Source organism: Haloferax mucosum ATCC BAA-1512, assembly GCF_000337815.1.
GTDB lineage: Archaea > Halobacteriota > Halobacteria > Halobacteriales > Haloferacaceae > Haloferax > Haloferax mucosum.
This window is the reverse complement of record NZ_AOLN01000013.1, coordinates 275,445-318,142: the sequence shown is the minus strand read 5'-3', so window position 1 is coordinate 318,142 and position 42,698 is coordinate 275,445. Positions and strand designations below refer to the sequence as shown.

Annotated in this window: 43 protein-coding genes and 1 tRNA gene (1 of these 44 only partly in view); 22 read left to right on the top strand and 22 right to left on the bottom strand. The window is 63.1% G+C overall.

The features are described from left to right. Positions 1-187: 187 nt before the first annotated feature. The 5 genes from C440_RS11605 to C440_RS11585 all read left to right on the top strand — a co-directional run bounded on the left by C440_RS11605 (position 188) and on the right by C440_RS11585 (position 7,070). The gene (locus tag C440_RS11605) at positions 188-775 is read left to right on the top strand and encodes a thymidine kinase (RefSeq protein ID WP_008320674.1); all 588 of its coding nucleotides are present in this window, start codon (positions 188-190) and stop codon (positions 773-775) included. A gap of 83 nt (positions 776-858) precedes the next feature. Continuing rightward, on the top strand, positions 859-1,422 hold the full coding sequence (locus C440_RS11600; protein WP_241432038.1) for a YIP1 family protein: 564 nt from the start codon (positions 859-861) through the stop codon (positions 1,420-1,422). A gap of 141 nt (positions 1,423-1,563) precedes the next feature. Further along, positions 1,564-3,756, top strand: a complete 2,193-nt coding sequence (locus C440_RS11595) for an OB-fold nucleic acid binding domain-containing protein (protein ID WP_008320672.1) — start codon at positions 1,564-1,566, stop codon at positions 3,754-3,756. 129 nt (positions 3,757-3,885) lie between these two features. After that, a complete protein-coding gene (locus tag C440_RS11590) occupies positions 3,886-5,544 on the top strand; it encodes a tRNA uridine(34) 5-carboxymethylaminomethyl modification radical SAM/GNAT enzyme Elp3 (protein WP_008320671.1) in 1,659 nt (552 codons plus the stop codon). Positions 5,545-5,873: 329 nt separating this feature from the next. Continuing rightward, positions 5,874-7,070: a mechanosensitive ion channel family protein gene (locus tag C440_RS11585; RefSeq protein WP_008320669.1), complete on the top strand. Its 1,197-nt coding sequence runs from the start codon at positions 5,874-5,876 to the stop codon at positions 7,068-7,070. 38 nt (positions 7,071-7,108) lie between these two features. Here C440_RS11585 and C440_RS11580 read toward each other — a convergent pair whose 3' ends face one another. The 3 genes from C440_RS11580 to C440_RS18245 form a co-directional block, all read right to left on the bottom strand. Further along, positions 7,109-8,620 carry a methyl-accepting chemotaxis protein gene (locus tag C440_RS11580; protein WP_008320668.1) on the bottom strand — a complete coding sequence of 504 codons (1,512 nt, stop codon included), beginning with the start codon at positions 8,618-8,620 and terminating at the stop codon, positions 7,109-7,111. A gap of 152 nt (positions 8,621-8,772) precedes the next feature. Next, positions 8,773-9,216, bottom strand: coding sequence for a GNAT family N-acetyltransferase (locus tag C440_RS11575; RefSeq protein ID WP_008320667.1), 444 nt, complete (start codon positions 9,214-9,216; stop codon positions 8,773-8,775). An 87-nt stretch (positions 9,217-9,303) separates the two neighbouring features. Then, positions 9,304-10,647 (bottom strand): hypothetical protein, encoded by a 1,344-nt coding sequence (locus C440_RS18245; protein ID WP_008320666.1) that lies wholly within the window; start codon positions 10,645-10,647, stop codon positions 9,304-9,306. A 125-nt stretch (positions 10,648-10,772) separates the two neighbouring features. Here C440_RS18245 and rqcH point away from each other — a divergent pair, with 125 nt between their 5' ends. The 5 genes from rqcH to C440_RS11545 all read left to right on the top strand — a co-directional run bounded on the left by rqcH (position 10,773) and on the right by C440_RS11545 (position 16,499). After that, on the top strand, positions 10,773-12,878 hold the full coding sequence (gene rqcH / locus C440_RS11565) for a ribosome rescue protein RqcH (RefSeq protein WP_008320665.1): 2,106 nt from the start codon (positions 10,773-10,775) through the stop codon (positions 12,876-12,878). Between the two features lie 173 nt (positions 12,879-13,051). Further along, positions 13,052-13,774, top strand: a complete 723-nt coding sequence (locus C440_RS11560) for a DUF4013 domain-containing protein (protein ID WP_049915748.1) — start codon at positions 13,052-13,054, stop codon at positions 13,772-13,774. Positions 13,775-13,841: 67 nt separating this feature from the next. Further along, positions 13,842-14,585, top strand: a complete 744-nt coding sequence (locus tag C440_RS11555; RefSeq protein ID WP_008320663.1) for a DUF4013 domain-containing protein — start codon at positions 13,842-13,844, stop codon at positions 14,583-14,585. A gap of 45 nt (positions 14,586-14,630) precedes the next feature. Continuing rightward, positions 14,631-15,701 carry an mRNA surveillance protein pelota gene (locus tag C440_RS11550; protein WP_008320662.1) on the top strand — a complete coding sequence of 357 codons (1,071 nt, stop codon included), beginning with the start codon at positions 14,631-14,633 and terminating at the stop codon, positions 15,699-15,701. A gap of 360 nt (positions 15,702-16,061) precedes the next feature. Further along, positions 16,062-16,499, top strand: a complete 438-nt coding sequence (locus tag C440_RS11545; RefSeq protein WP_241432037.1) for a hypothetical protein — start codon at positions 16,062-16,064, stop codon at positions 16,497-16,499. Between the two features lie 52 nt (positions 16,500-16,551). Here the strand turns inward: C440_RS11545 and C440_RS17935 are convergent, their stop codons facing one another. The 4 genes from C440_RS17935 to C440_RS11525 all read right to left on the bottom strand — a co-directional run bounded on the left by C440_RS17935 (position 16,552) and on the right by C440_RS11525 (position 18,910). Beyond that, positions 16,552-16,854, bottom strand: a complete 303-nt coding sequence (locus C440_RS17935) for a PDGLE domain-containing protein (protein ID WP_008320660.1) — start codon at positions 16,852-16,854, stop codon at positions 16,552-16,554. Then, positions 16,851-17,489, bottom strand: coding sequence for an energy-coupling factor ABC transporter permease (locus C440_RS11535; protein ID WP_049915747.1), 639 nt, complete (start codon positions 17,487-17,489; stop codon positions 16,851-16,853). The genes C440_RS17935 and C440_RS11535 overlap by 4 nt, the downstream gene beginning before the upstream one ends. Before the next feature lie 104 nt (positions 17,490-17,593). Next, a complete protein-coding gene (locus C440_RS11530; protein WP_008320658.1) occupies positions 17,594-18,592 on the bottom strand; it encodes an ornithine cyclodeaminase family protein in 999 nt (332 codons plus the stop codon). A 72-nt stretch (positions 18,593-18,664) separates the two neighbouring features. Beyond that, positions 18,665-18,910, bottom strand: coding sequence for a hypothetical protein (locus tag C440_RS11525; protein ID WP_008320657.1), 246 nt, complete (start codon positions 18,908-18,910; stop codon positions 18,665-18,667). 237 nt (positions 18,911-19,147) lie between these two features. On the opposite strand from C440_RS11525, the gene C440_RS11520 reads away from it, so the two are divergent. Then, positions 19,148-20,515, top strand: a complete 1,368-nt coding sequence (locus C440_RS11520) for an MFS transporter (protein ID WP_193788404.1) — start codon at positions 19,148-19,150, stop codon at positions 20,513-20,515. A gap of 40 nt (positions 20,516-20,555) precedes the next feature. Here the strand turns inward: C440_RS11520 and C440_RS11515 are convergent, their stop codons facing one another. Beyond that, positions 20,556-20,972 carry a DUF3054 domain-containing protein gene (locus C440_RS11515; RefSeq protein ID WP_008320655.1) on the bottom strand — a complete coding sequence of 139 codons (417 nt, stop codon included), beginning with the start codon at positions 20,970-20,972 and terminating at the stop codon, positions 20,556-20,558. Between the two features lie 21 nt (positions 20,973-20,993). After that, positions 20,994-21,575 (bottom strand): class I SAM-dependent methyltransferase, encoded by a 582-nt coding sequence (locus C440_RS11510; RefSeq protein ID WP_049915765.1) that lies wholly within the window; start codon positions 21,573-21,575, stop codon positions 20,994-20,996. A 59-nt stretch (positions 21,576-21,634) separates the two neighbouring features. Between C440_RS11510 and C440_RS11505 the strand changes: the two genes are divergently transcribed. The 3 genes from C440_RS11505 to C440_RS11495 are packed head-to-tail and all read left to right on the top strand — an operon-like array spanning position 21,635 to position 24,679. Further along, positions 21,635-22,285: a GNAT family N-acetyltransferase gene (locus C440_RS11505; protein ID WP_008320653.1), complete on the top strand. Its 651-nt coding sequence runs from the start codon at positions 21,635-21,637 to the stop codon at positions 22,283-22,285. A 27-nt stretch (positions 22,286-22,312) separates the two neighbouring features. Continuing rightward, positions 22,313-23,293, top strand: a complete 981-nt coding sequence (fen, locus tag C440_RS11500; RefSeq protein ID WP_008320652.1) for a flap endonuclease-1 — start codon at positions 22,313-22,315, stop codon at positions 23,291-23,293. Positions 23,294-23,347: 54 nt separating this feature from the next. Beyond that, entirely contained in the window at positions 23,348-24,679 is a 1,332-nt protein-coding gene (locus C440_RS11495) for a hypothetical protein (protein ID WP_008320651.1), read from the top strand. 52 nt (positions 24,680-24,731) lie between these two features. Here the strand turns inward: C440_RS11495 and C440_RS11490 are convergent, their stop codons facing one another. Then, the gene (locus C440_RS11490; protein ID WP_008320649.1) at positions 24,732-26,084 is read right to left on the bottom strand and encodes an aminotransferase class III-fold pyridoxal phosphate-dependent enzyme; all 1,353 of its coding nucleotides are present in this window, start codon (positions 26,082-26,084) and stop codon (positions 24,732-24,734) included. A 219-nt stretch (positions 26,085-26,303) separates the two neighbouring features. Between C440_RS11490 and C440_RS11485 the strand changes: the two genes are divergently transcribed. Next, positions 26,304-27,572, top strand: a complete 1,269-nt coding sequence (locus C440_RS11485) for an AI-2E family transporter (RefSeq protein ID WP_008320648.1) — start codon at positions 26,304-26,306, stop codon at positions 27,570-27,572. A 5-nt stretch (positions 27,573-27,577) separates the two neighbouring features. Here C440_RS11485 and C440_RS11480 read toward each other — a convergent pair whose 3' ends face one another. Next, positions 27,578-27,865 carry a PadR family transcriptional regulator gene (locus tag C440_RS11480; RefSeq protein ID WP_008320647.1) on the bottom strand — a complete coding sequence of 96 codons (288 nt, stop codon included), beginning with the start codon at positions 27,863-27,865 and terminating at the stop codon, positions 27,578-27,580. A 744-nt stretch (positions 27,866-28,609) separates the two neighbouring features. Further along, positions 28,610-28,756, bottom strand: coding sequence for a hypothetical protein (locus C440_RS17805; RefSeq protein ID WP_004060365.1), 147 nt, complete (start codon positions 28,754-28,756; stop codon positions 28,610-28,612). A gap of 130 nt (positions 28,757-28,886) precedes the next feature. Here C440_RS17805 and C440_RS11470 point away from each other — a divergent pair, with 130 nt between their 5' ends. Together C440_RS11470 and C440_RS11465 are read left to right on the top strand one after the other, a co-directional pair. Further along, positions 28,887-29,597 carry a DUF7117 family protein gene (locus C440_RS11470; RefSeq protein ID WP_049915744.1) on the top strand — a complete coding sequence of 237 codons (711 nt, stop codon included), beginning with the start codon at positions 28,887-28,889 and terminating at the stop codon, positions 29,595-29,597. A gap of 81 nt (positions 29,598-29,678) precedes the next feature. Further along, on the top strand, positions 29,679-29,912 hold the full coding sequence (locus tag C440_RS11465) for a DUF7385 family protein (RefSeq protein WP_049915742.1): 234 nt from the start codon (positions 29,679-29,681) through the stop codon (positions 29,910-29,912). Positions 29,913-30,152: 240 nt separating this feature from the next. Here the strand turns inward: C440_RS11465 and C440_RS11460 are convergent, their stop codons facing one another. The 6 genes from C440_RS11460 to glyA all read right to left on the bottom strand — a co-directional run bounded on the left by C440_RS11460 (position 30,153) and on the right by glyA (position 34,600). Next, positions 30,153-30,659 (bottom strand): NUDIX domain-containing protein, encoded by a 507-nt coding sequence (locus C440_RS11460; protein ID WP_008320643.1) that lies wholly within the window; start codon positions 30,657-30,659, stop codon positions 30,153-30,155. Positions 30,660-30,674: 15 nt separating this feature from the next. Continuing rightward, positions 30,675-31,568: a bifunctional methylenetetrahydrofolate dehydrogenase/methenyltetrahydrofolate cyclohydrolase FolD gene (gene folD, locus C440_RS11455; protein ID WP_008320642.1), complete on the bottom strand. Its 894-nt coding sequence runs from the start codon at positions 31,566-31,568 to the stop codon at positions 30,675-30,677. Between the two features lie 104 nt (positions 31,569-31,672). Next, positions 31,673-32,248, bottom strand: coding sequence for a VIT1/CCC1 transporter family protein (locus C440_RS11450; protein WP_008320641.1), 576 nt, complete (start codon positions 32,246-32,248; stop codon positions 31,673-31,675). Beyond that, positions 32,245-32,544 carry a DUF211 domain-containing protein gene (locus tag C440_RS11445; RefSeq protein WP_008320640.1) on the bottom strand — a complete coding sequence of 100 codons (300 nt, stop codon included), beginning with the start codon at positions 32,542-32,544 and terminating at the stop codon, positions 32,245-32,247. The genes C440_RS11450 and C440_RS11445 overlap by 4 nt, the downstream gene beginning before the upstream one ends. An 85-nt stretch (positions 32,545-32,629) precedes the next feature. Further along, positions 32,630-33,241 (bottom strand): hypothetical protein, encoded by a 612-nt coding sequence (locus C440_RS11440; RefSeq protein ID WP_008320637.1) that lies wholly within the window; start codon positions 33,239-33,241, stop codon positions 32,630-32,632. Positions 33,242-33,352: 111 nt separating this feature from the next. Beyond that, positions 33,353-34,600, bottom strand: a complete 1,248-nt coding sequence (gene glyA / locus C440_RS11435; RefSeq protein WP_008320636.1) for a serine hydroxymethyltransferase — start codon at positions 34,598-34,600, stop codon at positions 33,353-33,355. 367 nt (positions 34,601-34,967) lie between these two features. Between glyA and tbsP the strand changes: the two genes are divergently transcribed. Together tbsP and C440_RS11425 are read left to right on the top strand one after the other, a co-directional pair. After that, positions 34,968-35,795, top strand: a complete 828-nt coding sequence (gene tbsP, locus C440_RS11430; protein WP_008320635.1) for a transcriptional regulator TbsP — start codon at positions 34,968-34,970, stop codon at positions 35,793-35,795. Between the two features lie 61 nt (positions 35,796-35,856). Further along, the gene (locus C440_RS11425; RefSeq protein WP_008320634.1) at positions 35,857-37,542 is read left to right on the top strand and encodes a YcaO-like family protein; all 1,686 of its coding nucleotides are present in this window, start codon (positions 35,857-35,859) and stop codon (positions 37,540-37,542) included. Positions 37,543-37,707: 165 nt separating this feature from the next. Here C440_RS11425 and C440_RS11420 read toward each other — a convergent pair whose 3' ends face one another. The 3 genes from C440_RS11420 to C440_RS11410 all read right to left on the bottom strand — a co-directional run bounded on the left by C440_RS11420 (position 37,708) and on the right by C440_RS11410 (position 40,355). Next, positions 37,708-38,847, bottom strand: coding sequence for a DUF63 family protein (locus tag C440_RS11420; RefSeq protein ID WP_008320633.1), 1,140 nt, complete (start codon positions 38,845-38,847; stop codon positions 37,708-37,710). A gap of 122 nt (positions 38,848-38,969) precedes the next feature. Then, positions 38,970-39,440, bottom strand: coding sequence for an Lrp/AsnC family transcriptional regulator (locus tag C440_RS11415; RefSeq protein ID WP_008320632.1), 471 nt, complete (start codon positions 39,438-39,440; stop codon positions 38,970-38,972). Between the two features lie 117 nt (positions 39,441-39,557). Further along, on the bottom strand, positions 39,558-40,355 hold the full coding sequence (locus C440_RS11410) for an inositol monophosphatase family protein (protein WP_008320631.1): 798 nt from the start codon (positions 40,353-40,355) through the stop codon (positions 39,558-39,560). Positions 40,356-40,466: 111 nt separating this feature from the next. Here C440_RS11410 and C440_RS11405 point away from each other — a divergent pair, with 111 nt between their 5' ends. After that, the gene (locus tag C440_RS11405; protein WP_008320630.1) at positions 40,467-40,736 is read left to right on the top strand and encodes a hypothetical protein; all 270 of its coding nucleotides are present in this window, start codon (positions 40,467-40,469) and stop codon (positions 40,734-40,736) included. 790 nt (positions 40,737-41,526) lie between these two features. Here C440_RS11405 and C440_RS11400 read toward each other — a convergent pair. Next, positions 41,527-41,610: transfer RNA gene (locus C440_RS11400), tRNA-Leu, on the bottom strand. Between the two features lie 152 nt (positions 41,611-41,762). Here C440_RS11400 and C440_RS11395 point away from each other — a divergent pair. Both C440_RS11395 and C440_RS11390 read left to right on the top strand, forming a co-directional pair. After that, positions 41,763-42,248 (top strand): DUF309 domain-containing protein, encoded by a 486-nt coding sequence (locus C440_RS11395; protein ID WP_008320629.1) that lies wholly within the window; start codon positions 41,763-41,765, stop codon positions 42,246-42,248. Between the two features lie 84 nt (positions 42,249-42,332). After that, positions 42,333-42,698, top strand: the beginning of a protein-coding gene (locus tag C440_RS11390) for a M14 family metallopeptidase (protein WP_008320628.1). The gene runs 489 nt beyond the window's last position; the window shows 366 of its 855 coding nt (coding positions 1-366); its start codon is at positions 42,333-42,335; its stop codon lies beyond the right edge, outside the window.

Genomic DNA, 42,698 nt, shown 5'->3' with positions numbered 1-42,698 from the left:
GGCATTTGTTATGTGCCGGATGACTGTCGTGAGTTCGAGCGTAACACACCGGTACGGAAACGCTGACCATCAGTCGAGAGAAATTATCACCTACACGATACTGTCGCCGAGTTATGGCGTTCATACTCCGGCGACGGTCGGAACAGATGAACAATCGTTTTGGCTCTCCTCGTCTCCCTCTCGACGTATGCACGCCATCACGCAGAGCGGTTGGGTAGAGGTCATCTCCGGGTCGATGTTTTCCGGGAAGACGGAGGAGTTGCTCCGTCGCCTCCGCCGCGCGGAGATTGCAGGACAAGAAATCTCCGTGTTCAAGCCCCAACTCGACGACCGCTACGGCGAGACGACGGTCGGCACGCACGCCGGGCGCTCGTGGGACGCGAGCGTCGTTCCCTCGGAGGGCGAGGGCGTCTGGCAAATCGTCGAGGAACTGAACGGTGAGGACGTTGTCGCCATCGACGAGGCCAACTTCTTTTCGGCCGAATTAGTCGATGTCTGCGAGCAGTTAGCCGCCGACGGTAAGCGCGTCGTCGTCTCCGGAACCGACCAGACGTTCCGCGCCGAACCGTTCGACCCGGTGCCGCAACTGATGGCGCTCGCCGAGTACGTCGATAAGTTGCAGGCTATCTGTACCATCTGCGGCGAACCGGCGACGCGAAATCAGCGGCTCATCGACGGCAAACCCGCACACGTTGACGACCCGACGATTCTCGTCGGTGCCGAGGAGTCCTACGAAGCGCGGTGCCGGAACTGTCATACACTCCGGCGCGACTAGAGGCTAGCGTGACTACTTGGGTCGAGACCCCCCGCGAGGGCCGTGACCGTGGGTTGGCCGGTATCCTCCGCGCGTGGGTCGCCGTGCTCGTTCACCCCCGCCGTTTCTTCCGCGACGGCGTCGCCCCCGGCGACCAGGCACCCGGTCTCCTGTTCGCTATCTTCGTCGCGCTCGTCTATCAGAGTCTCCAGTTCGCCGTCTCGCCGGCGACGATTCCGACCATCGAGGGCGGTCCGGTCGCCTCGGCGGTCGTCGCGCTCTTGGTGATTGCGCTCTTCGTCGCGCCGGCACTGCTCCACCTGACGGCGGCGATACAGACTGCACTTCTCATCCCCCTTCTATCCGAGCGCGCCGGCGTGAGCGAAACCGTACAGGTCATCGCCTACGCTACCGCGCCGTGTGCGTTCGCCGCGGTTCCGATTCCGAAACTGTTGACGGCGGGGTTCGAAATACCCGGAATCCGGGCAGTGTGCGCGGCCTACGGTGCGGTACTCCTCGTCATCGGCATCAGCGAAGTACACCAAACGTCGGTGCCGAAGGCGATTCTCGCCTCGTTCGTCCCGGCCGGCGTTATCTTCGGCTACGCGTTCCGTGGGTTCGAGGCGTTTTCGACGACCGTCTCGGTACTCGCCACCGCACTCACCTGATGCGACGCGATTCGTCGTCGCACACCCTGTCGTGAGCCGCGATTCGCCGGACGCGACGGGAGCGTGGTGACCGCACGCGTGTCGCTCTAGGCTGAGCGTTTTTCGACAATCGTTTTAGTTAGGGGTTGTTTGCTCAACGCAATGGATTGGATTACGCACGAGGAGGACGTCTGGTTCGAGTTCCGGGGCAATAGTCCCCACCAGCTCGTCCCCGGTCGGTTTTACAAAGGCACCGTAGACGGGTACGCCGACTTCGGTGTCTTCGTTGACCTCGCTTCCAACGTCACAGGCTTACTGCACCGCAGCGAACTTGACCGCCGTCTCGAATCGCTCGAATGGGAACCCGGCGACGACGTGTTCATTCAGGTAAAGAACGTCCGCGACAACGGCAACATTGACCTCGGCTGGTCGATTCGACAGTCCGACGCGGAGTTCCGCGGCGCTCGCATCCACGACCCCAACGGCGACGCCGACAACGAGCCGGTCGAAAAGGACACCGAACGCGGTGGCCCGACGACTATCAAGACCCGTCCGAAGACGGGTAAGACGACGAAGCCCGTCGGCACGAGCACTTCGCAGGAGTCCGACGAGACCGACGCAGTCGCCGAGACTGAGACGCCGACCGAGACCGAAGCACCCGAATCGACCGAACCGGCCGAGTCCGAGTCCGCCGCCGGAGACGAGGACCGAACCCCGACCGCGACGGATGTCGTCGATGACATCGCCGAATCGGAATCTGACGCATCCGAGTCTGCACCCGACGCAGTGGAAGAATCCGAAACGGACGACGCACCCGAAACAGCGGAACCAGCCGAACCAGCCGAAACAGCCGACGTCGAGCGCGTGTCGATCGAAGACATCGAAAACCGCGTCGGCGACGCTGTTCGCGTCGAAGGCGAAATCGCAAGCGTCCGCCAGACCGGCGGCCCGACCGTCTTCGAACTCCGCGACGAGACCGGAATCGCCGACTGCGCCGCCTTCGTCGAAGCCGGCGTCCGCGCGTACCCCGGCGTCGAAGTGGGCGACTACGTCCGCATCGACGGCGAGGTCGAGCGCCGCCGCGGCGAGCTTCAAATCGAGACCGAAGACCTGACCATTCTCGACGGCTCCGAGGCCGGAACCGTCGAACAGCGCCTCGCTGATGCGCTCTCCGACGAAGCCCGTCCGGACGCTGTCGCTCCGCTCGCGGCTCACGAGCCGGTCGCCGCCGTCGGCAAGTCGCTTCTCGACGCCGCAGAGGCCATTCGCCGCGCAGTCCTCGAATCGCGCCCCATCGTCGTACGCCACACGGCCACCGCAGACGGATACGTCGCCGGTGCCGCCGTCGAGCGTGCCGTGCTCCCGCTCATTCGCGCCGAGCATCCCCGCGACGACGCCGAATACCACTACTTCACTCGTCGCCCGCTCGAAGAGGCCGTCTACGGAATGGACGCCGCCACGAACGACGTGACGCGGATGCTCGAAGACCGCGACCGTCACGACGAGAAGCTCCCGCTCGTGTTGCTTCTCGGCGCTGGCTCGACCTCCGAATCCCTCGACGGACTCGGCCTGCTCGGCGTCTACGGCTCCGAACGCGTCGTCGTTGACGCCGCACCCGCTGACGACGACGTCGCGGCGGAAGTTGACGTACTCGTCAACCCTGCCCACGAAGGTGCCGACGCCCGCGACCTCTCGGTCGGCGCGCTCGCTTCGACGCTCGCCGTCGCCGTCAACGAGGACATCCGCGACGACGTGTCGCACCTCCCCGCGGTCAGTTACTGGGAACACTGCCCCGAGCAGTACCTCGGCCTCGCCGAAGACCACGGCTTCGACGCCGACCGCGTCCGCGAACTCCGAGAAGCGGTCGCACTGGAAGCCTACTACCAGTCCTACCAGGACAAGCGCGAACTCATCGCCGACCTGCTGTTCGACGCCGACGAGGGTCTCGCCGGTCACGTCTCCGAGCAGTTCCGCATCAAGCTCGAAGACGAAATCGAGACCGCACAAGCCAACCTCGAACGCCGCGACGTCGGTTCTGTTTCGGCCGCGATTCTCGACTCGGACGCCTATAGTCACCGCTTCGACTTCCCGCCGACGAGCCTGCTCGTGGACGAACTCCACCGCCGCACGCGCGAGGGTAACACGTTCGTCACCATCGCACTCGGCATGGACGAACTGTACGTCCGCAGTACGGGCGACCTCGACCTCCGCGCAGTCGTCGAGTCGGCCGCCGCAGAGGCACCATCCGCCGGCCTCGCCGCCGCCGGCATCCGCGAAGGCCGCATCGAATTCCTGACCGGCGCGCGCGACGAGGCGCTCGAAGCCGTCCTCGAAGCCGCCGCCGAACAGTTCTAACGTACAATCCAGACTCCTCCTCACCCGGTTCGATGGAGGGCTGTTTTCGAGACCGCCGAGCGACACGCTTATCCACGAAACGACCCGATTCGCGCCCATGAACCGTCACCACGTCGCCACCCGGGAGGTGTGTCCGTGAGCGCCGAGACCGAATCGGAGTCCGAGGCGTTCGAACGGACCTGCGAAGCGCTCGTAGAGCGCATCCTCGCGGGCGATGTCGGCCGCGACGACCTCGAATCGGCAAAGCTCGACGCCTGCTCGCAACACTCCTCACCGAAGGTACCGAAAAACACCGAGATTCTCCAATACGCACCAGAAGACCGCCGCGAGGAGGTCAAAGAGGTCGTCCGCCGCAAGCCCGTCCGCACCGCTTCCGGCGTCTCGCCGGTCGCCATCATGACCTCGCCGCACATGTGCCCCCATGGGAAGTGTCTGTACTGTCCCGGCGGCCCCGCAAGCGAGTTCTCGTCGTCGCAGTCGTACACGGGCCACGAACCCGCGGCCGCTCGCGGCGTCCAAAACGACTACGACCCGTACGGGCAGGTCACGCTCCGTCTCGAACAACTCCGGCACATCGGCCACCCCGTCGATAAAGTCGAACTCATCTTGATGGGCGGAACGATGACCGCCCGGAGCCACGACTATCAAGAGTGGTTCGTCAAGCGAGCACTCGAAGCGCTCAACGACTACGACGTAGACAAAGAACCCGAACCCGCCGAAGACCAGTCGTTCAAGCCCGACCCCGAGGATGTCGAGTTCAAATACGTCGAAGACGTTATCGCCGAAAACGAGACGGCTGACATCCGTAACATCGGGACGACCTTCGAGACGAAGCCAGATTGGTGTGACCCCGAGCAGATCGACCGGATGCTGGATTTGGGCGCGACGAAGGTCGAAGTCGGCGTGCAGACGACCTACGAGCGCATCAACCGCGAGATGCACCGCGGCCACGGCGTCCAAGCGTCTATCGACGCGAACCGCCGCCTCCGTGACTCGGCGTTCAAGGTCGGCTTCCACATGATGCCGGGGCAACCCGGGATGACGAAACAGATGTGCATCGAGGACTTCCGCCAACTGTTCGAGAGTTCGGACTGGCGGCCGGACTACCTCAAAATCTACCCGACGCTCATCGTCCGCGACACCATCACCTACGACATGTGGCGGCGCGACGAGTACGACCCGCTGAACAACGAAGAAGCCGCGGAAGTCGTCTCCGAGGTCATGGGAATGATTCCGAAGTACACGCGCCTCCAGCGCGTCCAGCGTGACATCCCCGCGGACTTCATCGACGCGGGCGTCTGGAAGTCCAACCTTCGCCAACTCGCCGCCCAGCGAGCCGAAAAGAAAGGCATCGTCCAACGCGACATTCGCGCCCGCGAAGTCGGCATGAACGAGGCCGACCCGGACCCAGACCGCATCGAACTCGACGTGATGACCTACGAGGTCGCCGGCGGCACCGAACACTTCATCTCGTTCGAAGACCCCGTCGAAGACCTGCTCGTCGGGTTCTGCCGCCTTCGGTTCCCCGGCAATCCCGTCCGCCGCGAACTTCAGAACGCCGCACTCGTCCGCGAACTGCACGTCTACGGCTCCGAAGCCGGAATCGGCTCCGACGGCGACTGGCAACACAAGGGGTACGGAAAGAAACTGCTCGCTCACGCCGAGGAACTCGCCCGCGACGCCGGATACGACAAGATTTCTGTCATCTCCGGCATCGGCGTCCGCCAGTACTACAAACAGAAACTCGGCTACCAGCAAGACGGTCCGTACGTGTCGAAGCGACTCTAATCGACTGCGGCTCTAATCGACTGACTGCTCTCTTTTTCGGTGCCGACTACTACTGGACTCGACCGCACGGACGCTATCGTCACCCACATCGACATGCACTGACACCGATAGCCACATCGTCACCGACTCCCACACTGACCTTGCCACCGGCACCGTCACAGACACCGACGGAATCATGGCTGATACTCTCAATTGAGCTGTGCCGCCCCGCAACCGTGTGGCAAAACGTGTAATTCTCAAGACTGATTGGTACTCCGTCACACTTTTCTGTGCGTACCCGTCCGACTGGATACGATGGTTACACAGGGGGAGACGGGGTGGCGAGTCGGATGATAGCGTGGGTAGACGAGTTTCGCTCGACGCTCGCGCAGTTCGTTTCGACCGAAGCGCGAATCGGAATCTCCGCGGCGCTCGTTGCGCTCGCGGTGGGGGTCGCCGTGTTTCTCGCGCCGCGGGTGGTCACTCGGCTTTCGACGCTGTTTCGCACGCGGGTCCTGCAACATTCGCGGGTCCCCGACGCGGTCACCGACGTCGCGTGGCTCTTTCCAGCGACGATTCTCGTTCGGTCGCTTCAATTCGCCGTCTTCGTCGGCGTCTCGGTTTCGCTGTTGTTCCTGTGGGGATTTTCGAGTCTCGCGTCGGAGGTGGTGGTCGTCGTTGGGAAGGCGATTCCGAACATCGCCCGACTCGGGGTGACGTTCGTCCTCGTCGCCGGCGGTCTCGTCGGGACGAACATCCTCGAATCGAAACTCGAATCCTACGCTCGCAACGTTGACCACATCAACGCCCACCAGGAGGGAATCGTCTTTCGCGTGCTCCAACTCGTCGTCCTCCTCGCCGTAGGGTTGGCGACGCTCACGGTCTGGGACTTCGAAATCGGGAGCCTCCTCGTCGGTGCCGGGTTCCTCGGCATCGTCGTCGGTATGGCCGCGCGACAGACCCTCGGGTCGCTTATCGCCGGGTTCGTGTTGATGTTTTCCCGCCCGTTCGAACTCGGCGATTGGGTGCAAATCGACGACGCCGAAGGCATCGTCACCGACATCACCATCATCAACACGCGCCTGAGCAACGCCGACGGTGAGACGGTCGTCTTCCCGAACGACCGCGTGACGAACGCGAAGATAACGAACCGGACGAAGCGCAACCGACTCCGCCTTCGAATCGACGTCGGCATCGACTACGAAGCCGATATCGAACGCGCCGAGACGGTGGCGGAAACCGCGCTGTCCGGTCTCACGTTCGTCGAAGAGGTACCAAAACCGCAGGTCATGCCGACGACGTTCGGCGACTCGGCAATCGGTCTCCAACTGCGCTTTTGGATTACGAACCCCTCCGCGCCGCGCCGTGCGCAGGCGAAAGCGGAGGTACTCAGAAGCGTCAAAACAGCTTTCGACGACGCCGGAATCAAGATTCCGTATCCACAGCGCGAACTGCTCGCCCGCCAAGAAGCGGCCGGGTTCAAAGTTCGGCACGAAAAACGCAGTCCGACGGAGTCACAGCCGCAGTCGCCGCAGTCGAACGACTGACTGCCCCCGCGTCGTTCTCGGGGTCGCTTTCGTCCGACTTACTCCGTGTCGAAGTATTCGAGACTCTGGTCGAGAGCAGTGGCAGCCACGCGTTGTTCTTCTGTCACCTCAACGACCGTCTCGGAGACGGCCGAAATCTCTTCTGCACCGCGGTTTACGTCTTCGATGGTCGCGGCGACGGCTTCGACGGTGTCGGCCTGATCGTCGCTCGCACGCGAGAGTTCGGTGATTCCGTCCGCCGCTTCCGCCACGTCTGCGGTCGCCTCGGTCAGCGAACTGACAGTCTCCGACATGGCATCGTCGGCGTCGATAACGTCTGAGTGCGTCTGTTCTACGAGGTCAACGGTCTTCGTCGCCCGCTCTTGGATGGCGTTGATTCGCTCTGAAATTCGCTCGGTGTGAGACTGCGTCTCGTCGGCGAGCGATTTCACCTCGCCGGCGACGACGGCGAAGCCTTCGCCCGCCTCGCCCGCCCGCGCCGCCTCGATGTTCGCGTTGAGCGCGAGGATGTTCGTCCGGTCTGCGATATCGGAGATAACGGCGGCGACCTCTTCGATTTCGACCATCTCGTCTTCGAGGTCCGCGACGGTATCGACGAGGTTCTCGCTTCGGTGTTTCACCTCGTCCGTAACCGTCTGTGTCTCTTTCGTCGATTCGAGCGACGACTGGATGTTGTCGCGGGCGCGCGACGAGGCGTTTGCGACCTCCGTCGAACTCGCCGCGACCTCTTCCATCGTCGCGCTGAACGACTCCATCTCGTTTCTGACCGACGCGAGTTCGGTCTGCTGTTCGGTCGTCTGGTCGGAAATCTCCTCGGCGGCGGCATCCGCCGTATCGACGAACGAAGCGAGGTCGGACGCGTGGGCTTCCATCTCTTCGACGACCTGTTCGAAGCACGACGCGGTCTCGTCTACCGCGTCGAGGATGTCGAGCAGTTCGTCGTCAACGTGCTCGGTTACGCTGGCGTCGTAGCTGACTCGTCTGTCGAGGTCACCGTCGGCGAGCGCTTCGAGCGTCGCCGTCACCTCGGAGACGAGGGTATGAAGCGCGTCGCGCCGTCGCCTCTCTTCGCTTTGGTCTTGGACGATTTCGACGACTGCTTCGAGGTCGCCGTCGGCGTCGAAGACGGGAATCACCTTGAACGAGAGGTACACCGTCTTGCCGCCGGCGTTGACGAGTGCGCGTTCGTCGATGTAGACGGGTCCCGCGGGAAGGTCTCGCCGCTCGACATCGTAGCGACTGTCCGCGTTCCGCGGGTTCTCGTGGACCTTTCCGGCGAGCGTCTTGGCTTCGCCGTCGTCTTCGTACGTAACGAGTTTGGCCGCCTCCGGCTCCGAAAGCCCGAGAATTTCGTCGCGCGAGATTTCGAACATCGCGGTCGCCGTCTTGTTCCACTCGATGACGGTTCCCTCGTCGTCGAGTGCGAACGCGGGCATCGGAAGCGCGTCCAACATCGGCTTGGCGGCCATCGCTGACGACCCGTCCGCGGTTTGCTGTGTCTCCGAACTGGTCACTGCCCCCACGACGAGTGACGAGAGCGCGTTGAGCATGGCCGAAGGACGTATGAGGAGTCGTATATAGGTATTCTGCCGATTATCTCATTTGATTTTCTACCACACGCCGGAATTTGTCCTTGAGTTTTCATTTTCGGCGAGCAAAACCACGGATCGGCGTACTTCCGTCCGCTGGTTTTCGGTCGAACTCAGAGGCGTTTTTCCATCTCGACGTGCGGAATGCCCGCTTCGTCGAACACGTCGCTCGTCGTCTCGTAGCCCAACTCGTGGTAGAATCCCTCGGCGGAGGTTTGCCCGTGAAGCACGAGCCGGTCGAATCCGCGTTCGTTGGCTTCCGATTCGAGGGCGGCCATCAGTCTTCTTCCCCACCCTTCGCTACGGACGGATTCGAGAACCGCGACGCGTTCGACTTTGCCGACGTCGGGTTCGTACTCGCGTAGTCGGGCCGCACCGACCGCCTCACCGTCGCGGTAGCCGACGAAGTGGACGGCCGACGAATCGGCATCGTCGTACTCGTCCCACTCCAATTCCTCGTCAACGCCCTGTTCGCGGACGAACACGGCTTTTCGGACGGCAAACGCGTCCTCGCGCTCGTCATCGGTGGCGACGACGCGAACTTCGGAGTCGGTCATGCGCGGAGATTCGACGGGCGAGTACCTGATGGTTGCGGAGGCGGTACCGACTCGGCTGGTTCAGCGGTTCACCTCGCTTCCCCCGATTCACGCGCTCGTCGCATCGTCAGTCGGTGGCGTTTCGTCCGGAACCCATCCAGCCAGGGTCCACCCGAGTCGATACACGAGCGCGCCGGTTGCGAGCGCGAGGCATCCCCACACGACAAGCAAGAGTGCCATGAATCCCGGTCCCCACCCGCCGAGCGGGAGCGCCGGGATGGTGAACACGACCGGTGACGAGGCGATGGCGAGCGCCAGCGGTCGCGTCTCGGTGTCGCGCCGCGCACCGTACCCGAGCGGCAGAAACAGGACGATTGCCGTCCCGAGTGCGAGGGCGCTCGGAACGTTCCACGGAACCGACGGGGCAGTCACGACCGAGACGCCAACGGCGGCGACGACCGGCGGTCCGACTGCCGCGGCGACGAGTCGCCGGAAGTCGATGAGACCCGGCCGTTTCACCGCGACCAACCCGAAGCCGACGAGTTGCAGGCCGAACACCCACGCCATGACGCTGATACCGCCCGAGAACATTCTGAGCGCGACGAGACAAAGCGACCAGATGATGCCGAGAGCACCGACGACCGTCCCGAATCGACGCCGCGACCCTCGACTATCGCCGACGCGGCGGTTGACGTACTGAATGAGGAGAATACCGTTTACCAGCATGAGCGTCGGTACGAACGCGGCCCAAGCGAGGTCCGAGAGCAGATTCGGTCCCGAATCGACGGCGATGCTCGCGTAGGCCGCGGCCGTGCCCGTAAGCCCCCCATCGGGACCGAACGTGAGGTACGTCTGACTGTCGATTGTGGAGATGTACTGTCCGTCGTCGCTCCACATCGCCGCCGTCTCGTTGGTCGTCGTCCCCGGCGGGTCGTTGAGGAGAGCGGACCCCTCGGGACCGGTGACGACGAACCGGTCTGCCTCGACGTAGACGTGCCGCGTGCCGGTCGGGTCGTTGAAGTAGTCTACGAGAAGCACGTCACCGACGCCGTCCGAGGCCATCTCGGGGACGGTGAACGTCACGACGACCGTCTCACCGACGAGTCGGCTATCGAGGTCGTGGGGGTCATCTACGAGTCCGCGACGCTCTTCGAACGTCTGCCGGACGACGGTATCGAGCAGGTCGGGATTCTCGCGGAAGGTCGTCGCGGCCGCGTCGTCTACCGTCACGCGGGCCGTCCAGTGACCGACGCCGTCGTCGTCTATTCGGACGTGCATCTCGCTCGACTCGACGGTGAGGTTGACGCCGGCGGCGTCTGCGACGTACTCGAATTCGGTTCCACAGACGATACAGGCGGTTTGGGGCGGGGGACTTCCCATCGTCGCTGTCGTCGCGGCCGGAAGCATAGCGACGACGAGAAGGAAGGCGAGAACGGCGGAGCGGGATTTCATTTGTGATTGTAATTCTAGCTGTGCGACAAGTATCTTCCCCCGACACGGCAAGTCGCAGAAACGTCCCCGGGACGGCGACCCACAGAAACGATACCCCTTTTCGTCCGCCGCGAAAAAGCCAGTTCATGGACCCGAAGCGGGAACTCACGAGCGTCGATCTCGCGGCTCTCGTCACCGAGATGAATCGGTACGAGGGCGCGAAAGTCGATAAGGCGTACCTCTACGGCGACGACCTGCTTCGCCTCAAGATGCGGGACTTCGACCGCGGCCGTCTCGAACTCCTCTTGGAAGTCGGCGACATCAAGCGCGCACACCTCGCCGCACAGGAGCACGTTCCGGACGCCCCCGGTCGCCCGCCGAACTTTGCGATGATGCTTCGAAACCGGCTCAGCGGGGCCGATTTCGCCGGAGTCGAACAGTACGAGTTCGACCGTATTCTGACGTTCACCTTCGAACGCGGCGACGAGAACACGAAAATCGTCGTCGAACTGTTCGGTCAGGGTAACATCGCAATCCTCGACGAGACGGGCGAAGTCGTCCGCAGTCTGGAGACAGTCCGCCTCAAATCGCGGACCGTCGCACCCGGGTCGCAGTACGAGTATCCATCCTCTCGACTCGACCCACTTACCATCAGCAGAGACGCGCTCGGCCGTCACATGGAGCAGTCGGATACCGACGTCGTGCGCACCATCGCAACCCAACTGAACCTCGGCGGCCTGTACGCAGAGGAGTTGTGTACCCGCGCCGGGGTCGAGAAAACGCTCGACATCGAAGACGCCACTGAAGACGACTACGACGCCATCTACGACGCCATCGTCAACCTTCGCCAGCAGGTTCGTTCCGGCGAGTTCGATCCGCGTCTCTACCTCGCTGACGACGGCGAAGTCGTGGACGTGACGCCGTTCCCGTTACAGGAACATCAGAACGCCGGTCTCGACGAGGAGGCCTACGAGACGTTCAACGAGGCGCTCGACGAGTACTTCTTCCGCCTCGATTTAACCGCGGACGAACAGGAAGCGACCTCGAATCGTCCCGACTTCGAGGAACAAATAGCCAAGCAAGAACGCATCATCGAACAGCAAGAACAGGCAATCGAGGGGTTCGATCAGCAAGCAGACGAAGAGCGCGAGCGCGCTGAACTCCTCTATGCCAACTACGACCTCGCTGACGACGTGCTTTCGACGGTCCGCGACGCCCGCGAACAGGGAGTTCCGTGGGACGAGATTGCCGTCACGCTCGACGAAGGCGCGGACCAAGGCATCCCTGCGGCAGAGGCCGTCACGAACGTCGATAGCGCGAACGGGACGGTCACCGTCGAACTCGACGGCACGAGCGTCACCCTCGACGTGTCGATGGGTGTCGAAAAGAACGCCGACCGACTCTACACGGAGGCAAAGCGCATCCAAGAGAAAAAAGAGGGTGCGCTCGCGGCCATCGAAGACACCCGCGAGGAACTGGAGGCGGCAAAGCGCCGCCGCGACGAGTGGGAGGCGGACGACGGCGGGGGCGACGCCGACGAGGACGACGAACCAGAAGAGACCGATTGGCTCTCGCTCGAATCCGTGCCGGTCAAATCGACCGAACACTGGTTCGAGCGGTTCCGTTGGTTCTACACGTCCAGTGGCTATCTCGTCGTCGGCGGCCGCAACGCCGACCAAAACGAGGAGTTGGTGAAAAAGTACATGAGCAAACACGACCGCTTTTTCCACACGCAGGCCCACGGCGGCCCGGTCACGCTCCTGAAAGCGACGGGTCCGAGCGAACCCGCACAGAAGGTCGATTTCTCTGAGGAGACGCTTCGGGAAGCCGCGCAGTTCGCGGTCGCGTACTCGTCTATCTGGAAGGAAGGCCGCTTCGCCGACGACGCCTACATGGTCGAACCCTCGCAGGTGTCGAAGACGCCCGAATCCGGCGAGTACATCGACAAAGGAAGTTTCGTCATCCGCGGCGACCGGCGATATTTCGAAGACGTGCCCGCCAAAGTCGCGGTCGGCATCCAGTGCGAAGACGAGACGCGAGTCATCGGCGGCCCGCCGTCGGCTATCGAGTCGCGCGCGGAGACGACGTTGACGCTCACTCCCGGCCGATACGCTCAGAACGACGCCGCAAAACTGTGTTATCGCAGACTCCGAGAACGCTTTGCCGACAAATCGTTCGTCAGAAAAATTGCATCCGCGGACCAGATTCAGGAGTTCCTCCCACCCGGTGGGAGCGATATTGTGGACGAATAAACCCGTACCAGGCGCTGAAACCCCGATTTTTGATTAATCCTCAGTTATTCTGTTGAGACGGGTACAACATTATATACTTTCTCGACGTAATGTTTGGCCGAGCGTGGGTGACATTCACAACCGGTTGGTCGGCTCGATGCCGTGTGATTGGGTGACTGCGCTCGGTGATTCCAATGCTTTCAGAATCAATCAACTATCCAAGAAACAGTGAGGACTGGGTAAAGACAGTCCTTATCGGTGGTGTACTGAGTCTGTTGGGCGTGTTCGTCATTCCGGTGTTCCTCGTCATCGGCTATCTCCTTCGGGTCGTTCGTGCGACCATGAAGGGAGACGAGGAACCTCCGGTGTTCGACGACTGGGGCGACATGACCATCGACGGGTTGAAAGGCTTCGCAATCGCGTTCGTGTATAGCCTCATTCCGGCGCTCATCGCCGCGGTGTTCGGCTTCGCGGGTATCGTCGGCATCGTTGCCGGCGGCGGCTCAGATACGGCGGGTATCTTCGGCGGCGTCGTCACGCTCGTCGGTATCCTGGTCGCGTCCGTTCTCGGCCTCTTCGCCGCCTACGTCATCCCGGCGGCGCTGTCGAACTACGCCGAGACCGACCGCATGGGTGCGGCCTTCGACATCGGGACGCTCCGCCCCATCCTGCTGTCCGGAAAGTACGCGACTGCGTGGCTCATGGCCTTCGCCGTCCTGTTCGCGGCGTCGCTCGTCCTCAGCGTGCTGAACGTCATCCCCCTGTTGGGACAGTTGGCCAGCTTCCTGCTCGGCCCGTTCGTGACGTTCTACGCCGCTATCGCCGCGTACTACATCATCGGCAAGACGTGGGGCGAACTCCACGACATCGAGATGATGGACGAAGGACAGACGCCGGGCGAACAGCCGGCCGTCTAACCTGTCACTCGAAATCCGAATTTTCGACGGAATATCTAAACCGCTCGCGGAGCGATAGCTGTTCGTTATGCTCTCCGACGCGTTGTGGTTTCTCAAACGGAGCGACGACTGGTTTGCGACGACCGTAATCGGTGGTATCCTCGTCATCGCCTCGTCGGTTCTCGTCGTCCTCTCCGCTCTCGTTCCGTTCGTATTTCTCCTGTCGATACCGCTGTTGCTGGTCACGACCGCACTCCTTGAGGGATACTACGTCCGGGCTATGCAGGCCGCCGCGAACGGGGCGACAGATGCGCCGTCGTTCACAAATTGGGGTGGACTCGTCGTTGACGGCCTGAAACTGCTCGCCATCCTGTTCGTCTGGAGTCTCGTCGTCCTAGTTCCACTGTTCAGTCTCCCCGTGGCCCTCGGCTTCGGTTCGGCCGCTCTCGAATCGATACCGCAGTCCGCATCTGCGGCCACCCAAGCGACGAACGTCGGGCTTGGTCTCGTCGGTATCGGTGGCTTCGCCTTCGTCTTCGTCCTCGGACTGTTCGTCTCCTATGTGGTTCCCGCCGCCGGAGCGAACTTTGCCATTAAGGGTTACTTCGGCGCTGGGTTCCACGTCCGGACGATTCTCAAAGGCGCGTTCACGAGAGAGTACGCAATCGGGTGGGCACTCGCCGCTGTCGTCACGATAGTCATCGGTAGCATCGGGAACCTGCTTTCTATCCTCCTCGTCGGGTTTTTCATCCTCTTTTACGCGAGAGTGGCGTCGGTCTACTTGTGGGGACGGGGTTACGCCGCCGGTCTCGGCCGCGCCTCGGAGCCGTAACCGCGATAGCAGGACTCTTTTCTGTTCCGCGACGACCGGACGTACATGCGCATTTCGAGCCGCGGTCGAGGCGAGGAGGGACGCGAGCGAATCACGCTCGTCCCCGAGAACGTTGACGACCTCTGGCACCTCTCGTACGTCCTCGAACCGGGTGATTTGGTCTCCGGCGACACCACCCGCCGCATCCAACGCGACGACGACCAGATGCGAGATACCGGCGGCGAGCGCGAACACCTCCACGTCACTATCGAAGTCGATGATATCGAGTTCGCCCGCTTTGCCAACCGACTCCGCGTCGGCGGCGTCATCGTCTCGTGTTCCCGCGAAGACCAACTCGGCCACCACCACACGCTCAACGTCGAAGAGCGCGCCGAGATAACCATCGAGAAGCATTTCAAAGCCGACCAAATCGACCGCATCGAGACGGCCGAACAGGCCGCCGAAAACCCCGACGTGGCTATCGCCACGGTCGAAGAGGGCGCGGCCTACATCCACACGGTCGCCCAGTACGGCACCGAGGAGTACGCGTCGCTCACGAAACCGACCGGGAAGGGCGAGTACGCCCGCCCGCGCTCCGAGTTGTTCGACGAACTCGGCGCTGCCCTCTCACACCTCGAAGTAGACGCCATCATCCTCGCCGGTCCCGGCTTTACGAAAAACGACGCGCTGGACTACTTCGAGAACAACTACAGCGAAGTCGCCGAGAACATCGTCACGACCGTCGATACCGCCGGTGTCGGCGACCGCGGCGTCCACGAAGTGCTCAAACGCGGCGCGGTTGACGACGTACAGAAACAGACCCGTATCGCCGAGGAAGCCAACCTCATCGACGAACTCACGGAGAACATCTCGACCGGCGCGAAGGCGGCCTACGGCGTCGAACAGGTCGCAGAAGCGGCCGAGTTCGGTGCCATCGAGCAACTCCTCCTCCTCGACTCCCGGCTTCGCGCGGAGCGACAAGGCGACGGCGACTGGGACATCGACGTAAACGACATCATCGACTCCGTCGAACAGAAAGGCGGCGAAGTGACGGTCTTCTCCGCCGAGTTCCAACCCGGCGAGCAGTTGAAAAACCTCGGCGGCATCGCGGCGATTCTCCGCTACCGGCTCCAGTAAACCGCCTCGGAGTCAAGTGGTTCGAGAGACCTCCGGTCGCTCGTCATCACGGAAATCGAAGATTTCCGTACGGCCCCGAGGCACTCGCTTGTTTCTTCTGTAGACCGTACCGAGTACGCTCGACACGGAACCGATACCTCGAAACCGCACTCCAGAACCGGTCCCTCAGAACTGATGCGACGCTGACGCAGGTGCGGACGTGACGCTGACGTAGACGAGAACGTTGACACAGATTCGGACGCTAACACCAACGCAAATTCGGACGCTAACACAGACGCCGCCACCGACCGACAAAAGAGGCGGCCAGACGTTCATTCCGCCCTGAATAACGGTTTAGACCCGCGAGACCGTCTTTCGGCCGTGGGTGGTGATGTGCTCTCGAAATCTATCGAGCGAATCGACCGGTGGCTCGACCAGGTGTTTTTCGCCGCGTGGGAAGTGTCGGTTCTCGTGATTCCGACGCTGTGGTTCCTCTTGGCGGCGACACCCCCGGAAGCGGTGTCGCTGTCGGGGCTAACGTCGCTTACGGTGAGCGCCCTCGCGGTCGGAACCTTCAGAGGGGAGTACTTCCGGACCGGCGCGTGGCCCCGACCGGGACACCTCCCGACGCTTCCGATCCGCTCTGCGTACTACAGCCTCGTCGTCGGCGGTACGGCACTGCTCGGCTCTGCGGTACAGGTCGAATTCGGCGCGTTCTGGCTCGGTATTCTCGTTCCAGTGATGTGCGCACTACCGGTGTTAGCGGCGTTTCCGCGCGCGCTGAGTCGTTTCGAGTCCGTATCGAAACTCACGCTGTGACGCCGCGGGACAACGAGTCAAAAAGTCGGTCGAGTTGTGCTCGGACGACTGCTTACTCCAGTGCCGACCCGATTCGCAGTGCGACGCCGAGACACAGGAGCGTCCCGACGAGCGCCGAGACGAACGTCCCGACGTACGGGTCGAGACCGGGGACCGTGTAGTCCGGGAAGAGACCCGCGTGAAGCGAGAGCGCCGACGCCGACGCGCCGGTCATCTCGGCCGCGACGTCGAGCGGTTCGGCGTAGCCGACTTGGGCCGCCGCCCACGCGAACACCGGCGCGGCGACGACGAGTGCACCGAGACCGGCGAGCGCCTGTCCGTCCCAACCGTCGGTTGTGTGACGCTCGGTGCTCACGCGACGACGCCTCCCTCGACGGATTCGGCGTCGGCCGCGTCGAATCGTGCGACGAGGTGGACGCCGAGGAGTGTGAGCAGTGCTTCGCCGACGCCGAGCACGGCGTGTCCGCCGGCCATGACCGTCACGACCGAAATCAGCTCGGAGCCGAACGCGGGCGACAGACCGAGTTGGATGCCCGCCGAGAGCGCGGCGAGGGTGATACTCGCCCAGCCAGCGAGTACGATTGCGCCGGTTTCGTTGTACTCGGAAACGACTCGGTAGACCGCGTAGCCGCCGTAGACCTGTACGATGGCCATGTTCCAGACGTTCGCGCCGAGCGCGAGGACGCCGCCGTCACCGAAGACGAGTGCCTGCACCGCGACGACGAGCGCGACAGAGAGCGCTCCGAGGTGCGGTCCGAGGACGATAGCCGCGAGCGCGCCGCCGACGAAGTGCGCGCTCACGCCGCCGGGAAGCGGCCAGTTGAGCATCTGCGCGGCGAAGATGCTCGCTGTGACCATCCCGAACAACTGGGTCTGACGCGGTGTGACCGTCCCGCGAATCTTTCGAGTGCCGAAGGCGAGCACGCCAATCGACGCGATGATGAACAACGCCGCCATCCACGGGTGCAGAAATCCGTCCGGTGTGTGCATAGTCAGCCGACGTTTGAAACGTGGTTTAAAAGACGTTTTCCATCCCGCAAGTACGTGCCGCCTGAGTGACGTTACCCGCAGGTGGGCGCGTACCACCGAGCGGGCTATTCGCCGGTCAGTGCCTCGCTCGCCGGCGCGAAGCCGATGGTCGTTCCGAGGTCGCCTTCGCGGGCCTTCTCGTAGAGCATGTACGCCGATGCGACGGTTTCGATACCGGTGCCGCCGCTGTCGAACACCGTGATTTCGTCGTCGTCTTCGCGGCCCGAGGCGACGCCGGCGACGACCTCGCCGAGTTCGGCGTGGATGTGGTCTTCGTCCACAATGCCCGCGTTCATCGCGGCGAGGAACGACCCGGCGTCCATCGTCGCGCGCTCGCGCAGGTCGGGAACGTACGTCGCGCGTTCGATGGTCGTCGTGTCGAGTTCGCGTTTTTCGGGGTGGTACTGGCCCATCGCGGTGACGTGCGCGCCGGGTTCGAGCAGGTCGCCATCGAACACCGGTTCCGCGGCGGTCGTCGCCGTCACGACGATATCCGCGTCTTCGACAGCCGCGGCGCTAGAGGCGACGGCGGCGACGCTCGCGTCGAGCACGCGGTCCATCTCGCCGGCGAACTGCTCGCGGCTTTCTTTCGTCGGGGAGTAGACCCACACGGTATCGAGGTCGCGGACGGCGGCGGTGGCGCGGAGTTGTCCGCGGGCCTGCGCGCCGCTTCCGATGAGCGCGACCGTCGTGGCGTCGTCGCGGGCGAGCGCATCGACGGCGACACCGCCGGCCGCGCCGGTCTTGAAGGGATTCATGCTCGCACCGTCGAGAAGCGCGAGCGGTTCGCCCGACTCGGCGTCGAAAAGCGGCGTCATGAACCACGCGTCCTCCGCACCGAACCCGGCGGAGTACATGTAGCCACCCATCGCACCTGTCTCGGGGAGAACCGCGGCGTAGGTGGTGAACATGCCCGGCGGGTCGCCGTTGAAAAGCTTGGTTCGCGGCTCGGCGGGCGCGCCCTCACCGCGCTGTCTGTAGCCCTCGCGGACTGCATCGACGTACTCGGCGGGCGTCGCCAATCCGCTAACCTCGTCGCTCGTGAGGAACAACGACTCTGTCATGGTTAGCGAAACGGCGCCGTCGGTCAAAACCCTGCGGGCCGCGGAACCGGCCTGTCGGGAGTGCGTTCGAGATTAGTCGGCGTCGAGGACCGAAGGAGAAGTCGCGTCTGCGGGACCGGAGTGTGTGCGTTCTTCGAGCTGAATCGGGGTCGAGGACGGACCGTTCACGAAGAGCGCGTGACCGGTGAGAAGTGCGGCCACGCCCGCGGCCATCGGCACCGCCATGGCCAGTTGCAACCCGACCACGACGAGGGAGCCAGTGATGCCAATGAGTGCGAGCGGGATAAGTCCGAGAATGTAGTCGTAGTATCCGGTCATAATACATATTAATATACGTGTGTAAGTGGTATAGTTCTTTTCCATAGATGACTGATATTCTTGTGGTGGCTTTCTGAGCACATTCTCATAACTTATGAGTACATAATCACCAGACAGCGGCACATCGAACGACCGACTGTTCATTTCGGTTCCGTTTCGAGGTTGCATATGGTGTTTTCCGGTCGCATTAATCGGACCATTAGCGGCGTGCGTCATCTGCCGGGACTCCACACGATTATCCCCGTCGGCGACGTGCTCGCAGACGTGAATCGAAACGACCGCTCCATCGTCGCACTGGTGATGCTCGCCCACGGAATGGTCCACACGTACGAGCTTTCGATTCCCATCTTCGTCGCGCTGTGGCTGCACGAGTACACCGTCATCGACCTCGGTCTCACGTCGATTCCGGTCACGACTGCGTCGCTCGGATTGATGGTCGGTCTCGGATTCGCCTTGTTCGGGTTAGGCGCGCTCCCCGGCGGCGTCCTCGTGGACCGCGTCGGGTCGAAGCGCCTCATCGTCGGGTGCCTCCTCGGTATGGCCGGGTCGTTCGTCCTCCTCGCGGCGGCACCAAACCTCGTCGTCGTCGCCCTCGCGCTCGTCCTCTGGGGTGCGGCGGCGAGCGTGTACCACCCCGCCGGACTTCGGCTCATCAGCACCGGCGTCGAAGCGCGGGGCACGGGATTCGCCTACCACGGCATCGCCGGGAACCTCGGTATCGGCTTCGGACCGTTTCTGACGGCGCTTCTCCTGCTTTTTTTCGATTGGCACGTCGTCGCCGGCGTCCTCGCGGTTCCGGCGCTCGTCGCGGCCGCGTTCGCCACTCGCGCCGACTTCGAAGAACAGGCGGCCGTCGCGGCGGCCGACGGCGGAGACGAACGCGGCGAACACGACGAGACCACCGGCGACAAGGCCGGCACCGGCGTCTCCTCTCTCGGCGAATTCGTCTCGCAGTCGAAGCATCTCTTCGCCGGCGGATTCGCACTCGTCTTCGCACTCGTGATGTTCTCGGGTCTCTACTACCGCGGCGTCACGACGTTTCTGCCGGACCTTCTCGGGAGCGTCATCGGCATCGAACCCGTCCCAATCTCGTCTGTCCTCCCGGCCGCGCTCGTTCCCGGGTCGGATTCGGCGACCGCGACGCCGACGCTCGACGTGGAACTGTACGTCTACGCCGGTCTCCTCACTATCGGCGTCCTCGGGCAGTACGTCGGCGGCAAGCTCACGGACCGCATCCGAACCGAACGCGGTCTGGTGGTCGGTTTCGGCGCGCTCGCGCTCGTAGCCGTCGCGTTCCTCCCGATTGCGAGTCTCGGTGTCGGCCCGCTTCTCGCAATCTGTGCGCTCCTCGGCTTCTTTTTGTTCATGGTCCAGCCGTTCTATCAGGCGACCGTCGCCGAGTACACGCCCGCCGGATTACGCGGGCTCTCCTACGGCTTTACCTACCTCGGCGTCTTCGGTGTGGGCGCGCTCGGCGGCGCAATCGCCGGCTACGTCCTCGCGGTTGCGGACTCGACGGCGCTCTTTACCGTGCTCGCGGGGTTCGCCGCGGCCGCGACGCTCCTCGGTGTAACGTTGTTGCGGCGACGGCCGACGCCCGCGTGAGGCAGGCTGGCCGAGAAGACGATTGTTCGGACGGACGGTTTCAGACGATGCGGAAGTAGATGGTGCGCCACACGCTGATGGCGGCCGTTCCGAAGACCAGCATCACGCCGATGAAAACCGGGTCTGCACCGCCTTCGAAGAGCGGCGTCCATCGAATCACCGCACCGAGGACGGCCGCGAGAATCCACGCGCGAATCGCCAGCGGGACGGCCGACTTCGCTGACTCCGCCGCGCCCGGCGAGTACGCACCAAGGAGCGGCGAGACGATTGCCCACGAGATGAGAAACGGTACGGCTGTGAGTACCCATCCTACTGGTTCATTCGAGAGGTATGGGACCCCGTTATGGTTAATCACGCCAATGGTCACGAGGAGGAAGATGGCGAGGAGGTCGCCCACGGCGAGCGGTAACGCCCCGGCATCGAGTCGCTCCTCAAGGAAGGACGTCGAGGTTGCCATACGCGTGGATTCGTCGCCCCCCTAATGGCTCTCCCGCTTTTTTCCGACCACCGTGTATTCGAACCCCGACTCGACGACCGCCGCCTCGAAGCCGACGCGTTCGAGAAAGCGCGTCAACTCGGCGGGCGTCGCAAACGACGACCCGAAGCCGACGACTCGCTCGGCGGCGACCAACCCGCGTCCGAGAAGGGTGTCCGGGTCGAACTCGCTGATGGCGAAGACGCCACCGGGTGCGAGCGCGCGATAGACTTCCGCCGCGACGGTTCGTTGATTCGGCATGTGGTGGAACGCATCGACGACAGTCACTGCGTCTAGGGTGTCGTCGCCGAAGGGAAGCGCGCGGGCGTCGCCGCGAACGCAGTCAAGACCGCGAGTTCGCGCTCGGGTGAGCATCCCACTGGAGCGGTCGAGGACGATTCGCTCCGGAACGTCGAGTGCGAGCGTCGCTCTTCCGGAGCCACCGCCGATGTCAACGACGCGCTTGACGGGACGGTCGGCGCGGGCGAGAGCGTCTGCGAGTGCACCGGCTTCGGCGGGGGGCATCACGAGGTCGTAGAGCGGAGCGAACCGGTCGAAGAACCGAACGTCGCCAGCGCCGTGCATGGTCGGTTCGACGGTCTCGTCGGAGAAGGTTCTTGCGCGCGGCGGTCTCGCTTTCACGCATGGAGTTCGACCTCTTCGGATGGCCGGACGAGGGGCCGCGTCTCCGCCTCGATTACCGCCGGTTCGCCTACGCGGGAAAGTTCGTCACCGCACAGACGGGCAAAGCCGTCATCCGCGACCCAGACGCATCGCGTCCGCCGCTCGACGACGACCGACCCGCACCGTCCGGCGGGCCGGACTCGCTTCCTCCGCTCGCAGAGGACGTGGTCGCGGCAGTCGCGTTCAACGCGGACCGAACTGACCCCTCGACGCTCTGGCTCAGATACGTCACCGTCAGAGCCGACCGGCAGGGCGAGGGACTCGGTCCCTACCTGCTCCAGCGAACCTGCGAACCCGCCGCCGAACGCGGCTTCGAGACGGTTCGAATCGCCACCAACAACCCCTTTGCGTACGAGGCGTGCCACAAGGCCGGATTCGGGTTCACCGGCCGCGAGACGGGCGTCGCCGAGTTGGTTTTGGAACGTCCGGCGGGCGCGCCGGCGTCGGTGTCGCGGGAGACGTACCAGTCGGGACTCGACCGCTACCGCGGCCGCGGCCGCGACCTCGACGACGCGGAACGCGACTTTCTCGCCGCACGCGAGGAGACGGGGGCACCTAACTGCGAAGCGTTCGAGCCGTCGTTCGCAGACGACGCGCACTCGGACGATTGAAAGCCCCGCGTCTCGAAAGCTGAGCAAATGGGAAACGCAGACTTGCGGACGCTCGCCGCGCTCTCGGAGGTGTCGTTCGACGAGGTCGGGGGAAGCGTCGTCGCCGTTGACGCGCACAACTGGCTCTATCGCTATCTCACGACGACGGTCAAGTGGACGAGTTCGGAGACCTACACGACGAGCGAGGGCGAGGAAGTCGCTAATCTCGTCGGCATCGTCCAAGGGCTACCCAAATTCTTCGAACACGACCTGACGCCCGTCTTCGTCTTCGACGGCGGCGTCACGGACATGAAAGACGACGAGGTGGCAAAGCGACGCGAACAGCGCGAGAAGGCCGAAGAACGTCTCGAAGCGGCCCGCGAAGCCGGTGATGCGGCCGAAGCCGCCCGGATGGAAGCCCGGACACAACGGCTCACACAGACGATTCAGGACACGAGCCGTGACCTGCTCCGCCTGCTCGACGTACCAGTGGTCGAAGCCCCCGCAGAGGGCGAGGCACAGGCGTCCTACATGGCCCACAAGGGCGACGCCGACTACGTCGGAAGCGAGGACTACGACACGCTCCTGTTCGGCGCGCCGTACACTCTCCGACAACTCACGAGCAAAGGCAACCCGGAACTGATGGACCTCGACGCCACGCTGGCGAAACACGATATCTCGTGGGAGCAACTCATCGATATCGCCATGCTCTGCGGCACCGACTTCAACGAAGGTATTACCGGCGTCGGCCCGAAGACGGCCGTCAAGGAGGTCAAGAAACACGGCGACCTCTGGAGCGTTCTCGAAGCCCGCGGCGAAAGCATCCCCAACGCCGACCGCGTGCGCGAATTCTTCGTAGACCCGCCGGTTACCGACGACTACGACTACGACACCGACATCGAACCCGACGTGGACGCCGCCCGCGAGTTCGTCACCGAAACGTGGGAGATTGACCCCGACGAAGTTCGACGCGGTTTCGAACGCATCGAAGACGCTGTCGTCCAGACGGGGCTGGACCGCTGGACCTGATCCAATAGACAGGAAAACAACACGTTTGTAACTGCCGATACGGATAGTCTGCGTATGGTTCCCGATAGCCCTCTCTCACGCCGCCGTCTCCTCACCGGTGGGGCGACAGTGCTCGGTGCCGGACTCGTCGGTACCGGGTGGTTCGCGCCGACGTGGTTTCCCGACGTGGTGACGGACAAACTCCTCGCCGTCTATCCCGAACCACCGAAACACGTCTGGCGGCCCGAGGTGTCCGACGAACACGCCGACGACGCGGTTGCGCGACTCGAACGAACCGTAGAACAGGTCCGGACGCTCAGGAGTCGAATCGACCTCGATTCGGTGTCCGACGAGATGGAATTTCGTCTCAACGGCGACGACCCCTCCGGCGGTTGGCTGGAGACGGCGAAATCCGAGTCGGAACCGCGCGACCGACTGTTCGACGCTCTTTACGGGCTGTCGTTCGCAGGCGAGGCCCTCGGTGCCGCGAAAGTCACCCTCGGCGAGACCGACCCGGAGGCGGTGGTCGAACGCGGAGACCGACTCCGGGCCGACGCACGGGCCGTTCTCGATTCGGTCGCCTCCTACGAGGTTTCCGACCCGGCGACCGACCTCGCGTATCTCTACTTCGTCGAGCGGGACCTCGCGTTCGCCCGGTTGAACTCACACCGCGATGGCGTCTTCACCGGGGGAACTGCCGGTGCAGACGACTACTCCCCGCAAGATGTCGCCAACACGTGGTCGTCACACCTCCAAGCGGAACAGTACCTCGCCAACGCGCGCTACTACCGCGACCTGTACCGCGAGAACCTCGGCGACGAGACGCGCTCGTACGCGGAGACGCTCGACGACGCGCATTCGACACTCACCGAGCAGATAGAGTCGCTCCCGACGCGCAGTGACGTGCGCGAACGAATCGAAGGAGAACGCGGTTTCGACCATCAGACACCGCTTGGCGCGGCCCGCTGGGAACTCTTCTGGATGTGTTTCGACACGGACTACCGGATTGGCTACGACTCCGACGGCCCGCACCACGGCCACACCGTCCAGCGAGTCGTCGAGACGGCCAGCGCACTGCTCAACAGACGCGCCCACGAATTCGCACTCGACGAACTCGACGTTTCACCGGGCGACACCGACTACGATTCCGGGCGGACCTTCCGAGCGAAGCGACGTGCAGTCAGTCGGTTCCGGTCAGTCAGAGCGAAGTACGACTCGCCGTTCGCGGGTGTCCTCGCTCAGCAGGCGGCGTCTTTGATTCACTCCGGCGAAGTCGGTATCGAGATGGCTGACGGGACACACCCGATGTGGCTGAACCGCGTGGAAGCGACGACGTACTACCTCGTCAGCGCGGGGCAGATGAACGAACTTGGTTCCGTTTACGAGACGATTATCGACGGCTCGTAACGCGCGTCGTCGGGAGCCGCAAACCGGAGAGCGTCTCGGCGTACGAATCGCCTTACGATACGTCCTCGATAGCGTCGAGGAGCATGTTCGCGCCGATGTCGATTTCGCGCTCGGTGACGTCGAGCGGCGGGAGGATTCGGAGGACCTTGTATCCGCACGCGAGAGTGAGTAGACCGCGTTTGAGCGCGGCTTCCTGCACGCCGTCGCGCCGTTCTTTACTGTCGAATTCGACGGCGAGGAGAAGTCCCTTCCCGCGAACGTCGGTGACGGTCTCCGGCGCGTCGTCGCGCATCGTCTCTTTGAACTGTCGGCCGCGAGCGACGGCGTTGTCGAGGAGGTCGTAGTCCTCGATTGCTTCGAGAGTGAACACGCCCTGCATCGAGGAGATGATGTCGCCCGCGCCCCACGTCGAAGAGAGCCGCGACTTCTCTTCGGGGAAGATATCGGATTTCGAGATGGTCGCGCCGACACGAAGCCCCTTCGCGCCGGTGATAACGTCGGGTTCCATCGGATAGTGGTCCGCGCCCCACATCTCACCGGTTCGACCCACGCCGGACTGAATCTCGTCGGCGATGAGCGTCAGGTCGTACTCCTCGACGACGGATGCGAGTTCGTCGGCGAACGCGTCGGAGGGGAAGCGATAGCCGCCTTCGCCTTGGATGGGTTCGACGATGACGTAGGCGACGTCGTCGGCATCGACGTGGCCCGTCTTGGGGTCGAGCTTCTGCCGGAGTTTCGAGACGTTCGGGTCGGAACCGCCGAAGAAACCGCAGGAACACGACTCGGCGGAACACGAGCGGTCGTCGCAAAACGGGACGTCGATGATGCCCGAAATCTCCGGATACTTGCGACGGTAGACCGATTTCGAGCGATTGAGCGAGAGCGCACCGAGAGTGCGGCCGTGGAACGCGCCTTCGAAGGTGATACCGTATTTCGCGCCGCCGGAGTTGTCGTAAGCAATTTTGATGGCGTTTTCGACGGCCTCTGCGCCGGAGTTCGAGAGGAAGACGGTGTCCATGCCGTAGTGACTCGTGACGTCCGTCAACTTGTCCATGAGTGCGGCGGAACCCGGAATCGACTCGTCGCCCGGCGCGGAACCGTCGCTTGCGTAGAAATCTTGCCCGGCGATTTTCGTCGGGTCAACGAGGTCGAACTCCGACATCCGGTCCATAACCTTCGGGTTGTTGTACCCGAGCGGTGCGGCGGCGACGTGACTCGTAAAATCGAGGAGGACGTTGCCGTCAACGTCGGTACAGAAGGGACCCTCGGCGTCGGCGGTTATGTCCCAGACGAAATCGTAGACGTAGGTACTCGGTGCGGCGTGTTCGTGGTGGTACTCCACCCACTCGTTGGCCCGTTTTCCGGGCATGCTATCGACGCGGGGTTCCGCCGTCTCTCGGTCCATGCGCCTCGGTACGAAGACCCATGTGTTAAGATATTCGTTATTAATAGTGAAATATCTGTGAAGTCGCGGTTTCGTCTGCTGGTCTCGTCGGCGATACCTCTCCAACGACGGCAAAACCTGACGGGAAGGTATCCGGACGTGTCGAACGCTCGATAGTCTTTTCCCGTTTCCCCGTTCGTGTCCTGTATGGCTCTCCGTGATATTCGACGTTCCCGTGCGATGTGGTGGACGCTCGCCTTGGTTCTCGCGGGCGCGTTCACCTACGTCGTCTACTCGTTTATCGGGACGTTCGTCTTCGGTCTCTTTATCTACTACGCGACGCGGCCGATTTACCGCCGAATCCGCCGTCGGGTTCACCCGCCGAGTCTCGCCGCCGCGGTGGCACTGTTCGCACTCGCGCTTCCAGCGCTCGGTCTCGTCATTTATGCGACGACGATTGCGCTCCGGGAGTTTGTCAAGTTCGCCGACCGGATTGCGGTCGATAACGGCGCGTTCGACCTCGCCGCGTACGGTATCGACCCGGACCTAATCGAACGCATCGCCAGTCCGCAGGCGCTCTTGGAGTACGACTTCGAGTCGCTTCTGACACCGGGAACGCTCAGTTCCGTGTTCGATTCGCTCACCATCGCCGCCGACACCTTCGCCTTCCTCGGCGTCGGCGCGATTCATCTCTTCGTCATGATTGCGTTCGCGTTCTACCTCCTCCGCGACGACCACCGGCTCAGCCGTTGGAGTCGGTCGATGTTCGGCGACGACCACGGTATCCTCGAAGCGTACGTGCGCGCCGTTGACCGCGACTTCAACAACATCTTCTTCGGGAACATCCTGAACGCCGTGCTCACCGGGACGATTGGCGTCATCGCCTATTCGCTTTTGAACGTGCTCGCCCCCGCTGGGGTCGAGATTCCGGCACCGGCCCTCGTCGGCCTACTCGCCGGTGTCGCCAGCCTGATTCCCGTCGTCGGGATGAAACTCGTCTACATCCCCGTGACGGGTTACATGGGAATCGAAGCCGCGGTTGCGAACCCGCCAGGGATGTGGTTCGTCTTCCTCTTTGCCGCCGTCTCGTTTGTCATCGTGGACACGATTCCCGACCTCGTGCTCAGACCGTACGTCTCCGGTCGGAGCCTCCACGTCGGAGCCGTGATGATTGCCTACACCTTTGGTCCGCTGATGTTTGGATGGTACGGCATCTTCCTCATGCCGATGATTCTCATCCTTATCGTGAACTTCGCCAGACTCGTCCTCCCCGAGTTGCTGGCGGGGAAGCCGATTCGTCCGTATATGGTTGACCCGGTGCACCTCATCGACAGACCGGTCGGTGAGGAGACATCGCCCTCACCGACGGCAGACGCACAAGACGGAGAAGAGAGAACAGACCGGCCAGCGGATGACGACCTCGAGGCCTCCGACACGTTCACTGACCGCGACGAGACGAGATCAGGTCGAGACTCCCGTTCGTCCTCTGATACCGGTCTCGACGGCTAATTCTCTCAGGCTTCGAAGTCCTCCGGAATGTACTCCGCTTCCCACTCGTCGCGGGCTTTGATTTCGCGGCGGCCGCGACGCGTGAGCGTGTAGTAGTTGGTCCGACGGTCGCGCTGGCCCTTGTCCACGAGACCCTTTTCGACGAGGGTGTCGAGGTTCGGGTAGAGACGTCCGTGGTGAATCTCCTTTTCGTAGTACGCTTCGAGTTCTTCTTTGATAGCGAGGCCGTGTGGCTCTTCGAGACCGGCGATAACGTACAGTAGGTCTCGCTGGAATCCTGTCAGGTCGTACATCGGTAAATTCGAAATGTATGTTATTGTCTAATTCAGATAAACATGTCGGCATGGACCGGATATTCCCGGTTCAAAACGCTTTGAGTCCCGGAATAACGCTCCTCGAATTATGTTATTCGATTTACTATTTTTCAGTAACAACCGTTTCGTCTACCGGATATGTTCACGGCTGGACGGCTCGTGATACTTATACCCCACAACCAAGTATTGCTATCAATGGGCATTGGTCGTCTGTTCGAAACTAAAATTCGGGACCAGTGGGCCGGTGTTGCCGCGTATCTCCGCGATGCGCTAGACCGACTCGAAACGGGCGAGTTGCAGTTCACGGTGACGGGCGGACGGTCGAACTCGACGTTCTCGAACGGTGAGTCTCGCGGTGAACGTCGAACGCGACGGTGATGCGTCTACCGACGATGTTCGTATCACATTCGAACTACGATTCGAGCCAACACCGTGATTCGAATCGAATCGACGGCATCGCAACTCCAAGTGTAGCTCCCTCGTAGAAGGAAAGCAGGCCGTGCCGGAAATCTCCGGCACGGCGTGCCGCCCTGAATTGGTCCCCGCTGACGCTTCGGCCCTCCAAAGCGAAGCGTCACTATCAGCTATCGTTCGATTTTACTTAAAGATAACGACGAGTGTCAACCATTGACAATAGAATTGAATGTACGGCTTACTGATGTGCTGTCGCTCGAATTCTTCGCGTTCGAAATCTACAGCTCCGTCTAGTCACCCGCTTTCCGATCACATGTGTTCTTCTTCGAGCACCCAACCGAGCGCTCGTCTGTAGTGAGTCATGAGTTTCCGAACGCCTTCGTGTCGCATCTCTTCGGATTCGAGTTCCTCTTTCAGGAACTCGTACTGCTCTCGGACCTCCGATTCACTGCGCATACGTCGCCACTGGGACGCCGGACGTATGTAGCCCGGACATTCGTGTCGGTGCGCGAATGGTTTCTGCCCCTCACCTCTCGACCCACCGCGCGTCGCCGCGTTTTTGCGCGGGCGGAGCGAACCCACACCTATGGAGATACGCGGCGAGCGCGAGTGCAAGGAGTGCGGTCGGCAGTGGTCGTACTACGAGACGGGGAGCATATCGTGTCCCCACTGCGGGAGTCTGCGGAGCGTCGGCGTGGGCGACAGAGCGCGGCACACCGCCATGCAGGCCGAACTCGACCTTTCGAGTCATCGGTCGGCCGTCGGCGACGGGACGATTCGGGATGCCGCTCCGGCGTTGAAATCCGACCTCAGAGACTACATTCGCAAGGTCGGCTACATCCAAGGCGGCGAACTCCTCCCGCTCGACGACACGTCGCTTGCGGCTCACGAACTCCTCCACGCGGTGGATGTCGTCGCGCGGTCGAACCGCCCCAGCGACGACGAACAACTCTACGTCCTCGGGTTGCTCCGCGGTGCCGACGAGGGCGACCGCCCCGCTCCCGGAGAGGTGCCCGATTCGCTGACTGACGCCCGCGGCCTCGCCTACGCCGAGGCAATCGACGCCTACCGGCGCGACCTTTCGACGTGGCTCGACGACAATCCGGACCCGAACGCGCGAACGACGCTCGAAACGCTCTCGAACCACCTCAAGCGAGTCGAGGCGCTTGACGGTGCGATTTCGCTTTCGGAGTCGGAAACCCTCGTCAACGCGACCCGTGACATCTACGCGGCCCTGTCCGACGACGACCTCGACGCGCTCGCGTTGGCCGACGACCGGCTCGCGGCGCTCTTCTGACCCGCCCGGCCGCCCACGGCAGTCACCCCCGGCGCTTCGAGTCACAGAACGTTTTTGGCCTCCGACGACCGTTCGCCGACGATGACTGCTGGGTTCGACATCCACGAGGTCCGACACCGCGTCAAGATGCTCCGCGACGACGGCGAGACCATGCTCGTCGAGAACCGTGATGGCGTGGCCTGCCCCGCCTGCGGCGACGACTTCTCACAACTCCTCATTTCGAAGCGCGAAGCGCATAGCTTCGACGTGGACGCCGGTGCGCGGTTTTGCGTCCGCCGCGACGGTGAGCGACTGTTGGTGGCGACGCACGAATAACTGCGGTCGCGGCACCGGCGCAGTCGAAGACGAAGGAGGGAAACATGGGGTAGTGAGGGAGAGCCGAAGCGACGCGAAAAGCGGTTCTGGAAGGAGAGCCGAAGCAAGGATGAACACCGTTCTGGACGGAGAACCGGTTCAGCGGGGAAGTCGATTGAGGTGCGAGAGCCGATTCGGCGGGAGAGGACCGAAGTAGGGAACGAGACCAGTTCGGCGCGGTTAGGACGGTCTGTGCCGACCTCAGCACCCGCGAAGGAACTGAAGTAGCGGCCGGTCGAGCGTGTCTTCGGGAAGTGTCTCGAACCACGAGACCTCGGTTATCGACTCGTCTTCGAGTCCGGGGTCGGCGGTGAGGTCGCCTTCGACGGTGGCCTCGTAGATAGCGAACTGAAACGCGACCGCCTCGCCACCGTGGCGGAACGTCTGTGCTGTGACGACGCGGAGCGCCCCGACCGCGGCGTCAAGCCCCGTCTCCTCGTCGAGTTCACGGACCAGCGCTTCGCGCTTCGTCTCGCCGGGTTCGACGCCGCCACCCGGGAGGAGCCACTGCTCGTCCTGTCTGACGAGAAGGACCGCCCCGTCCCGCTCGCAGAGTGCGCCGACGCCCCAGTCGAGTCCGTCGCGGATGCGAGTGCGGGCGCGCTCGAACGACTCGGCGTCGAGGTCGTGGCTGTTTCGGCGTCTGATGACGCCGTCTTCGTCCCGGGCCACCTCCCCGTCAATCCCGGCCGTCGAGAGCGCGTCCATCGCGTCGGTCCTCGATTACGGGAGGTCTACGTCGATGTCTTCGGACTCGGCGGCGGCTTTCACCGTGTTCCAGAGGAGCATCGCGCGCGTCATCGGGCCGACGCCGCCGGGAACGGGCGTGATGGCGCTCGCCTTCTCTTTCGCGGAGTCGAAGTCCACGTCGCCGACGAGTTCGTAGCCCTTCTCGTTGTCCGCATCGATGCGGTTGACGCCCACGTCGATGACGACGACGCCCTCCGAGAGCATGTCGCCAGTGACGAGTTCGGGAACGCCCGCGGCGGCGACGACGATGTCGGCTTCGCGGGTCTTGGCGGCGAGGTCTTCGGTCCGCGAGTGACAGACTGTGACCGTGGCGTTGCCGCCTGCGGCCTTCTGGATGAGGAGGTTCGCCATCGGCTTGCCGACGATATCGGACCGACCGACGACGACGACGTCCGCGCCCTCGGTTTCCACGTCGGTCGCTTCGAGGAGTTTCTGAACGCCGTGAGGCGTACAGGGTTTGAAGCGAGCGTCGCCCGCGACGAGGCGGCCGACGTTCTCCGGGTGGAAGCCATCTACGTCTTTTGCGGGGTCGATACGGCGGAGCACCGTCCGGTCGTCAACGTGGTCTGGAACGGGCATCTGGACGAGGATACCGTGGACGTCGTCGTCCGCGTTCAGGTCGTCGACGAGCGAGTACAGTTCGTCGGCGGGCGTTTCGGGGTCGAGTTCGTAGTCGAACGCCTCGATACCGACTTCCTCGCAATCGCGCTGTTTCATCGAGACGTAGGTCTCGCTCGCGGGGTCGTCGCTCATCAACACGGTTGCGAGACCAGGCTTGACGCCGGCCTCGTCGAGTGCGTCGATGGCGTCGGCAAGGTCGGCCCGAATCTCCTCGGCGACGGCGTTGCCGTCGATGATGGTCGTCATTGGGTCAAACAGGGGTCCCCGTCCATTTCAAAGATTCGGAATCGTGCGTATTCTCGGTTTCAAAATGGAGCAAATATTCACATACATGCGTATCCAATCGCAACTCAGCCACCGAAGAGCAGATTCACGATGGCGACTGCAACACCCGCGAGTGCCATTCGGACGCCGGCGACGTACCATCGCTGATTGGATATCGACCCCATGTACGCGCCGAACGAAAAGAGAATCGCCGTCCCGAGGAAGACGGACGTGAGTGTCGCGGTCGTCATCGACAGACCTGGCCCGACCGCAAGAAACGGAAGGAGCGGGATGACGATACCGACGAGCGGCCCGAGACCGCTCGCGGCGGCGTTGATACCCCGCGCGGCTACCTTTTGGCGCTCGACTGCGGTTCCGTCGAGGTCGGCCAGCATGGCGTCTTCGATGCGTGCCAGTTCGGCTCGTTTTTCGGCGCGCTCTATCTCCCAGACGCTCCAGACGCCGGAGGTCGTGAGACCGACGGCGGCACCGACACCGATTTCGACGACCGTCATGCCGTCGGTGATACCGGTGAGAAACGCGCCGATGACGAGTCCGATACACGTCAGCGCCCCGTCGAACCCGTTCGAGACGAAGTACCGCCGGGAGATGGCGCGAACCTGCTCGTTTCCGACGAGTTCGGCGAGTTGCCGCGGCGTCACGGTGGCAACCAGTCTTGCGGTTGGTCGCGCGGTTCGACTGTCTGTTCACCGGCGACGACTTCGTCGATAGAATGGACGGTTCCACCGAGGTCGCTGATTCGACGTTCGACCTCGTCGGCGTCGATAGCCTCTCCTTCGGTGACGAGTCGGATGTTCTGTACCTCGCGGTCCGTTTCGAGCAGTATCGCGTTCACTCCCACGACGCCCGACGCGTCGGCGACGTTGCGGGCGAATTTTACCGTTGACGGCGAGTGCGGTTTCAACACGTCGAGGACGAGACGACGAATCGGTGCCATAGCGTTCCGCCCCTACGGACCGACGAGTAATAGTGTTGCACGCGATTCAGGTTCGCCGGTCGGTGCGGCGCTGTCGACCACGTCTTCAGCAGTCGGCGTCCGCGAACGACCGCGGCTCAGCCCCTTGGTTGACCGTCCGCGTCGCACCCGTGTCCAGATTCACGAGCATCGCGCGCCCGCCGTACCCGTGAGTCTGGTCGTGTCCGCGAACGACGACGCAGGCCGTCCCCTCGGGAATCGTGATGGTCTCAGAGCGCGTGAACTCTTGTGTTCCGTGAGCGTGGAGGAGTTTCCGACGCCCGAGTTCGCTCCCGTCGAGCGCCTCGATGACCCACCAGTTCGCATAGCCGTCTTCGCCGGCATCGTCGTGATAGAGCGTCACCGAAAAACGGTGGTCGCTCCCCGGTTGCTCGAATTCGACAGCCATCACGTTGGCTTCGCGGCGGTCGAGGTCGGTGCCCACAGTGTCGCCGTCGGTGGTAGCGGTGTCGCGGTCGCCGCCGTCACCATCGCTGGCTCGGCCGTCGGTTGTCGTGCTTGTGGATGGTTCACCGGCAGTCGTCGGCTCGTCGGGGTCAGACGTGGTCTCTGTCGTCTCGCGTTCGTCTGTCATGGGTTCGGTCCCGCCCGGAGACGTACACCCGGCGAGTCCGGCGACCGACGCCGAGAACGCACTCAGAAGCGTTCGTCTGCGCATTGGGATGCGTTCGATACGCTTGCGAATCACAAAAAAGCGGCTCGGCGTGCCGGGACGGATGCACGACTCGCGGGCCAATTCGTCGAAAAAATCGAGCTGTCGAAGTGTCGCTTACTCGTACAGCGAGTGGGCGTCGCAGAGTTCTTGAACGCGTTCGGAGACCTCGGCGAGCACGTCTTCGTCGTCGTGGTTGTTGACGACCTTCACGATGAGTTCGCCGACCTCGCGGGTCTCGTCTGCGCCGAAGCCGCGGGTCGTGAGTGCGGGCGTGCCGGCGCGGATACCGCTCGGGTTGAACGCGGAGCGCGTCTCGCCGGGGACGGTGTTCGCGTTGAGGACGATGCCGGTCGATTCGAGGGCGTCTTCGGCGTCGCCGCCGGTGAGGTCCGGGTGCGAGTCACGCAGGTCAACGAGCACGAGGTGCGTGTCGGTGCCGCCGGAGACGACGCTGAGACCGTGGTCTTCGAACGTCTCGGCGAGGACTTTGGCGTTCTCGACGACCTGCTGGGCGTACTCCTCGAACTCGGGTTGGAGCGCCTCTTTGAAGCCGACGGCCTTGCCCGCGATGTTGTGCATGAGGGGACCGCCCTGACCGCCGGGGAAGACGGCGCTGTCGATGTCGGAGGCGTACTCCTCGTCGCACATGATGATGCCGCCGCGACCAGCGCGGATGGTCTTGTGGGTCGAACCGGTCACGAAGTCGGCGATGCCGACGGGCGAGGGGTGGACGCCCGCGGCGACGAGACCCGTGATGTGGGCGATGTCGGCGAGGTGGAGCGCATCGACGGACTCGGCGACGTCCTGAATCGTGTCCCACTCGACGGCTCGGGGGTACGCGGAGTAGCCGGAGACGATGATGTCGGGGTCGAACGACTCAGCTCTCTCGGCGAGTTGCTCGTAGTCGATGTAGCCCGTCTCGGCGTCAACCTCGTACTGTTCGACGTCGTAGAGCTTGCCCGTGAAGTTCGCGGGGTGGCCGTGGCTCAGGTGACCGCCGTGGGTCAAATCGAGCGAGAGAATCTTGTCGCCCGGTTCGAGCATGGCGAGGTAGACGCCCATGTTCGCCTGCGTGCCGGAGTGCGGCTGGACGTTGACGTGTTCTGCGCCCCAGAGTTCCGTAGCGCGCTCGATGGCGAGGTTCTCGACCTCGTCGGCGTACTCACAGCCGGCGTAGTAGCGCTTGCCGGGGTAGCCTTCCGCGTACTTGTTCGTCAGCGCGCTCCCTTGGGCTTCGAGGACTGCTTCGCTGACGTGGTTCTCTGATGCAATCATCGCAAGCGTGTCGCGCTGGCGTTCGACCTCACCTGCGAGGGCGTCTGCCACTGCGGGGTCAGTGTCGCGGACGTGGCTGTAGTCCATACATACTATCCTGCCCAATTACGGCATAAATGTGTCCCCTTTGGCTACGTCTGCCGGTGGTGTGTTACATATCGATGCATAATCTGTGCCGTGTTACTGGCTGACAGATACAAGAATACGCGAAACCGACGAACGCGAACCTGTCTTTTCGCCCAAATGTTGATTCTCGGTAGTTGCATGTAAACAAATCGCATGATGAGTTCCGGTCCAAACCGAATACTGATTTTCCCACAACGGGACAGAAGTAAAATTTCTGAAATGAAAATGCTCAATTCGCTTAATTATGACTTGTTACAAGCCATTTTAGAGTACGTTCTGGCATCTGACTTGCGTTAATATTAAATATATTACGGCCGATATTCAACTTATGGCTATTCGTTCTAATCTACTCGCTGAGGGGGTAGAAGACATCATCGAGTCCGTCCTTTCTTCCACAGAGGACGAAGTGCTGGTCGCAAATCCGACCGCCGAGGTCATCGAAGGAATCGTGTCCGTCGCCACTGCACTCGACACGACACTCCCCGAGATTCGCCTCGTCGCCGACGAAAGCGTTCTGAAGGACGTCCTCGACGATTTCATCATCGCGTCCAACGCCGCGAATCTCGTCGCCGACGGCGTGCTATCAATGCACACTGCGGACGACGAGGTCAAGAACACGCTCTTCGTCACGCCCAACTCGGTCGTCGCACTCGTCGGCGCTGGCGACAAGGTCGCCGGTCTCGTCACCGACGACGCGGAGTTCGTCGAGACGGCGTTCGAAGCCCACCACGCACACTGGGAAGACGCGCCGGAGTTCAAGCTTCGCACCCCGCCACTCGCCAAAGTCCGCGAGACGCTCGCCGAGGATATCGGCGACGAGACGCTCGCTGACTTCGACGCGGTGCTCGGGTCGCTCTCGTCTGCCCGCGGTGACGGCGACGGTCTCGACGAAGTGACCATCTCGCTTCTCGTCGCCGCCCGCAACGAAGTGCTCCTCTACGACATCTCGAAGTGGGGCGAGGACGTCGGCATTGCGAGTAAGGCGACGTTCTCCCGGACGAAGACGAAGCTCGAAGAACTCGACCTCATCGACACCGAGAAGGTCCCAATCGACGTTGGTCGCCCTCGCCTCCGCCTGAAACTCGGCGCGGACGAACTCGTCGCCGCCGAGGCCGACGAACTGGCCGACGTGGCACAGGACCTCCTCGCACGGTAGCTCCCTCCGTCTGCTGTCGAATACCCCCCGCTTTTTTGCATCTCCCTTCTTCGTCGCGTACATGAATATCGGACTCGTCGGGAGCGGTCCCGCCGCCGAGTCGATTCGCGCGGCGTGCACCGATATCGACGCCACAGTGACCGAGACGACGCCGGACTCGCTCGGCGAGTTCGCCCTCGGATTCGTCGTCGCGGCGGCCGGTGACGACGCCTTCGACGCGGCTGACGACGCGGCCGACCGCTGGCTGGCGGTCGAAATTGGCGGTATCGGCGGCCACGCCGTCACCGACATGGACGCCGCAGTCTCGGCGTTCGACGCCGCGAGCGCCCGGTTCGCCGACCTTCGCGCTCGCGTCGCTTCGACGACCGAGTCGGACGGCCGCCCCACAGGTGACCGCGCGGCGGTCCGACTCGCCGGTGCTGTCGCGGGCCGACGCGGTATCGCGCTCCTCTCGGGCGACGATATCGCCGGCAGTGTCGTCGAAGTCCCCGGTGGCGAACGCTCGTTCGTACCGACGCCCACGCTGACCGACAGGGACCGAACCGTCCGCCGAGACTTCCGTGCAGTCGAGTTAGCCGACGCGCTCTCGCGGGCGGAACTGGCCGTTGACGACCGCGTCGGCATCGTCACGCAGGTCGGCGAGCGCGAGTCGTTTCCGATTCCGTACTACGTCGCACAGACCGCGGACACGACCGCCTACGCCGACACTCGCGCGGCAGAACTCGCGGGCGGCGCGGCCGCTGGCTGGGACGAGGCGTACATGAAAGCACTCGGCGAGGCGCTCGAACGATACGCGGCGGGAATCTATCGGTCGAGCGAATTCGCGGTCGCACCCGCGTCCTCGCGGCCGAACGCCGTCCCGCCAAGCCGATTCGTGCGCCCCGATTCGTACCGCACCCCCGACCCGAACGAACCCATCCAGTGGGTCGATGGCGAGCACCTCGACACGGGAACAGCCGTCTCGCTCCCCGCCGAGTTCGTCCACTACCCGCCGCCGACGGAGCGATACAAGCCGTCGATTACGACGGGACTCGGACTCGGGAACTCCGGAACGGAAGCGCTCCTCTCGGGACTGTACGAGACGATAGAACGAGACGCGACGATGCTCGCGTGGTACTCGACGTTCGACCCGCTCAGATTGGACGTGACAGACGAGACGTTCGAGACTCTGCGCGCTCGCGCTCGTTCGGAGGATTTGGAGGTGACGACGCTGTTGGTGACACAAGACGTTGACGTGCCGGTCGTCGCCGTCGCCGTCCACCGCGAGGACGAGTGGCCGAGATTCGCCATGGGTTCGGGTGCCGACCTCGACGCCGACAGCGCCGCTCGCTCGGCGCTCGCCGAGGCGATTCAGAACTGGACCGAACTCCGCGGAATGGGTCCCGAGCAAGCGGCGACACAGGGCGGCGCGATTGCGACGTACGCCGATTTCCCGGACGCGGCTCGGCAGTTCGTCTCGCCGGATGCGACGATTCCCACCGACTCGGTCGGACCGGACGACCCCGGCGGCGCGGACGAACTCGGTGCTGTCGTCGAGCGCGTGGCCGACGCCGGTCTGGACGCCTACGCCGCTCGAATCACGCCGCGGGACGTCGAACAACTCGGATTCGAGGCGGCGCGCGTGTTGATTCCCGAAGCGCAACCGCTCTTTATCGGAGAGCCGTTTTTCGCCGACCGTGCCGAGTCAGTTCCGCGAGACCTCGGATTCGAGCCTCGACTCGACCGCGAGTTCCATCCGTTTCCGTAACCAGGCTACCAGCCGACACGCTCCCCCGGCGACTTCCCGTGCGGCGATGTGTCGGACTCCCGCGAGTCGCCGCACGGCACAGATCACGTCACAGACGCGTTGGCCGCGGCTTCACGTATCAACGTCCGCACCGAAACGGAAAAGCGAGTCGAGAGCGCGGCGTGCTTAGACGCCGAACGTCGCCCGAAGCATGTCGCGCGAGCCGGGTCCGAGACCGACCGCGAGGACGGCGATGAGAAGTAAAATCGCGTAGCGCGGACTCTCCTCGAATATCTGCTCGTCGAACACCCAGACGACCGCCGTCGCGGCGACGAGTTTCACGAGCAGGAACGGCCACGCACCGCCCGTGATAGCGAATATCGGCTCGGGGAGCGTCGAGACCGTAAAGTCAACGACTGCCTTGTTCACTGGGTGCTTCGGAATGAGGTTGTTCCCCGCGCCGAGGGCGGTCATCCAGTCGAGACCGACGACGTTCGCCACGCCGTCGATTGCGTGGCCCCAGATGACGACGAGGCCGATACGACCCGTTCCGGCGTTGATTTCGGGTTTGAACCGCTCGATGAGCCACCACGTCGCGGCGGCGGCGACCGTCGCCCCGGCGAGGATGACGAGAAGTACTTGCGGGTAGAAGGTCGCACCCTGCGCGCCGGTGAGACCGGCCCACAGGAGATAGCCGAGCGTAACCGCGAGCACGGCTGAGCCAACTCCGAAGAGTAGCTTCATGTAGTCGCCGATGACGCCTCGTCTCTCGGCGACGACCGCGCCGACGACCGCGACGAGCGTGATTGCGAAGACGGTCACGTAGATGACCGGGCTGATGACGAGCGTGTTCAGCGGGTACGTGATGAGTGCGTCGGCCACGCCGGGAGTGTCGTTCGCGTCCTCGACGACGCGGAACGCGCCGCCGAAGAACATGAACGGGACGAGAGCGAAGAAGAACCGCGGGTCTTCGCCGATGTCGAGGCGGCGGAGGAGGAACACGACCCCCGTGAGGGCGATGATGAGCGTGACCATGTAGCCGACCTCTGAGACGAGCGTGTAGCCGGGGTACGCGACGGGTTCAGCCGCGGCGGCGCAGGCCGACGCGCTGTCGAGATACTGGGTCACGCCGCCCGCCCGGACGGCACAGACAGCCGAGTTGGCGTCGGCCTGAACCGGGCCCCAAAAGTAGTGCCAGATGAAGCCGTCGTAGACGACGCGAGGGAACGCGAGCGACCCGCCAACGAGTGCGACGAGGAGGGCCACGACGCCGACGCCCCACAGGCGCTCAGGGTCGAGACCGACTCGCTCTGCTACCGTTGCCATAGCCGAAACCCCGACGGCGGGCCTGTTTAGGGTTCCGGTCTTTCGCATTCAACACGCACGCCTCGCTCGCGGGTGCCGACCGCGAGGGCGCAAAAAAGCATCATCTGAGCCGCCGCACCGCGTCAGTCCTCGGCTTCGGGTTCCCGAATCGGTAAGACGGGGTCGTCGTACTCGGTGCCGAGGATAACCATCGTCTGCGACCGCGAGAAGCCTTCGAGTTCCGCGATGTGGTCGAACATGAGTTCGCGCAGGGCGTCCGTGTCTTCGGCGTAGACCCGGAGCATCACGTCCCACTCGCCGGTCGTCAGGTTGATTTCCTGTACGCCTTCGATGTCGGGGAGTTGTTCGAGTGCCTCTTTTTCGTGCCCCTGTTTGACCTGAAAACCGACGAGCGCCGAGGTTCCCAACCCGACCTGTCGAGGGTCAACGTGTGCGTGGTAGCCCTCGATGACACCGGCATCTTCCATTCGTCCGACTCGGTCGTGGACCGTCGCACTCGACATGTCGATTCGGCGGGCAATTTCACTGAACGGTGTCCGCGCGTCCTCCATCAGGATACGAAGGATTGCCCGGTCCGTCGCGTCGAGTTTCATACCCACCCGTACTAGGGGGGTGAACTTCCCCCTTGCGGATAGAACCACTTATTTCCTCAAAATTGACAAAAACCGCTGGCGGGAGCGATATATCCGCCCTCGTTTCGTGGAATCAGCTCACAGTCTGTCGATTTCGCGGGCCGCGTCGAGAACCGCGTCGTGGACGTGTCCGTTAGAGGCGACGAGTCCCTGCGAATCGTGCCGCCACTCGTTCCCGTCGAGGTCGGTGACCGTCCCGCCGGCCATCCTGACGAGGTGGGCCCCGGACACGGAGTCCCACGGGTTCGCTTGCTTGTTCGTAATCACGCCGTCGAGCGCGCCGTCGGCGACGAACGAGAGCGCGACCTGCATACTGCCGTACCGACGGAGGTCGCCGAAGCGGGTGACGATAGCGCGCGTCGCGGCCGCGTACTCGTCGCGGGCGTCGTAATCCCACCAGAACGTCGGACAGACAGAACAGGTCTCGGGGTCGTCGCGGGCGCTCACGGAGATTTCTTCGCCGTTTCGGTAGGCCGCCTCGTCGTCGGCGGCGTAGAGGTCCTCGAACGCTGGAAGCGAGTTCGCGGCGGCGACGGGTTCGCCATCGACCACGGCGGCGACGGCCGTCGCCCAAATCGGGGTGTTGCGGACGAAGTTGTTCGTTCCGTCGATGGGGTCAACGACCCACGCCGGACCGTCCTCGGGGACCGATTTCAGTTCGTCCGCTTCCTCGCCGACGATGGCGTCGTTGGGGAACGCGCCGCGGATGCGCTCGACGACGCGGCGTTGTGCGTCTCGGTCGGCTTGCGTGACGACGTCCGTTTTGCCGCCTTTGTTTTCGACCGCAATGCCGGTTCGAAAGGCACGCCGTGCGACTGCACCGCCGTCTCGGGCCGCGCGCTGTGCGCGGTCTGCGCGAGCGTCAAGTTCGTTCATGCACGAGACAGTCGCGGGAAGGGGCCTATATCCACCGGCCGAGACCGAGTGGCCAGTCCGAAAGCGGGCCAGTCCGGTGGCTTATCAGCGTGGGACACGTACTTCCGTGCCGTGACCGACGCAATCGACCTCCCGGTGCGCGTCCGCGATTCGCTCACTGAGGCGTTCGGTGAAGCTCGACAAGCGGTTCGAACCGGCGACTACGAGACCGCGTACGAGCAAGCCGAAAACGCGTCCCAATTGCTCCAGCACAAGGTGCCGCCCAGTCCACTCAAAGAACGATTGAAACACGGGCTGGCGGCCGTCGAGCGGACCGCGGCCGACGAACCGCTTGTCGCATCGGAATACCTTCGGGTGATGACGCAGTTACTCGACGAGTAAGTTTCCTTCGGGAACACGACGAGGTGGACTTTCGTCTCACAGGACGAACAACGAAGAAACCGGAATCCGCAATTAGAACCCGGACGGAAGACGTTTTCCACAACCCTCACGGCCTTTTTCGGCTTGCGCCGAGTTCCCGAACTCCAATTCCTCGTGGTCCGGTACTTGGCCTTCCTGCCACTCGCTCGCAGAGTGGTTATCGGGGTCGCTTCGGTTCCTCTTCGGCGCTTTGACCTCGTCTTCCTTTTACGAAAGACTCGGTGTTCATGTCGATTCCATCCCTCCGCATCTGGCGATGCGTACCATCATCGACGCCTTTCACGTCGTCTGATGGATTCGGTTTGGTCATCCGGTGCGTCCTTGCGCCTCCGGCAACTCTATAGTAGGTGCAATAACATAATGAATGTTTCTGACAAAATCTGTTATGTCGGAGATAGCTGACAATCAGACTGACAGAACTGTGTGTCGTTCACCCGCTGGAATGTCGTTTCGATGCGCGTTCTGTCTGCGAACTTTCACCAGAAACGTGGTCTGTTGGTGTGTCGTCCGTGACCGTGTGTCTCCTTTCGAGTCCACTCTGTTGTCACGTCGCGCCGTTCCACTCTCAGTCGTTCCTCTCCAAGAGTAGTGTCTGTTCGTTCAACTCCGAAGACGCGTCGTTATCCCACTGACGGTCCGAAAAACGCGATGCGAGGGGAGGGGGAGGAATTCGAACTACGGTCGCTCACGCTCCCTGCTCCGAACCCCTCCGGACACACTTGGCACTCGTCACGTTGTTCCCCGGTACAAGTGCGAGGGGAGGGATTTGAACCCACGGACCCCTACGGGAGCGGATCTTGAGTCCGCCGCTTTTTCCTGACTTAGCTACCCTCGCGCGTATTGAAATACGTCAGGGGGGCCGCTAAAACGTTGCGAATCGTCAGACGCGACTCCGACCCCGTCGGTGCCGCCGCACCTCAGGGCGTTTCGTCGCGTTCACGTGCCGCCACCGATGGTATTACCGGGGTCCGCGACGCTGTGATTCCCATGGACGAACACACCCGCGACCCGAGCGTTGCCCCACCGCTCGGAAATCCCTCGGGGTGGAACGAGGACCTGCGGTTGTGGGAACACGCCACGCTTCGACGGGCGGTCGAACACGGCGTCCGCCTGTTCAACTCTGGCGACTTTCACGAGAGCCACGACTGCTTCGAAGACGAGTGGTACAACTACGGCGCGGGGACCGCAGAAAGCGCCTTCCTCCACGGGATGGTGCAGGTGGCCGCCGGCGCGTACAAACACTTCGACTTCGAGAACGATACCGGCATGCGCTCGCTGTTCGAGACGGCTCTTGAGTACATCCGCGGTGTCCCGAGTGACTTCTACGGCGTTGACGTTGACGACGTTCGGACGACGCTTCGAGCGGCGCTGGACGACCCGACAGTGCTTCACGGCTGGCAAATCGAACTCGACGGACACCGAGCGACCGCCTACCCCGCCGACTACGAGTACGCAGAGCAGTTAGAGCACTAGCGGTGTTTAACCATCAGTTATACGCGGAGGGAATCGCCTACGCGAATCTAAAGACCCTTTAGCGCCTACTGCTAGGAACTTGCCATGCGAATCTACGAACTCGGTGACGGGACGCCTGAGGTGTCAGTCGTCGGGTCGATTCACGGTGACGAACCGTGTGGTGCTCGCGCTATCGAGCGGTTCGTCGCGGAAGACCCGGACGTCGAGCGCCCGGTGAAACTCATCATCGCTAACGAGGAGGCGCTCGAAGCGGACGTTCGATACCTCGACGAGGACCTCAACCGGGCGTTCCCGGGCGACCCGAACGCGGACAACCACGAGCGGCGTCTCGCACACGACCTCGGACGCGAGGTTCGCGGCACGACGGCATTTTCTATCCACTCTACGCAGTCGTACGCGGAACCGTTCGCTATCGTCGATACCGTGGACGCTATCGCGCGGTCGATTCTC

Bases quoted from the DNA above. Each gene is read 5' to 3' on its own strand.
- C440_RS11605 (WP_008320674.1), top strand. From the start codon at position 188: ATGCACGCCATCACGCAGAGCGGTTGGGTAGAGGTCATCTCCGGGTCG.
- C440_RS11595 (WP_008320672.1), top strand. From the start codon at position 1,564: ATGGATTGGATTACGCACGAGGAGGACGTCTGGTTCGAGTTCCGGGGC.
- C440_RS11585 (WP_008320669.1), top strand. From the start codon at position 5,874: ATGATAGCGTGGGTAGACGAGTTTCGCTCGACGCTCGCGCAGTTCGTT.
- C440_RS11580 (WP_008320668.1), bottom strand. From the start codon at position 8,620: ATGCTCAACGCGCTCTCGTCACTCGTCGTGGGGGCAGTGACCAGTTCG.
- C440_RS11575 (WP_008320667.1), bottom strand. From the start codon at position 9,216: ATGACCGACTCCGAAGTTCGCGTCGTCGCCACCGATGACGAGCGCGAG.
- C440_RS18245 (WP_008320666.1), bottom strand. From the start codon at position 10,647: ATGAAATCCCGCTCCGCCGTTCTCGCCTTCCTTCTCGTCGTCGCTATG.
- rqcH (WP_008320665.1), top strand. From the start codon at position 10,773: ATGGACCCGAAGCGGGAACTCACGAGCGTCGATCTCGCGGCTCTCGTC.
- C440_RS11560 (WP_049915748.1), top strand. From the start codon at position 13,052: ATGCTTTCAGAATCAATCAACTATCCAAGAAACAGTGAGGACTGGGTA.
- C440_RS11555 (WP_008320663.1), top strand. From the start codon at position 13,842: ATGCTCTCCGACGCGTTGTGGTTTCTCAAACGGAGCGACGACTGGTTT.
- C440_RS11550 (WP_008320662.1), top strand. From the start codon at position 14,631: ATGCGCATTTCGAGCCGCGGTCGAGGCGAGGAGGGACGCGAGCGAATC.
- C440_RS11535 (WP_049915747.1), bottom strand. From the start codon at position 17,489: ATGCACACACCGGACGGATTTCTGCACCCGTGGATGGCGGCGTTGTTC.
- C440_RS11530 (WP_008320658.1), bottom strand. From the start codon at position 18,592: ATGACAGAGTCGTTGTTCCTCACGAGCGACGAGGTTAGCGGATTGGCG.
- C440_RS11525 (WP_008320657.1), bottom strand. From the start codon at position 18,910: ATGACCGGATACTACGACTACATTCTCGGACTTATCCCGCTCGCACTC.
- C440_RS11515 (WP_008320655.1), bottom strand. From the start codon at position 20,972: ATGGCAACCTCGACGTCCTTCCTTGAGGAGCGACTCGATGCCGGGGCG.
- C440_RS11510 (WP_049915765.1), bottom strand. From the start codon at position 21,575: ATGCACGGCGCTGGCGACGTTCGGTTCTTCGACCGGTTCGCTCCGCTC.
- C440_RS11505 (WP_008320653.1), top strand. From the start codon at position 21,635: ATGGAGTTCGACCTCTTCGGATGGCCGGACGAGGGGCCGCGTCTCCGC.
- fen (WP_008320652.1), top strand. From the start codon at position 22,313: ATGGGAAACGCAGACTTGCGGACGCTCGCCGCGCTCTCGGAGGTGTCG.
- C440_RS11495 (WP_008320651.1), top strand. From the start codon at position 23,348: ATGGTTCCCGATAGCCCTCTCTCACGCCGCCGTCTCCTCACCGGTGGG.
- C440_RS11490 (WP_008320649.1), bottom strand. From the start codon at position 26,084: ATGGACCGAGAGACGGCGGAACCCCGCGTCGATAGCATGCCCGGAAAA.
- C440_RS11485 (WP_008320648.1), top strand. From the start codon at position 26,304: ATGTGGTGGACGCTCGCCTTGGTTCTCGCGGGCGCGTTCACCTACGTC.
- C440_RS11480 (WP_008320647.1), bottom strand. From the start codon at position 27,865: ATGTACGACCTGACAGGATTCCAGCGAGACCTACTGTACGTTATCGCC.
- C440_RS17805 (WP_004060365.1), bottom strand. From the start codon at position 28,756: ATGCGCAGTGAATCGGAGGTCCGAGAGCAGTACGAGTTCCTGAAAGAG.
- C440_RS11470 (WP_049915744.1), top strand. From the start codon at position 28,887: ATGGAGATACGCGGCGAGCGCGAGTGCAAGGAGTGCGGTCGGCAGTGG.
- C440_RS11465 (WP_049915742.1), top strand. From the start codon at position 29,679: ATGACTGCTGGGTTCGACATCCACGAGGTCCGACACCGCGTCAAGATG.
- C440_RS11460 (WP_008320643.1), bottom strand. From the start codon at position 30,659: ATGGACGCGCTCTCGACGGCCGGGATTGACGGGGAGGTGGCCCGGGAC.
- folD (WP_008320642.1), bottom strand. From the start codon at position 31,568: ATGACGACCATCATCGACGGCAACGCCGTCGCCGAGGAGATTCGGGCC.
- C440_RS11445 (WP_008320640.1), bottom strand. From the start codon at position 32,544: ATGGCACCGATTCGTCGTCTCGTCCTCGACGTGTTGAAACCGCACTCG.
- C440_RS11440 (WP_008320637.1), bottom strand. From the start codon at position 33,241: ATGCGCAGACGAACGCTTCTGAGTGCGTTCTCGGCGTCGGTCGCCGGA.
- glyA (WP_008320636.1), bottom strand. From the start codon at position 34,600: ATGGACTACAGCCACGTCCGCGACACTGACCCCGCAGTGGCAGACGCC.
- tbsP (WP_008320635.1), top strand. From the start codon at position 34,968: ATGGCTATTCGTTCTAATCTACTCGCTGAGGGGGTAGAAGACATCATC.
- C440_RS11425 (WP_008320634.1), top strand. From the start codon at position 35,857: ATGAATATCGGACTCGTCGGGAGCGGTCCCGCCGCCGAGTCGATTCGC.
- C440_RS11420 (WP_008320633.1), bottom strand. From the start codon at position 38,847: ATGGCAACGGTAGCAGAGCGAGTCGGTCTCGACCCTGAGCGCCTGTGG.
- C440_RS11415 (WP_008320632.1), bottom strand. From the start codon at position 39,440: ATGAAACTCGACGCGACGGACCGGGCAATCCTTCGTATCCTGATGGAG.
- C440_RS11410 (WP_008320631.1), bottom strand. From the start codon at position 40,355: ATGAACGAACTTGACGCTCGCGCAGACCGCGCACAGCGCGCGGCCCGA.
- C440_RS11395 (WP_008320629.1), top strand. From the start codon at position 41,763: ATGGACGAACACACCCGCGACCCGAGCGTTGCCCCACCGCTCGGAAAT.